This window comes from Paenibacillus glucanolyticus (assembly GCF_037333485.1).
Taxonomy (GTDB): Bacteria; Bacillota; Bacilli; order Paenibacillales; family Paenibacillaceae; genus Paenibacillus_AQ; species Paenibacillus_AQ glucanolyticus.
Window position 1 is genome coordinate 943014 of record NZ_CP147845.1, and the last position, 57671, is coordinate 1000684.

52 protein-coding genes, 1 pseudogene and 1 riboswitch (2 of these 54 cut by a window edge) are annotated in these 57671 nt (G+C 50.1%); of the genes and pseudogenes, 42 read left to right on the top strand and 11 right to left on the bottom strand.

The features are described from left to right. The 4 genes from WDY75_RS04385 to WDY75_RS04400 form a co-directional block, all read left to right on the top strand. Nucleotides 1-404, top strand: the final stretch of a protein-coding gene (locus tag WDY75_RS04385; RefSeq protein WP_006212759.1) for a carbohydrate ABC transporter permease. It extends 478 nt beyond the left edge of the window; the window shows 404 of its 882 coding nt (coding positions 479-882); its start codon lies off the left edge, out of view; the stop codon is at nt 402-404. A gap of 21 nt (nt 405-425) precedes the next feature. Beyond that, on the top strand, nt 426-1244 hold the full coding sequence (locus tag WDY75_RS04390) for a carbohydrate ABC transporter permease (RefSeq protein WP_036643633.1): 819 nt from the start codon (nt 426-428) through the stop codon (nt 1242-1244). Nucleotides 1245-1311: 67 nt separating this feature from the next. Next, a complete protein-coding gene (locus WDY75_RS04395; RefSeq protein WP_006212757.1) occupies nt 1312-2598 on the top strand; it encodes an ABC transporter substrate-binding protein in 1287 nt (428 codons plus the stop codon). Between the two features lie 155 nt (nt 2599-2753). Continuing rightward, on the top strand, nt 2754-4793 hold the full coding sequence (locus tag WDY75_RS04400; RefSeq protein ID WP_063477795.1) for a beta-galactosidase: 2040 nt from the start codon (nt 2754-2756) through the stop codon (nt 4791-4793). 308 nt (nt 4794-5101) lie between these two features. On the opposite strand, the gene WDY75_RS04405 is transcribed toward WDY75_RS04400, so the two are convergent. Further along, complete coding sequence (locus WDY75_RS04405) at nt 5102-5443, bottom strand: hypothetical protein (RefSeq protein WP_036643523.1); 342 nt, start codon at nt 5441-5443, stop codon at nt 5102-5104. A 191-nt stretch (nt 5444-5634) separates the two neighbouring features. Here WDY75_RS04405 and WDY75_RS04410 point away from each other — a divergent pair, with 191 nt between their 5' ends. Both WDY75_RS04410 and WDY75_RS04415 read left to right on the top strand, forming a co-directional pair. Next, nucleotides 5635-6537 (top strand): hypothetical protein, encoded by a 903-nt coding sequence (locus WDY75_RS04410; RefSeq protein WP_063477794.1) that lies wholly within the window; start codon nt 5635-5637, stop codon nt 6535-6537. Further along, a complete protein-coding gene (locus tag WDY75_RS04415; RefSeq protein WP_063477793.1) occupies nt 6534-7085 on the top strand; it encodes a hypothetical protein in 552 nt (183 codons plus the stop codon). The genes WDY75_RS04410 and WDY75_RS04415 overlap by 4 nt, the downstream gene beginning before the upstream one ends. 59 nt (nt 7086-7144) lie before the next feature. On the opposite strand, the gene WDY75_RS04420 is transcribed toward WDY75_RS04415, so the two are convergent. After that, nucleotides 7145-7324, bottom strand: coding sequence for a hypothetical protein (locus WDY75_RS04420; RefSeq protein ID WP_006212752.1), 180 nt, complete (start codon nt 7322-7324; stop codon nt 7145-7147). A 124-nt stretch (nt 7325-7448) separates the two neighbouring features. On the opposite strand from WDY75_RS04420, the gene WDY75_RS04425 reads away from it, so the two are divergent. The 7 genes and pseudogenes from WDY75_RS04425 (at nt 7449) to WDY75_RS04455 (ending at nt 15005) form a co-directional block, all read left to right on the top strand. Further along, nucleotides 7449-8243 (top strand): sulfite exporter TauE/SafE family protein, encoded by a 795-nt coding sequence (locus tag WDY75_RS04425; RefSeq protein WP_006212751.1) that lies wholly within the window; start codon nt 7449-7451, stop codon nt 8241-8243. 109 nt (nt 8244-8352) lie between these two features. Further along, nucleotides 8353-9105 (top strand): annotated as a pseudogene (locus tag WDY75_RS04430) (aldo/keto reductase); the annotation flags it as partial. 380 nt (nt 9106-9485) lie between these two features. Then, entirely contained in the window at nt 9486-10355 is an 870-nt protein-coding gene (locus tag WDY75_RS04435) for an ABC transporter ATP-binding protein (protein ID WP_006212749.1), read from the top strand. Continuing rightward, entirely contained in the window at nt 10348-12552 is a 2205-nt protein-coding gene (locus tag WDY75_RS04440; protein WP_063477792.1) for an ABC transporter permease, read from the top strand. The genes WDY75_RS04435 and WDY75_RS04440 overlap by 8 nt, the downstream gene beginning before the upstream one ends. A 90-nt stretch (nt 12553-12642) precedes the next feature. Continuing rightward, nucleotides 12643-13332, top strand: coding sequence for an RNA polymerase sigma factor (locus tag WDY75_RS04445; protein ID WP_036643512.1), 690 nt, complete (start codon nt 12643-12645; stop codon nt 13330-13332). Then, entirely contained in the window at nt 13313-14155 is an 843-nt protein-coding gene (locus WDY75_RS04450; RefSeq protein WP_006212746.1) for a hypothetical protein, read from the top strand. Before WDY75_RS04445 ends, WDY75_RS04450 begins: the two co-directional genes overlap by 20 nt. Further along, complete coding sequence (locus tag WDY75_RS04455; RefSeq protein WP_006212745.1) at nt 14148-15005, top strand: ABC transporter ATP-binding protein; 858 nt, start codon at nt 14148-14150, stop codon at nt 15003-15005. The genes WDY75_RS04450 and WDY75_RS04455 overlap by 8 nt, the downstream gene beginning before the upstream one ends. A gap of 116 nt (nt 15006-15121) precedes the next feature. Here WDY75_RS04455 and WDY75_RS04460 read toward each other — a convergent pair whose 3' ends face one another. Beyond that, nucleotides 15122-15196, bottom strand: coding sequence for a DUF3949 domain-containing protein (locus tag WDY75_RS04460; RefSeq protein WP_231888096.1), 75 nt, complete (start codon nt 15194-15196; stop codon nt 15122-15124). A gap of 256 nt (nt 15197-15452) precedes the next feature. Here WDY75_RS04460 and WDY75_RS04465 point away from each other — a divergent pair, with 256 nt between their 5' ends. The 10 genes from WDY75_RS04465 to WDY75_RS04510 all read left to right on the top strand — a co-directional run bounded on the left by WDY75_RS04465 (nt 15453) and on the right by WDY75_RS04510 (nt 27255). Beyond that, nucleotides 15453-16280 (top strand): SDR family NAD(P)-dependent oxidoreductase, encoded by an 828-nt coding sequence (locus tag WDY75_RS04465; protein ID WP_063477791.1) that lies wholly within the window; start codon nt 15453-15455, stop codon nt 16278-16280. A gap of 150 nt (nt 16281-16430) precedes the next feature. After that, entirely contained in the window at nt 16431-17723 is a 1293-nt protein-coding gene (locus tag WDY75_RS04470; RefSeq protein WP_063477790.1) for a homocysteine synthase, read from the top strand. Nucleotides 17724-18021: 298 nt separating this feature from the next. Continuing rightward, the gene (locus WDY75_RS04475; protein WP_006212742.1) at nt 18022-18732 is read left to right on the top strand and encodes a response regulator transcription factor; all 711 of its coding nucleotides are present in this window, start codon (nt 18022-18024) and stop codon (nt 18730-18732) included. A 337-nt stretch (nt 18733-19069) separates the two neighbouring features. Beyond that, nucleotides 19070-19336: a PqqD family protein gene (locus WDY75_RS04480; protein WP_006212740.1), complete on the top strand. Its 267-nt coding sequence runs from the start codon at nt 19070-19072 to the stop codon at nt 19334-19336. Next, nucleotides 19333-19800 (top strand): lasso peptide biosynthesis B2 protein, encoded by a 468-nt coding sequence (locus WDY75_RS04485; protein WP_006212739.1) that lies wholly within the window; start codon nt 19333-19335, stop codon nt 19798-19800. Before WDY75_RS04480 ends, WDY75_RS04485 begins: the two co-directional genes overlap by 4 nt. Then, nucleotides 19797-21821 carry an asparagine synthase-related protein gene (locus WDY75_RS04490; RefSeq protein WP_063477789.1) on the top strand — a complete coding sequence of 675 codons (2025 nt, stop codon included), beginning with the start codon at nt 19797-19799 and terminating at the stop codon, nt 21819-21821. Before WDY75_RS04485 ends, WDY75_RS04490 begins: the two co-directional genes overlap by 4 nt. A gap of 1 nt (nt 21822) precedes the next feature. Then, on the top strand, nt 21823-23817 hold the full coding sequence (locus tag WDY75_RS04495) for an ABC transporter ATP-binding protein (protein ID WP_082834249.1): 1995 nt from the start codon (nt 21823-21825) through the stop codon (nt 23815-23817). Continuing rightward, the gene (locus WDY75_RS04500) at nt 23792-25594 is read left to right on the top strand and encodes an ABC transporter ATP-binding protein (protein ID WP_063477788.1); all 1803 of its coding nucleotides are present in this window, start codon (nt 23792-23794) and stop codon (nt 25592-25594) included. The genes WDY75_RS04495 and WDY75_RS04500 overlap by 26 nt, the downstream gene beginning before the upstream one ends. Then, nucleotides 25536-26783, top strand: coding sequence for a clostripain-related cysteine peptidase (locus tag WDY75_RS04505; RefSeq protein WP_063477787.1), 1248 nt, complete (start codon nt 25536-25538; stop codon nt 26781-26783). The genes WDY75_RS04500 and WDY75_RS04505 overlap by 59 nt, the downstream gene beginning before the upstream one ends. 7 nt (nt 26784-26790) lie before the next feature. Beyond that, nucleotides 26791-27255, top strand: a complete 465-nt coding sequence (locus WDY75_RS04510) for a GNAT family N-acetyltransferase (protein WP_006212735.1) — start codon at nt 26791-26793, stop codon at nt 27253-27255. Between the two features lie 116 nt (nt 27256-27371). On the opposite strand, the gene WDY75_RS04515 is transcribed toward WDY75_RS04510, so the two are convergent. Then, nucleotides 27372-27986 carry a nucleotidyltransferase domain-containing protein gene (locus WDY75_RS04515; protein WP_006212734.1) on the bottom strand — a complete coding sequence of 205 codons (615 nt, stop codon included), beginning with the start codon at nt 27984-27986 and terminating at the stop codon, nt 27372-27374. A 282-nt stretch (nt 27987-28268) separates the two neighbouring features. Between WDY75_RS04515 and WDY75_RS04520 the strand changes: the two genes are divergently transcribed. The 4 genes from WDY75_RS04520 (at nt 28269) to WDY75_RS04535 (ending at nt 33444) form a co-directional block, all read left to right on the top strand. After that, complete coding sequence (locus WDY75_RS04520; protein ID WP_063477786.1) at nt 28269-29378, top strand: hypothetical protein; 1110 nt, start codon at nt 28269-28271, stop codon at nt 29376-29378. Nucleotides 29379-29725: 347 nt separating this feature from the next. Then, a complete protein-coding gene (locus WDY75_RS04525) occupies nt 29726-31750 on the top strand; it encodes a heavy metal translocating P-type ATPase (protein WP_063477785.1) in 2025 nt (674 codons plus the stop codon). Nucleotides 31751-32198: 448 nt separating this feature from the next. Further along, nucleotides 32199-33140 carry a thioredoxin-disulfide reductase gene (gene trxB, locus WDY75_RS04530; protein ID WP_006212731.1) on the top strand — a complete coding sequence of 314 codons (942 nt, stop codon included), beginning with the start codon at nt 32199-32201 and terminating at the stop codon, nt 33138-33140. Between the two features lie 67 nt (nt 33141-33207). Beyond that, a complete protein-coding gene (locus WDY75_RS04535; protein WP_006212730.1) occupies nt 33208-33444 on the top strand; it encodes a glutaredoxin family protein in 237 nt (78 codons plus the stop codon). A 118-nt stretch (nt 33445-33562) separates the two neighbouring features. Here WDY75_RS04535 and WDY75_RS04540 read toward each other — a convergent pair whose 3' ends face one another. Continuing rightward, nucleotides 33563-33766 (bottom strand): hypothetical protein, encoded by a 204-nt coding sequence (locus WDY75_RS04540; protein WP_006212729.1) that lies wholly within the window; start codon nt 33764-33766, stop codon nt 33563-33565. Nucleotides 33767-33919: 153 nt separating this feature from the next. After that, nucleotides 33920-35092: an ROK family protein gene (locus tag WDY75_RS04545; RefSeq protein WP_063477784.1), complete on the bottom strand. Its 1173-nt coding sequence runs from the start codon at nt 35090-35092 to the stop codon at nt 33920-33922. Nucleotides 35093-35470: 378 nt separating this feature from the next. On the opposite strand from WDY75_RS04545, the gene xylA reads away from it, so the two are divergent. From xylA to WDY75_RS04570, 5 genes are all read left to right on the top strand, one after another. After that, nucleotides 35471-36787, top strand: a complete 1317-nt coding sequence (xylA, locus tag WDY75_RS04550; protein WP_063477783.1) for a xylose isomerase — start codon at nt 35471-35473, stop codon at nt 36785-36787. Nucleotides 36788-36925: 138 nt separating this feature from the next. Beyond that, nucleotides 36926-38422, top strand: a complete 1497-nt coding sequence (xylB, locus tag WDY75_RS04555; RefSeq protein ID WP_063477782.1) for a xylulokinase — start codon at nt 36926-36928, stop codon at nt 38420-38422. A gap of 281 nt (nt 38423-38703) precedes the next feature. Continuing rightward, entirely contained in the window at nt 38704-39333 is a 630-nt protein-coding gene (locus WDY75_RS04560; protein WP_040681062.1) for a bifunctional 4-hydroxy-2-oxoglutarate aldolase/2-dehydro-3-deoxy-phosphogluconate aldolase, read from the top strand. 246 nt (nt 39334-39579) lie between these two features. Continuing rightward, nucleotides 39580-41931 carry a YcdB/YcdC domain-containing protein gene (locus WDY75_RS04565; RefSeq protein WP_063477781.1) on the top strand — a complete coding sequence of 784 codons (2352 nt, stop codon included), beginning with the start codon at nt 39580-39582 and terminating at the stop codon, nt 41929-41931. A 107-nt stretch (nt 41932-42038) separates the two neighbouring features. Beyond that, complete coding sequence (locus tag WDY75_RS04570) at nt 42039-43181, top strand: transglutaminase domain-containing protein (protein WP_006212723.1); 1143 nt, start codon at nt 42039-42041, stop codon at nt 43179-43181. 66 nt (nt 43182-43247) lie between these two features. Here the strand turns inward: WDY75_RS04570 and WDY75_RS04575 are convergent, their stop codons facing one another. Both WDY75_RS04575 and WDY75_RS04580 read right to left on the bottom strand, forming a co-directional pair. After that, on the bottom strand, nt 43248-44645 hold the full coding sequence (locus tag WDY75_RS04575) for an amino acid permease (RefSeq protein WP_231888095.1): 1398 nt from the start codon (nt 44643-44645) through the stop codon (nt 43248-43250). Nucleotides 44646-44817: 172 nt separating this feature from the next. Then, nucleotides 44818-44997: riboswitch (Lysine riboswitch) on the bottom strand. Between the two features lie 115 nt (nt 44998-45112). After that, nucleotides 45113-46243, bottom strand: coding sequence for a virulence factor (locus WDY75_RS04580; protein ID WP_063477780.1), 1131 nt, complete (start codon nt 46241-46243; stop codon nt 45113-45115). A 356-nt stretch (nt 46244-46599) separates the two neighbouring features. On the opposite strand from WDY75_RS04580, the gene WDY75_RS04585 reads away from it, so the two are divergent. The 5 genes from WDY75_RS04585 (at nt 46600) to WDY75_RS04600 (ending at nt 52048) form a co-directional block, all read left to right on the top strand. Then, nucleotides 46600-47952, top strand: a complete 1353-nt coding sequence (locus tag WDY75_RS04585; protein WP_063477779.1) for a cytochrome ubiquinol oxidase subunit I — start codon at nt 46600-46602, stop codon at nt 47950-47952. Next, nucleotides 47949-48980 carry a cytochrome d ubiquinol oxidase subunit II gene (locus tag WDY75_RS04590; RefSeq protein ID WP_006212718.1) on the top strand — a complete coding sequence of 344 codons (1032 nt, stop codon included), beginning with the start codon at nt 47949-47951 and terminating at the stop codon, nt 48978-48980. Before WDY75_RS04585 ends, WDY75_RS04590 begins: the two co-directional genes overlap by 4 nt. 5 nt (nt 48981-48985) lie before the next feature. Then, complete coding sequence (cydS, locus tag WDY75_RS30705; RefSeq protein WP_006212717.1) at nt 48986-49087, top strand: cytochrome bd oxidase small subunit CydS; 102 nt, start codon at nt 48986-48988, stop codon at nt 49085-49087. A gap of 122 nt (nt 49088-49209) precedes the next feature. Further along, entirely contained in the window at nt 49210-50241 is a 1032-nt protein-coding gene (locus tag WDY75_RS04595) for an MBL fold metallo-hydrolase (protein ID WP_006212716.1), read from the top strand. A 181-nt stretch (nt 50242-50422) separates the two neighbouring features. After that, the gene (locus WDY75_RS04600) at nt 50423-52048 is read left to right on the top strand and encodes an ABC-F family ATP-binding cassette domain-containing protein (protein ID WP_063477778.1); all 1626 of its coding nucleotides are present in this window, start codon (nt 50423-50425) and stop codon (nt 52046-52048) included. Between the two features lie 130 nt (nt 52049-52178). On the opposite strand, the gene WDY75_RS04605 is transcribed toward WDY75_RS04600, so the two are convergent. Then, a complete protein-coding gene (locus WDY75_RS04605; protein ID WP_006212714.1) occupies nt 52179-52367 on the bottom strand; it encodes a hypothetical protein in 189 nt (62 codons plus the stop codon). Between the two features lie 223 nt (nt 52368-52590). On the opposite strand from WDY75_RS04605, the gene WDY75_RS04610 reads away from it, so the two are divergent. Continuing rightward, nucleotides 52591-53469, top strand: a complete 879-nt coding sequence (locus WDY75_RS04610; protein ID WP_006212713.1) for a cation diffusion facilitator family transporter — start codon at nt 52591-52593, stop codon at nt 53467-53469. Nucleotides 53470-53578: 109 nt separating this feature from the next. On the opposite strand, the gene WDY75_RS04615 is transcribed toward WDY75_RS04610, so the two are convergent. Next, nucleotides 53579-53923, bottom strand: coding sequence for a hypothetical protein (locus tag WDY75_RS04615; RefSeq protein ID WP_006212712.1), 345 nt, complete (start codon nt 53921-53923; stop codon nt 53579-53581). A gap of 186 nt (nt 53924-54109) precedes the next feature. Here WDY75_RS04615 and WDY75_RS04620 point away from each other — a divergent pair, with 186 nt between their 5' ends. The 3 genes from WDY75_RS04620 (at nt 54110) to WDY75_RS04630 (ending at nt 56956) form a co-directional block, all read left to right on the top strand. Then, on the top strand, nt 54110-54688 hold the full coding sequence (locus WDY75_RS04620) for a hypothetical protein (protein ID WP_063477777.1): 579 nt from the start codon (nt 54110-54112) through the stop codon (nt 54686-54688). A gap of 258 nt (nt 54689-54946) precedes the next feature. After that, on the top strand, nt 54947-55396 hold the full coding sequence (locus WDY75_RS04625; protein WP_006212710.1) for a MarR family transcriptional regulator: 450 nt from the start codon (nt 54947-54949) through the stop codon (nt 55394-55396). Nucleotides 55397-55450: 54 nt separating this feature from the next. Continuing rightward, nucleotides 55451-56956, top strand: a complete 1506-nt coding sequence (locus WDY75_RS04630; protein WP_036643487.1) for a DHA2 family efflux MFS transporter permease subunit — start codon at nt 55451-55453, stop codon at nt 56954-56956. A gap of 126 nt (nt 56957-57082) precedes the next feature. Here the strand turns inward: WDY75_RS04630 and WDY75_RS04635 are convergent, their stop codons facing one another. Further along, nucleotides 57083-57247 (bottom strand): DUF1328 domain-containing protein, encoded by a 165-nt coding sequence (locus WDY75_RS04635; protein ID WP_006212708.1) that lies wholly within the window; start codon nt 57245-57247, stop codon nt 57083-57085. 280 nt (nt 57248-57527) lie between these two features. On the opposite strand from WDY75_RS04635, the gene WDY75_RS04640 reads away from it, so the two are divergent. Then, nucleotides 57528-57671: the beginning of a DUF948 domain-containing protein gene (locus WDY75_RS04640; RefSeq protein WP_036643485.1), read on the top strand. It continues 378 nt past the right edge of the window; the window shows 144 of its 522 coding nt (coding positions 1-144); its start codon is at nt 57528-57530; its stop codon lies off the right edge, out of view.

Below are 57671 nucleotides of genomic sequence, written 5' to 3' on the forward strand. Positions count from 1 at the left end.
TTGTGATGGTATTCGTATGGCAGTCGTCAGGCTATCTGATGGTCATCTACATTGCGTCCATTACGAATGTATCCAAGGAAGTGATGGAAGCCGCTGAAATTGATGGAGCGAACCGCTTCCAGGTGCTGAAGAGCATCATCGTTCCGCTCATTATGCCAGCGGTCACCGTCTGTTTGTTCCTGGCGATCTCATGGTCATTCAAAATGTTCGATTTGAACCTGTCCCTCACAAAAGGCGGACCGTATCGCTCCACGGAGTCACTGGCCATGAATGTGTACAACGAGGCGTTCCTGAATAACCGGTATGGACTCGGGACAGCCAAATCTTTGATTTTCTTCCTCGTTGTTGCGGTCATCACACTCATTCAAGTCCGATTAACGAAACAGAAGGAGGTTGAAGCTTAAGTGAGAACGAAGAAACCTCCGATGTCGGCTTCCCATATCGTATTGCAGATTGTTATGGTGGTTGTGGCTCTGATCTTTCTGGCGCCTTTTTATTTCCTCCTGGTGAACTCGGTCAAATCGCTGGGGGATATTATGGTGGATGCGGCCAATTGGCCGACTGCGTTTCACTTTGACAATTACAGCAAGGCATGGGAAATGACCCGCTTCCCGGAAGCATTTACGAATTCCATCATCATTACGGTCATCAGCAACCTGATCATCGCCCTGCTGAGCGCGATGGCCGCTTACCGGATGGTTCGGTCCAATACAAGATTCAATCGCATCGTGTTCATGCTGTTTGTATCGGCTATGGTCATTCCGTTCCAATCCATTATGATTCCACTTCTTCAGGTCATTAACTTCCTGGGCGTTAACAACAGCATCGTAGGCTTGATTCTCAGCTATCTGGGCCTCGGCATACCGCTGTCGGTCTTTCTGTTCCATGGTTTTGTGAAGGGGATACCACTTGAAATCGAAGAGGCTGCTACGGTGGACGGAGCTTCCCCGTTCAAGGTATTTGCCCGGATCGTTTTGCCTATGCTGAAACCTATGATGGTGACGGTCATCATCCTGAACTGTCTCTGGGTCTGGAATGACTACCTGCTGCCATCCTTGATCCTGCAAAGTCCGGAGCTGCGTACCATTCCGCTCGCAACCTTTGCATTCTTCGGGCAGTACTCGAAGCAATGGGACATGGCGCTGCCGGCTCTGGTGCTGGGCATTACGCCGATTATCATCTTCTTCCTGTCATTGCAGAAGTATATCGTTGAAGGCGTCGCTGCCGGCTCCGTTAAGGGGTAGGGCAGCCGGGCGCTTCCTACATTGGTTTTCCATCATTTATATATAAACATTACTAGGGGGTAGTAAGATGAACAAAATGAAATTATCACTTGTGATGCTGCTGGCTTTCTCCATGCTGCTGGCAGCGTGCGGCGGCAAGTCGGAGGGAAGTCAAGGCGGGAGCTCGGACGGGGCCTCTGGTGAAGTCAAGACGGTTAAGATTTTCCAATTCAAAACCGAAATCGTGGATGGCTTGAATGAGCTCAAGGTGGAATTTGAGAAGGAATACCCGAACATCAAGCTGGATATTCAAACGGTAGGCGGCGGTGCGGACTATGGCGCTGCACTGAAGACCAAATTTGCGTCCAACGATGCGCCTGATATTTTCTCCAATGGCGGCGATGCCGAGATGGAGATGTGGATCGACCGTCTGGAGGACTTGTCCGACCAGCCTTGGGTGAACGATCTGGTTGAGATGGCGAAGGAGCCGATGACCAAAGACGGTAAAGTATACGGCATGCCGATGAACCTTGAAGGATGGGGTTATATCTACAATAAAGATTTGTTTGAGCAAGCAGGCATTACCGAGCTCCCGAAAACCTATGCCCAGCTGGAGGAAGCTGCGAAGAAACTGGAAGCTGCTGGCACAACTCCTTTTGCGAACGCTTACCAGGAGTGGTGGTTGATCGGCAACCAGGGCATTAACCCGGCATTTGCCCAGCAGGATGATCCGAATGCATTTATTCAGGGCTTGAATGACGGAACGCAAAAATTTGCAGGCAATGCGAAGTTCGAAGAGTGGGCCAAGCTGATGCAGTTGACCTTGGATCATGGCAACAAGAACCCGCTGACTACGGACTACAACACGGCGATTTCCCTGCTGGCCACCGAAAAAACAGCCATGATGCAGAATGGCAACTGGTCCCAAACCGAGATCGATGCCATCAACCCTGATCTGAATCTCGGCTATCTGCCGATGCCGCTTGGCGACAATGCGGAGCAAAATGATAAGCTGAACGTGGGCGTTCCTGCGAACCTTGTTATCAACAAGGATTCCGCATCGAAGGAAGAAGCAAAGATCTTCCTCAACTGGTTTGTCACATCCGATATCGGTAAAGAGTACATCGTGAAGAAATTCAAATTCATTCCGGCATTAACGACCATCGAAGCGACGCCGGAAGATATGGGCGACCTGGGCTCGGCTGTGTGGGAATACGTCCAAGCCGGAAAAGTGCTGCCAAGACAATCTGCCAAGTTCCCTGACGGGGTAGCGCAGGAATTCTCAGGCTCCATGCAGGCGTTCTTTGCAGGCAAGTCCGACGCAAACAAGATGCTTGAAGACATGCAGACGTCTTGGGACAGCCTGAGCAAGTAAGCGGCAGGTAGTGCTCGTAATGTGTAAGTAGATCTTTCATAAGAGGTATGATCCCTTGTTCTTAGATACAAGGGATGGTGCCTCTTTTCTTTTAGACAGATTATCAACATCGATTGACGTTTTTCTTATTGGACACTCATAAAGGAGGCAATTCTATGATAAATCAGCGTGTTCCGAAGATATGGTATGGCGGAGACTATAACCCCGAGCAATGGGATAAGGCCACGATGGAAGAAGATCTGCGGATGTTTGAGCTGGCAGGGGTCGATGTGGCAACTCTCAACGTATTCTCCTGGGCAAAAACACAGCGCGATGAGCATAGCTACGATTTCACATGGCTGGATGAAATTATGGATCGTCTGGCAGAGGAAGGGGTCCATGTCTGCCTGGCAACAAGCACGGGGGCGCATCCTGCCTGGATGGCCAAGAAATATCCGGACATTCTCCGAGTGGATTACGATGGACGCAAGCGCAAATTCGGAGGGCGCCACAACTCATGTCCAAACAGCCCGACGTATCGCAAATATTCTGCGCTGATGGCGCGCAAGCTGGCTGAGCGGTACAAGGATCATCCGGCACTCGTGATCTGGCATGTCTCCAATGAGTATGGCGGCTATTGTTATTGTGATAACTGCGAATCGCAGTTCCGTATTTGGCTGAAAGAGCGTTACGGGACGCTCGATAAACTGAATGCCGCCTGGAATACCGGATTCTGGGGCCATACCCTTTACGAGTGGGACGAAATTGTGGTGCCGAATGCTCTCAGCGAAGAGTTTGGCGGGAACCGGACGTTCTTCCAGGGGATATCGCTGGACTACCGTCGCTTCCAGTCGGACAGCCTGCTTGCCTGCTATCGCCTCGAACGGGATGAACTGAAGAAGATTACCCCGGACATGCCGGTGACCACGAATCTGATGGGCTTTTATCCGGAGCTGGATTACTTCGAGTGGGCGAAGCATATGGATGTTGTGTCCTGGGACAACTATCCCGCAATCGATACGCCGGTAAGCTTTACGGCGATGTCCCATAACCTGATGCGGGGCTTGAAAAGCGGCCAGCCATTCATGCTGATGGAGCAGACCCCGAGCGTTCAGAACTGGTCGCCTTACAATTCCGCGAAGCGCCCCGGCGTGATGAGATTGTGGAGCTACCAGGCTGTAGCCCATGGCGCAGATACGGTGATGTTCTTTCAGCTGCGCCGTTCCGTGGGGGCCTGCGAGAAGTTCCACGGCGCGTTGATTGAGCACGTGGGGCATGAGCATACCCGCGTCTTTCGGGAATGCGCGGAGCTGGGCGCAGAGCTGCAGCAGCTCGGAGACCAGCTGCTCGGTTCCCGCTCGAACGCCAAGGTGGCGATTATGTATGATTGGGAGAACCGCTGGGCGCTGGAGCTTTCAAGCGGACCTTCCAAAGCCCTGAACTATGTGGACGAGGTTCATAAATACTACGACGCGCTGTACCAGTTGAATATTCAGACCGATATCATCGGTGTTGAAGAGGATCTGGGCAAGTATGATGTGATGGTTGCGCCCGTAATGTATATGGTGAAACCGGGTGTAGCCCGGCGTGTGGAGCAATTCGTATCCCGGGGAGGAACCTTTGTGACCACTTTCTTCAGCGGCATCGTCAACGAGAACGATCTTGTGACCCTTGGAGGTCATCCTGGCGAGCTGCGCCACGTGATGGGAATCTGGGCTGAAGAGATCGATGCCCTACTTCCTGGGCAGCACAATCAGATCGAATGGAATCAGGAATGGGGATCACTGCGTGGAAGTTATCCTTGTGGATTGCTGTGCGATGTCATCCATGCGGAGACAGCGGAGGTTCTGGCTGGGTACGGTTCTGATTTCTATAAAGGAACTCCTGTTGTAACCAGGAATAGGTTTGGAGAGGGACTGGCCTATTATGTAGCCAGCAGCCCGGATTCGAAGTTCCTGCAGGGCTTTCTTGCTAATCTGTGCGAAGAGCAGGGGGTGAAGCCGCTGCTGAATACACCAACCGGGGTAGAGGTTACGGAACGGGTGAAGGATGGAGGTTCCTACCTGTTCGTATTGAACCACAACGCCGAAGAGATGACGTTCGATGCAGGTTCTGCCAAGCTATTCGATCTTCTGAGCAACCGGCAGGTTTCAGGTCATGTTACGATTCCGGGAAGGGACGTTATGATCCTGAAACGGTCCGCTGCCCAGTCTTAAACAGGTCCAGGAAGAGAAAAAATGGGACTCTGGTTAGGTGGCAGAAGCCTGCGCTGCTTGCTGAGTGCCAGCGCGAAACGGCCCATCGCTATATGCTGGGACCGAGGGCCGTTCAGACGCGGGATTGGCCATCCCTGCGATGCATGGAGATGTCCAGAAACATATGTGGAGATACAAGCGAGAATAGGGATGTTGTGTAGCCTTTTTATGTACCTTTTCGTTCGTTTGAGCACCAGCGTGCAAACAGCCTAAAAGAACCGCCAGATGAATCATGCTGGCGGTTCTTGGCGTTTTTCAATTCGGCTGCGTCAGGTTGCCTTGATGGTGTAAGTACCACGCTCCGTTGTGAGTACGACATGATTGTCGTGGATCTCCGCAGCTTTAAGCCCATCCAGCCCGATGACATAGGCGTTGGTTGGCAGCGGTGCTGTGTGGCCCGCAGTCATGACAACACCGGAACCGTGCAGCAGCAAAGCGCTGCGATCCCCATAACCGTCAATGGACGGCTCCTGATGCTGATGATGCTCCAATCGTTCCAGCTGTAATTCAATCTGGTCCTGATCTTTGTCTTCTTCCTTGGATATGTGAAGGGTGTGGCTGCTCTTGGATTCAAGCCAATTCGTAATTTCTTCGATGGATGGATTCATCATGGACACCTTCCTTGATTTCGATTGCTTCAAATAGTCTGTCCATGAATCGGCCTCCTTATTTCAAATTTCAATTCGAGAGCCCCTCCGGAGAAACGCACCGAAAAATTAACGCTGTGCAAACCCCCTTATTATATTTACGTGTTAATATAGTTAAAGAATAAGAACAAACGCTTGATACATAAGGAGGGGCCATGAGCAAGAAGTGGTATTATGGGCTCGCCATCCTGCTGGTTGCCTGCAGCTGGATCGGAAATGTCTGGTATTATGAAGCCAACCAACTGGGAAGAACGGTATTCCTTGCGCATCATGTTGAGACATCGGATAGGGAAGGGCACGTGTTTGACTTGTATTATATAGAGGACAAACGAGCCGATAAGACCCTGAGCACCATTCAGATCGAGGGTTACCCTGAACAGATCGTGACACCTTACCCCAAATATGCAGAGTACCAAAGGCAGTATCTAGGGAAAATGATGGTGAATTTAAATAACCCTGCTCGAGGGCAGGGCGTGGCGGAAGAGCTGCTTAAGGAGCCAGTGCTTGTCCGCGAGATCACCGCGCTTTACTCCGATGGAACCTCGGAACAGGTGGATGTAGGAGAAATTTACATTTGGCCTGGCACATATAACGAAGTCAAACCCGTGGAGTGGACCTCCGGTGGATCCTCGTCGGATCACTCGGGAAACAACTCCGCGGTCATCAAGCGGCCGCTTCAGTTAACAGCGTTCTACTCGAAGTTTCTGGATATCGCAGAAGAAGGAGCTTTGCAAATCTATGCCGATATCTCGGGTCAAGGGCCGGGTACAAGTTACCGCCCGCTACCTCCGGAGTCACAGATGGAACAGAGCGGTATGCCTATTCAGGAGATACAGCTTCCAGCGAAGATGAATCAAGGGGACTCTTTTAGGATCAGCTATCAATTTAACATGCCGTCTCGTGAGAAGAGTATGCAAGTGTATCAGTTAATGCTGAGAACAACGTTTACGGAGGAAGGTCAGGGCACCTGGCAGGAAGATACGATCATACCTTATCATCCAAGTCCGACCGATAAAGAAATGACGGCATATGTCCGCGAAAGAAGGAAGGGATTATGAGAAGCGCTTGGTATCGTATACTCTGGGGGCTGCTCTTTGTACTCATCGATCTGAAGGTTGAAATGGTGGATATACTGCCCGATATGCTGGGGTATCTGCTGATTGCCTCAGGGTTATGGCGGCTGCAGCGATTGAACGGATATTTTAGGCTGGGACATCTGTCGGCTTGGCTGCTGCTGGTGTGGTCGGCGGCTTCATTATTTTGGTTCCCCGAGGTCGCAATGGACAGCGTGCACATGCAATCGGTTAAGAACCTGTTCATTCTACTGCCTGCCGTGCTCCTGCATACGGCATTGATTTATAGTATTTGCAGAGGGATTCAAGCTCATTATACAGGCACGGAATCCGAATTGGATAGGAAAGCCCGCTTCCGGCTGCACCTGTTTATGGCTGGGCAGCTGTTATTGCTTATCCTGTACCCATTCATGCTGAATCTGGATTCGGGGGATATGATGTCTGTTATTTTCATCTGCTCACTTCTGGTGATGGTTACTGAAATTACAGTTCTGTTTCTCGTTAGGTCAGCGGGAGGGGAATGGATTGAGTAAGTAAATGGATTAGAGACGGTATGAGCGATTGGGATGGTTTGTGCCGGGTTTAGGCTGATTTAACTGTTGTCTTTACTGGGATGATAAACAATTGTAACGCCCAACTGATTATATATTTCCTCGGTGTAGTGGTGATCCGGGCAATGCTTGATCGTAGCCATGTCTTCCTGCTTGGAGATCAGCTTCTGCTCGCAGTCAGGACATCGGTCCTGGAAGAGAAATTTCAGCTTGTTTAACATGATCGCCACACACCTCCCTGATTTCCGATATAAATACTTGGGTTTTATTATAAATCAACAACGAGGTACATTCAATAGCAATGTGCCCGTAAAACGATATCAAATGAAACGGAGATCGATCACCTTGATAGTGCAGCTTGTAGTCATGATCTTTATAGGTATCATTGGTTCCTTTTTCTCTGGGCTGCTGGGTATTGGCGGGGCTATCATTAATTTCCCATTGCTGCTGTATGTTCCCTCCTGGTTTGGATTGGAGGCTTTCACTTCCAAGGAAGTGGCATCCATTAGCATGCTTCAGGTATTTTTCGCCTCATTGTCAGGCATGATAACCAACCGGATGAGTTCGCGCGGAAGTGAGTCATACGTTCACAAGCCATTGGTTATTCAGATGGGGGCCAGCACGCTGGTAGGCAGTCTGATCGGGAGCCTGTCATCGATGCTGATGACCAGCGGAACGATCAACGTCGTTTACGGTTTCCTGGCGGTTATCGCTGTGTTATTAATGATTGTGCCGACACGGGCGTCCATGGAACAGAGGTCGGTGAGCGAGGTTACCTATCATTCAGGGATTGCAATGGGAGCCGCGTTCATAGTCGGAGGCATTGCCGGGATCGTTGGTGCCGGAGGCGCTTTTATCCTCATCCCCATTATGCTCACGGTTCTAAAAATACCGACTCGGATCACCATTGCATCCTCACTTGCTATCGTATTTCTGTCTGCGGTCGGCGGTGTTATTGGCAAAATCGTTTCAGGCGGCATTCCGTTCTGGCCTTCCCTGTTTGCCGTTGTGGGGAGCCTGCTGGGTGCGCCTATCGGCGCCATGATCAGCCGCAGGCTGAATGTTCGTCTGCTGCGATATGCCTTGGCGATTCTCATTGCGGTAACGGCGTTCAAGATCTGGATCGATATTTTAGGGTAAGTAAAGGGGTAGAACCTTATTCATCATAAATAAGAGGAGGATATCGAACATGAGAACCAATCAGCTGGGATCTTCAGAATTGTATGTAAGCGAAATTGGGCTGGGCTGCATGTCATTGGGAACGGATGAAGGACAAGCGGTGAAGCTGATTCATGAAGCGCTTGATCAGGGCGTGAATTTCTTGGACACGGCGGATTTGTACGATAAGGGTCGTAATGAAGAACTGGTCGGCAAAGCCGTTCAAGGCCGGAGAGAGGATGTCATTATCGCTACCAAAGTAGGCAACCGGCGTGTTGAAGGTCAGGATGGCTGGGTATGGGACCCCTCCAAAGATTACATAAAATCCGCCGTCAAGGACAGTCTTCGCAGGCTGGGTACGGATTATATCGATCTGTATCAGCTCCATGGAGGAACGCTGGATGATCCGGTGGAAGAGACGATCGAAGCTTTTGAAGAGCTGAAGCGGGAAGGATGGATTCGCTATTACGGGATTTCGTCCATCCGTCCGAATGTCATCCGTGAATATGTGAGTAAATCCAATATCGTCAGTGTCATGAGCCAATACAGCATCCTGGACCGGAGACCGGAGGAGGAGGTGCTCGATCTGCTGGCGGAGAATGGGATTTCCGCCATTGCGCGGGGTCCGGTTGCCCGGGGGATCTTGTCGGATCGGGGCCAATCCAAGGCAGAGAAGGGTTACCTGGACTACAGCAAAAATGAGCTGCTGGACATTCTGAAGAGACTTGAAGAGTATGGAAATGGCGCGGATCTGACTCATACGGCCATTCGCTATGCGTTAAGCCATGCCGCCGTTGCCTGCACGATTCCCGGCGCAAGCTCGCTTGAACAGCTGCTGCATAATATTGCTGCAGGTACTGTGGAGAAGCTGTCGCCGCAAGATATCCAGACGATTCAGGCTATAACCCGCGCGAACCAGTATGAAGCGCACCGGTAACGCAAACAGCACATGAATGATCGATCCCGTTAATCATTTGGGACGTGAAATATTTACGCCTTGAAGGAATGCGGATGAACATTGCCGCTGCATGTTATACTGATAAGATCAGAACCCATTAGATTATGCCCGCAATCCGTTTTTAGGATCACGGGCTTTTTTGCACCTTATAAATAAATTGGCTTTAGAACGGTAAAAATTCAAACTTTTTGAGAAGGCGGTTCGTTCCAATTAACGTAAACCGCGCGGGCTTATCCCATAATCGTAAATGGTGAAAGGATTCTAGAATGATTACCATTGAACATCTATCCAAAACCTATCGCAAGGGCGCATGGGCGCTCTTGGATGTTTCTCTACAATTTGATAAAGGCATGACCGGTCTGCTGGGACCCAATGGCGCTGGCAAAACAACGCTGATGCGTATCCTGTCGACCTTATTGTCTCCAACCTCCGGGCAGGTAAGAATGAACGGGATATCGCTTGGACGGCCTGAGGAGATTCGGCAGATGATCGGTTATTTGCCGCAGCACTTTCATATTTACCCGCAGTTGACTGGCAGGGATTATCTGGATTATGTTGCCGCTATGAAGGGGATTACCGATCGAAACGCAAGGCTGAAGGAAATCTCCAGGCTGCTTGAGATGGTGAATCTCCAAGAGAAGGCCGACAAGAAAGTGCGCACATACTCCGGAGGAATGAAGCAGCGGCTGGGCATTGCCCAAGCGCTATTAGGATCCCCGGACGTTCTGATCGTTGACGAGCCGACATCCGGGCTTGATCCTCAGGAGCGTGTCCGGTTTCGTAACGTGCTGACTCGGTTTAGCATCAACCGGACCGTGCTGCTGTCAACCCATATCGTAGCCGACATCGAGAGCAACTGCCGGCGTATCGCCGTTATGAACAAGGGGAGGCTGGTCATGACAGGGAGCCTGGCTGAACTACAGGCCTGCGGTCAAGGGCAAGTATGGGAAGCCGTGATGAGCCCGGACGAATTTGCCTTGATTGATCCCATGTCCGTTGTGTCCACCCGAACGGTTCCGGAAGGCATCTTGTGCCGCTTTATCAGTCCAACTGCGCCGGTTGAAGGGGCGTTTGCGGCTGATCCTTCTTTAGAAGACGGTTATCTGGCCTTGCTGCGGAGGGATCGCCATGCATAAATGGTGGAGGCACAGCCTCCTGGAACTTCGGCTCCTGTTTGGCAATCCTCTGTTTGCCTCAATGCCAATCATCTATGCCGTTTTGTTTATCGTCATGATGCTGCAAGCGGCCAGCGGCAACGGGGCAGACCATAATCTGTACACGGCTGCGTATTCCTTCCATATGCTGGGCCATACGATGACGCTGGGCCCGGCTATGCTGATCGGCATTTTGTCCATCCGCAGAGACATCAGCCGCCGATCCTTCGAATGGAATCACAGCTTGCCAGTACCCTTCTTTACATTGTTGTCATCGAAATACGTGGTGAGCCTGCTGTACTTTTCCCTGTTCACGCTGTCCACGTCGGTTATATTCTACATCCTGTCGGTTAGCAAAGGCATTGCCAGTGAAATTGCGATCATGCACACGATGCAAATTGCCGTGCAGTATGAAGTTTCCTATATGGTAACTCTGGCGCTCGCGATGCTTCTCGGAGCGAGCATTCCGAATCGGATTGTTTATTTGATCGGTTTCTGTGCATGGATGTTTGGAACTTTTTTCATGGAGATTTATATCATCAGCGAACTGAAATGGCTTCCGGCTCAAGTGTTCCATCTCAATCAATTTTTTCTGCAGTCCAACCGGTATGAGTATGAGAATTGGGGATACGGCTTGTTAACCGAGGATATACAGCTGGCCCGGTGGTTCGTGCTGGCTTTCACCCTCATGCTGCTTACCGTGTGTTTGTTCTTGTTAAACCGCAGGCGTCCAACGATGCTCTTGAGGGCAGGTTGGGTTGCCGTGCTCGGCGCTTTTGTGTTAACAGCGATTGCCGCGGTACCTTACAGTACGATCTGGTCGGAACGATATGCCCAAATTGATAACAGGCTGGAGGACCCTTCGGTTTCCTATGTTAATGATACGGAAATCGGATCGATTTACAGGGTTTCCTCCTACGATATCAAACTGAAACGACTGCCGAATGATGAACTTCTGGTTACGGCGAGGCTGAATATACCACTCTCTGATGAAGTATCGGGTAAGAAGCAGCTTCCGCTGACCCTGAACCGGATGTTCAAGCTGGACCGTGTCCAGCTCCAGGGAGTGGACGCTCCATATCGCAGACAAGGAGAGCGGATTTCGGTAAGTATGGCGGGCGTTGCGAATGGAAACGACATTCAAGCAGAGCTGACATACAGAGGTCATGTTATGGATTTTATGCCCGGATACTCCAGCGAAGAATTTGCCGCCTATAGTGTGGGACCCGAAGTTAAGCTGGAGGGACATATGGCCTGGTACCCGCTGCCCGGGCATCAGAATGTGTACTTGAAGAATCCGGAGGAAAACAATCGGCCAACCGAAATGTATCTTGGCGGGGAATACGGCGTCATGCGTTATTCTTTCGGCGATATGCGGCTGGAGGTGGAAGGTTACCCGGTTCCCTTGTATACGGGGATGAAGGAGCTGGAACGAAGGCCGGGCTATCAGCGGTTTGAGGTCCAGGGGACCGAACAGAATGTTTCCCTGTACGGAGGCAAGTTCTGGAGGGAGATTCGCTTGAATCAATTTCCGATCATGGTTGTGACAACCCCGTATCTGGAGAAAACATCAAAATTGATGCTGCGTGATCTGAAGAAAAAATACGACTATTTTGCCAAATGGGTACCCGAGTTTAAAGGCAGCGTGGACAAGATTTTGTATCTGGGCCAAGGATTTAGATATCCTCGGGTAGACCATTCGTTGATTCTCTCCTCTCACCAATACACGTATAACATCAGCAATCTGTCAGGCGAGTGGATGAATTCCATTCTGTTTGGCAACCAGGGTGCCATTTATAATTATTATGAACATCCAGAGAGAGATGTGCGCGGAAAGATCAGCAGTCTGTTCTGGTACGTGTATTACATTGAAGAGAAAGGGCTCAGCGATAAGGAATTAAGATCGGCGTATCTCAATTTGCGTTCGGTACAGCAGCTGCTGTTCAAAAACGGGGACGGCAGCGACCCTCAGAACAAAATCGGCATCAGCATGGCCAAGCAAGTCAGAAGGGCATTGGAAGAGGGCAGAGGGCACCAGGTCAAAGAACTGCTGGTGCATTTTTACCAACAAGGGGTGCGGCTGCCCGATACCGAGCGGAACAAATTCCTGGACCCGGAGAAACCGATCACATACCAGGAGTGGCAGCAAAAGTGGGATGCCATGATGAATGTCAAATAATGACGACTATGCACATGCACACGGTCGGTTATAATTGAGAAATAGATAAAATGGGAAGATTAGAAATGCATATAGAAAGGGGGGGAAGGCATGATTTCTGATCAGCAGCTGACCGAACGCATGGCGGCCGGCGACCAGGAAGCATTCGAAATGTTGGTGACCAGGTACCATGGACCTCTGCTCAGTTATACAACCCAGCGGCTTGTTGACAGGCAGAAGGCTCAAGATATCGTTCAAGAAACCTTTATCCGGCTCATACGGCATCTGAACCAGCACGGGACACTGGAACATGTTCGCTCCTGGTTATACCGCGTCGCCCTGAATATGTGCAAGGATTACTGGAAGAGCGCATCGTACAGGTCTGAGGGGCTTGCAGGCGAGGAGATGCCTGATGCATACGATCCTGCACCCGGTGCCGAGGAGCTTGTGGAGAGGCAGGAGACATCACTGGAGATAGCCGCATCGCTGGAGAGCCTGCCCGATATACAACAGGAAGTCATATCCCTTCGATTCTTTCATGATCTGAAGCTGCAGGAAATCGCAGACCTGGTTGACCTCCCCTTAAGTACGGTAAAAACACATCTATATAACGGTTTAAGAAAGTTAAAGAAAACGTTGTCCATGGAGCATTCCGATTTGGTACCCGTGAATCCGCGCCAGCGGACACGGGAGAAAAGTCCTCAAGAACAGGTCAGGAGCCGCTCCAAATCGGAAGAGTCAGATTCGCAGTGCAAAGTAAAAGAAAGTGAGGTGTATCTCCATGGATCATCCATTCGATAACGAATTGAGAAGACTTGAAGACGAGCTGCGGGGTCCCCTTAGACGAGCTGCCCTTCCATCGCCGTCACCGGATGAGACGGCCCAACTCATTGCGTCCCTTCAGGGAGAGTTCAATCAGCTCAAGATTGAGCCCGAGTCCCCCAAGCTGGATTTTAATCCACAGGTGGACCCGCCCTCATTGAAACAGATCCTACGGAGCCAGATTCGTTTGAATCAAAGATCCATCCTGCTCACAGCCGGGGCGGTATTCTGCATGCTCGTCCTGCTGATTGACCCGGAATACCCGTTGGATCAGTTTGCCGGATTGCCTGGCGGCATTTTTCCATTAATCACGCCCCTGCTGTTGATCGTATCCATGCTGTTCAGCAGCCGAACCTGGGATAAAGGGATGAGAGCTGTAGAGACGCTAACCCCATACCCGCCGGCACTTGTTCTGTATACCCGGCTGCTGCTTGTGACCGGCATTGTCATCGGAATGGCGCTGCTGAGCACGCTTGCCCTCGGGCTTCGATCCATCCAGGCGGAGACCTCTCACTTTTTATTCGGACCCTTTATTCTGGAGTGGATGGGGATTCTATTGGTGACGGGTGGTGCTGCGATGTATATGCTCTTTCGCAAAGGGATGGTGGTATCGCTGATCTCTGCCGTATTGGTCTACGGCATGTGGATTGTCATCCAGGGCCAGATTATCGATCACGGGGTATCGATGGGCGGTAAAATGCTGACGGATATGACCCTGCTTGTTATCGGATTGATCCTGCTTGTCTCCTCCTACGGCCGCAGTCTGAAATTGAACGGAGCCTGGAGAACCGCTAATGATTAGGGTAGAAGGACTGGAACGTCAGGCCGGAACGTATCGGCTTGAAATCGAGAAAGCGGAGATTCATTCCGGCTTGAACCTGATTGTCGGAGCGAACGGCGCGGGAAAAACAACGCTGATCGAGCTGTTGGCCACGCTGCAAGCTCCCGACGCAGGTGAAATTCTGTATAGTGGGCGCAAGGCAGGAGACCATCTTCCGCTCATCCGGAGCCAAATTGGTTATGTTCCGGCTGATATCGAGCTGTACGGGGATATGAAGGTCGGCAAGCTGCTGACCTATATGGCGGAATTGAAAGGCATCTATAACCCGGAAGCCATCGACCGGCTGATGCTGGACTTTAGGCTGGAGCCTGTTCGCAAGAGTAAGGTCAAGAATCTATCGCAAGGAGTACAGCGGCGGATTGCCGTCGTACAGGCGCTTATTGCTTCGCCGTCCTTTCTGTTCCTGGATGAACCCCTGAACGGCATGGATGCAGAGGAGCGCAAATTCCTTATCACCTATCTTACTAAATATGCGCGCGGCCGAATGGTCATCGTTGCTGCCCACGAGTTGAATGAATGGGAAGAGGCAGCAGATACGGTGATTTGGGTTCATCGCGGGCGCATTCGATATATTGGTTCCCCGAGCCAATGGAAGCTGAATGTTGCCTCCAGCGTCTGGGAGGGAGAGGTTGATCTTGAGGCCTTCGAACGGATCCCGCAGGAACTGTTAATTCACTTTCAAATGACGGAAACTAACATGAGAGTCAGGCTGATGGGGAAAAAGCAGCCGGGTGCTGAGTTTATGGAGAAGGCACCGACGCTGGAGGACACTTTTTTCCTACATATGAACGCTTTAGCCAGACGCGGCTGACTGCAGCTCGGATCTTGGAGAATCATCGCCCAAAAAGGGCGATGATTTTTTTGCGTTTCATCCATCAGCGACAATTCATTTGGACGCTTTATGGTCCCGGTGCCTTCAGTATAGTGTCATGAGGCAACCATGGAGGAAGGCCAAAGCCATCCTTGCGTAATGTAATGCAGCTGTTCTTCCTGAAAGGACATGTTGGTGTTATACGCTTCTTGATCGACCCCTTGACTTCGGGGAGCAACTCTTCAATGCGTGCAAATAGCACTACTGTACGGGAATCATGATCAACTATTCAGGGAATGGAATGGCTCTTCATTCGGATTTTATCTCGGAAAAGCAATCATCCCTCGCAGAACAGGGTAAGGAAGGTTAGGCAGGATGAGCATCATTGTTTAATCCACGGCAAGCCACCGTGGCATGAGAGGATGAAATCTGAAGGGAGAGAACGTGATGGGAACCGTAGGTAATCAAGGCTTGGAGAAGGTGGCGTTAGTTACAGGAGCAGGTGCAGGAATCGGAAGAGGGATTGCCAAGGTACTGGCTGAGAAAGGTTACCGGCTGGCGATGACATACAATTCAAGCAAAGACGGCATCTTGGACGTAGCAGAGGATATCGGCCACATCTATGGCAAGGAGCCGCTCATTATTCAAAGCGACCTCACCGTCCGCAGTGAAGCGGAGAACACGATCCGCAAGACGGTTGAAGAGTTTGGCCGGATTGATCTGCTGGTGAACAATGCGGGGATCGGCATTTATGACGAGCTGACGGAGCTTGAGGAGGATGCGCTGGACATGACCGTTCATCTTGATTTTAGAGCGCCGATGCTGCTCAGCAAATATGCTGTCAGGGAAATGATGGCACAGGAGATCCCGGGGAATGTTATTTTCATTACCTCTTCCCGCGGGGAGAGGGCCTACCCCAAGGACAGCATCTACGGCGGCATGAAGGCAGCGCTCATACGTGCGGCGCAATCGCTGGCGCTGGAGTGGGCGCCGCACGGCATCCGCGTCAACTGCGTCGCTCCGGGCGCGACTGTCCATAAGCCGGGACAGTCGGCAGAGGATGAGCCGCTGGGTAACAAAATCCCTCTGGGACGGTTAGGTACGCCATCCGATATCGGTGAAGCAATCGCTTGGCTGTGTTCGGATGCGGCATCCTATATTACCGGGATTAATCTCCGTATCGACGGCGGTCTGATTCTGCCCGGCATGCCGGAAGATACGTCTCCCGAGGCAGGATACGGATGGGGCAAGGTCTATAAGAAAGAGAAGGAATGATGGAAGCCCACATAGGTGATCGAAATAATTTATTATATTCCGATGAAATTAGTTGGTTATCACTCTTTTCAAACGATGGAAAGTATGAGAGAATGGGAGCAATTATGAATTCATAATACTTTCCATATGAAGAAAAGGGAGGAAACACCCATGTCAGAAGAACGCCAATTTTCCATTGAAACCTTAGCGGTTCATGCCGGTCAGGAGCTTGATCCGACCACCTTATCACGTGCTGTGCCTCTGTATCAGACGACTTCCTACGGGTTTAAAGACAGTGAGCATGCGGCTAATCTGTTCGCACTAAAAGAATTCGGCAATATTTACACACGTATTATGAACCCGACCACGGACGTGTTTGAGAAGCGGATTGCGGCGCTTGAAGGCGGTGCCGGTGCACTGGCGACATCTTCCGGGCAGGCAGCGATTACGTTCTCTGTTCTGAACATAGCGGGTGCCGGTGATGAAATTGTTTCCTCCTCCAGTTTGTATGGCGGCACATATAATTTATTTTCCAATACGCTGGCGAAGCTGGGCATCAAGGTGCACTTTGTGGATTCCACGGATCCGGAGAATTTCCGTAAGGCCATCAATGGCAAGACCAAGGCATTGTTTGCAGAAACGATTGGCAATCCGCAAGGAAACGTGCTGGACGTGGAAGCCGTGGCTGCCATTGCGCACGAGAACGGTATTCCGCTGATTGTGGATAATACCTTCCCAAGCCCGTACTTGCTGCGTCCGATTGAATTTGGAGCGGATATCGTTGTTCATTCGGCCACCAAATTTATTGGCGGTCACGGTACTTCCATCGGCGGGGTTATTGTTGATAGCGGTAAATTCGATTGGACGGCAAACGACAAGTTCCCTGGGCTTACGGAGCCGGACCCAAGCTATCATGGCGTTGTGTATACGGAGGCCGTAGGCCCGATCGCTTATATTATTAAAGCGCGTGTCCAGCTGCTGCGGGATATCGGCGCATCCCTCTCCCCATTTAATTCCTGGCTGCTGCTGCAAGGTTTGGAAACACTGCATCTTCGCGTTGAGCGGCATAGCGAGAATGCGCTGAAGGTTGCCAAGTATTTGGAGAGTCACGAGGCGGTGGAATGGGTGAGCTATGCAGGGCTGCCGAGTCATCCGTCATACGAGCTGGCGCAGAAGTACCTGCCAAAGGGCCAAGGCGCCATTCTGACCTTCGGTATCAAGGGTGGAGCTGAAGCAGGGCAGAAGGTGATCGAGAATGTGAAGCTGTTCTCCCACCTTGCCAACGTTGGCGACTCCAAGTCTCTTATTATTCATCCGGCCAGCACCACGCACCAACAGCTGACCGAAGACGAGCAGCTGACAGCGGGCGTGAATCCGGAACTGCTGCGTCTGTCCATCGGAACCGAATCCATTGACGATATTCTTTATGATCTGGAGCAAGCCATTGCGGCAAGCCAGAAGTAGAGGTTGTTAATACCACCTTATAATAGAATCAAAGGCACTTTCCTTTTTGAAGGAAGGTGCCTTTTTGTTGTTTTTATCTCTAGAATGACCTGCCGGATAGGGAGAAAAGCTAGGAGAGTCAATGCCGATGGGGGAGACGGTCAGAGCGCCGATTGTCCGGAATGGATTGATGACATGTCATATTGATGTTATGATGAAATGAGAATTACAAATATATACTTACATGGAAATTATTTTATATATTGAGAGTGTCGCTATCGAATTTCAAAATCATATAAATTAGAAGAGGTGAACCATCATGAAGATACGAACCCTGCTTATCGAAGATGATCCCGAGTGGATCGATGGCATAAAACTTACAATTGAACAATCGAGGGATATTGTACTGATCGGCGTTCTTTCCGGGAATGAGATCGAACTGCAGATGATCAAGTGCTTGGAAGTGGAAGTCATTGTTATAAACATGAATGCTGATAATGATATGGAAGTGCTCAAAGCAATCGATAGCATTATCGATATTAATGATAACATTAAAATAATTGTGCTGTCCTCGGTGGAGGAAGATCGCGTTATCTGGGATGCCTATCTGCACGGAGCTGTGAATTATGTTGTCAAATCGGCTGTTTGCAGTCGTGCAATAACGAAACTCATCAGAGAAGCGCATGCGAATACATTGGGCATTCACCATACATCGGCACAAGCGATCCGAAGGGAATTCCAACGACAGAGAAAAGAACTATGGAGCAAACTTCTTACCCCGCAAGAAAGAAAAATTCTGTGTTACGTCTATCAAGGAAAGACAACGTCTGAAATTCATCGTATTCTGAATATTGAAGAAAAAACGATTGATAACCATGTGACAAGCATCAACCGCAAGCTTCAGGTCAAAAATCGCAGGGAAGCTGCGCAAGTTGCCAACAAAAAAGGACTGCTGTTGTTTGACGAAATCCGATCCCAATTCTATTCCGCTTTCAATATATTAGGTCTTATCCCCCTGAATTTTATTTAGGGGGTTTTTAGCATAATGTCCATGCTCGACCTGGTCAATCCGGTTGGATTCCACGATTAAAACTCACGGATTAGAAATAATAGAATGGTTTGTTATTCTAATAATTGTAAACTTCACTTTATGAATAGATTAGGAAAGGAGGAAAGACTCATGAAACTTCAAGCTGGTCAAATCAAAGAATACGGCACTTTTATGAATCTGACGCTTGCCAAGAAGAACAAGCCAGGTGATGGAAAGAACGGCCTTGGCGTGAAAAAAGGATAAGGTTTGAAAACAATGAGAGAGTGACGTTCACTCTCTCATTGTCTAATTTAAAGCTTGTTGAGGTGAGTTCCTTATGATGATAAGTCAAAAAGAAGAGGTTTATACGACGGTACATGACCAAGAGGTTGTTCTTTTGGATATGAATCAAGGGAAATACTTCGGATTGGAGGGAGCGGCAATGGCGCTATGGAATGAGCTGTCGCAAGGTCCGGTCACGACTTCCGCCATTCTGGAAAAATGGAAGACGATTTATGATCAAGCGGAAGACGAGCTGAATTCTCTATTAACCCAATCCTTGGAGGAGCTGACGGCAAAACGTTTGGTTGTGGTAGACACATGATGAACTTCCGAAGAAAATCAGACGATAAATTATACGCCTTGGTCATTCACTCCCTGATCCGCAGTGCTCTCAAAGACGGCGATTTCTTGCAATCCTATCGACAGCTTGCTGTGCAGTTGTTTCCTTTTTTTGAGAATGCCATTCGCCGCAAGGAAGTGTCCGTCTCCTCGAAGAGGCTTGATGAGCTGGGGCGGTATTTGATTACCCTGGATGAAGAGGACCAAGTCGTAGCGACTTGCGTGTCCGTGGCTGCCACGGCGCAAGCGATATTGTTCTGTTCGGGTATTCAGGCTGAGCTGCACATCGGGGTGAAGAAAATAGATGAGAAATTGTTTGCCCATGCCTGGGTGAAGCTGCCTGACGGCAGCATGATAGACCCGCAAAACAAATATGGGGATCTGCAAATCATTCGAGTGCTGAAATTGAAAGATGAAGCAGAAAGGTGGGCCGCTTCCGTTATATGAAAATATGGATAGCGATGTGTTCTGGAAACGATGCGGCATGGAGTCAGTGGACGAGCAATTTAGCCGAATGGCTCAAAGACACGATGACCACCTATGCATCAGGCTGTGACGGACCGGTGAGGATGGCGGAGTTTCAGTATCGGTATGAGAGGCATGGAAGAAAGACTCATGAAGAGGGTTTGGGGGCCGCCTGTGTGCTCGATGGATGGCTGAAGCATGCACAGTGCGGTCAGATATGGGGAGACCATATGCCTATGGGCACAAGACATCAGCTGCTGCAGACCTTTAACCAGCATCCGGAAGGAATGATGCAATCCAGCTCGGGGGATTTTACATTATCCGTATGGGACCGGGAACGAGAGACGTTATGCATCGGCAGTGATGTTTATGGATCAAGGCCTATCTATTACTGGATTAGTCCTGAGCAGGAATTGTTTGTCTCAAGCGACCTCAGAGCACTGCTCCATGTTCACCATATCCCGTTTGATATAGACTACGAACGTTGCCTGCTGTACTTAAGCTCCCAATATGCTGTCGGCGAGAATAATTTCGAAGCGAATACGTTCTTTAAGGGAATCTGCAAGATACCCGCGGCAACGATTGCAAGATGGAACAACGGAAGATGGACTTTGAACACATATTGGGGAATGCACAACCTGCTCAACTTGGAAAATATTCAACAGGACGCAGCTCCCATGTTCCGGAATGCCATGATAGAGGCTGTGGGCGATCGTTTGCATCATTCAACATCAATTGTGGAGGTTAGCGGTGGATTGGACTCCGCAGCTGTGCTTGCCGCAGCCATTGCGGGTGGGCATAAGGAGCGGGTTTTAGGCGTGAATATTTCCTTTTCCGGTGAGGATATGGTACAGAGCAATGACATGGATCTTGTGCGGAGATTGTTTCAGGATTTACAGATGCCCTCCATCATCATTCTTGGAGATAACACGTTGAAGATGCCGAATGCCGAATTAGGACGGGATCCTCTGTGGTTTCTGGACGGGCCTGATCCGCGGGCTAACGTGTTAATTAATGAAATGTACACCGCCATTGCCAACGAATTCGGAACGGACGCCGGGTTGACGGGTGAAGGCGGGGATTTTTTATTTACCGGCGAAGAGTATGTGCTCGATTCGTTGATCAGGCAGCGGAAATGGAAGGAGATGCTCCATACGCTGTGGGCCTGGTCTGATCATAAGCTGGGAAAGGCAATTCAACTGGGAGCCGCTTACGGATTAGCCCCGTTTATTCCGGTTGTTAACGACAGGATGTATTACAAATTGGCTTGGTCAGACTCCGAATATGAAATGCCGGAGTATTTTACGCAAGCCCATATGGCCAGGGAACGCAGCGCTCAACGCGATGATTATATGCGATATAAACAGAGTAAGCCCTTCAAATATTGGGGGAAAAGGTACCACTATGACTACACCTGGCCCAGGGCCAGTTATTTGGACGCGGTTGGGGTATCCATGCAGAGCATGCATCCTTTTTTTGATCGCAGAATGATGGAACTCTCCTTCTCGGTGCCGACAGAGCAGCATTATGATGTGCTTAGAGGCGAAGTGGATAATTATTATGGAACCAAAATGCTGATAAGAAAGGCATTTACAGATATTTTGCCGACCTATTTGCATAATCGGGTCACCAAAACGTCCTATGCGCATATGGCAAGAAAGAGCTTGCTCAATGAACGCAGTAATCTGCTGCAGCTATTTGACCGCTCAGAGGAGGTCCTGCTTCATCAGCTTGAGGTGATTAACAAGCATAAATTTTGGGAGCACCTGCTTGGAACATTGATTCGGGTGTCGGACACGAATAATGATCTGGGAATGTCCTATCAATATTTACGTATGGTCATCTCCATGGAAATTTGGCTCAGGGAAATGAGCAAGGGCAAGGCAGCCGTCCTGGAAAGGGCAAAGCCGCGCAGTCCAAGATGGCTGGCCGATATTGAAATCGTTGGCGAGCTTCAACAGTTTAAAGAAATTAAGAATCATAGCTTCATGACAGGTGTCTGATATGAAAATGTGGCAAGAGCAAGCCAAGGGGCAACATGGGTGGCAGAGCAGGTGGCAAGAGGCCATCTCCCAGATGAGGACGATTCGACTGATAGGGAGCATGATATGGAGATCAGGACCGTTATTGGTCGTGCTTCTTTTTGCAGCCATGTTTGTGCAAGGACTAATCCCTGCACTTCAACTGCTTGCTTCCAAGCAAATCATTGATCATGTTACGGTTGGAAACGGGCGAATCAGCATGATCTGGGCATGGGCGTATGCCATTTCCATGGTATTCATGGTGTTATTGTTGTCTGTGCAGAAATGGATATCCAAAATCCTGGCCGAACGCTCCATGCTCGCCATCAATCTGCTTCTTCTGGACGCTTGGGAGAAGGTCCCGGGTATGAAACTGTACGATCAGAAGAAGTACCGCAACCGTCTGGAGGCGCTGCAGGATTCGGCCAACTGGCTGCCTGCCCAGATCATTGCATTAAGCGCAAGCTTCATGACGGGTCTTGTGTCCCTTATCAGCATTGTTGTGCTGGTTGGGAATTTGTCCTTGATGTTAGCGATCGTGCTTCTGCTCAGCACAATTCCCCACGCCCTCAAGCAGAATCGGTATGCCGAGATGGATTGGGAATATGATAAATCGTCCACTGAAGATCGCCGCCGTATGAATTACGCTCGCGAACAGCTGCTCGGGCGCCGCGCCGCCAAGGAGATTCGGCTGTTTGGGCTGGGTCCGTTTTTTTTGCAGCTTTATCGTAAGAAGTTTGAACGATTGTTCCTTCGTTTTGAGCACCTGCAAAAAAGGTTTGTCCGCGGCTCGGTCCTGACAGGATTGTTATCCGGGGGAGTGGCCGGACTCGGGTATTTTTGGATCGTGAATCAAATCAGCAGCGGCTCGGTTTCGATGGGGGATATCGCGCTTTACCTGCTAGCCATCTTCCAACTATCGAAGGAACTGCGGGAGACCAGCAACGATGGCGTAAATGCGCTTGAGCTTTGGCGTATGGGGCATGATTTCCGTCTGTTTATCGAGGCGGAACCCGATATCCATCAAGATCCGAATCCGGTGAAAGATGTGTATGGTAGTCCGATGACCATTGAGTTTAACAACGTCGTTTTTAAATATGAACAGGATGCGGAAGCAAATGAAGACGAGGACGAAGATGACACGGACGAAGATGAGCCTGACTTCGATGAAGACATGGACGATAACTCGTATGACGTCTATATGGAGGATGGGGCCGGAGAAGAGTCTGAAGACACTGAACAGGAACGTCCGGACAGGGAATACATATTGAATGGAATCAGCTTCACCATCGCTCCAGGCGAATGCGTGGCGTTAGTGGGGGCCAATGGTTCTGGGAAAACAACCATTGTTAAGCTATTGTGCAGATTCTATGAGTTAACGGGCGGTTTTATCCGGATGAATGGGCGTGATATCCGAACGCTGGATATCGGGGAATTACGCAAACGCATTTCGGTTGTATTCCAGGATTACGGCAAATACGGGTTGACGGTTAGAGAGAATGTAGCGATTGCGAATGTGGATCAGCAGGACTTGAAGAAGATGGATGAAGCTGTGACACTCGCACAAGCCCAATCATTCATTCAGGATTTGCCGAATGCCTATGATACGTTATTAGGACCTGAATGGGGAGGCGAGGATTTGTCGGGCGGTCAATGGCAGCGGCTTGCCATTGCCAGATCGATGTATCGCGATGCGGACTTCATCATCCTGGATGAACCCACAGCTTCCCTTGATGTAAGGGCCGAATACGAGCTATTTAACAGCTTCCGCAAGCTGGCGGAGGGCAAATCCGTGCTGCTCATTTCCCATCGCTTCAGTACGGTGAGGATGGCTTCTCGAATTCTTGTGTTGCAGGATGGGAGAATCATAGAAGAAGGAACTCATAATCAGTTAATGGAACTGGGTGGCGAGTATGCAAAAATGTACAAAATTCAGGCTGAAGCATTTGAACATGCCGGAGCTGAAAAAGACAGCTAGCTACGCTTGGTGGGGAATTAAGCTGATGTACCGCGCTAATCCGCGGCGGGCTATCTTTGTGCTGTCGGTCAGATTAATGGAGTCTACGCTGGGTCCGCTTCTTGTGTGGTTAAGCGCCATGGTCATCGATGGTTTGATACGGGATTACAGCGCCTTTTCCGAACGGGGTCTGTTCTTCTGGATGGTCGTGCTGTTTGTGATTCTTACCATTCTGGTTGAAGTGCTGGAGCCGATCGTGGAGATGAACAAGAAATTACTCACCGTTCAGATTCAGAAGCACATCGATGAACTCCTGATGGAAAAGGCAAATGAGTTCGAGGATATCGCTCCGTTTGATGATCAAAACTTCTATAACAAAATCAAAGTGATACGCCACAACGATTATGTTACGGAGTTATGGCTGGATATGACCTCCAATACATTTGGCGGTCTTGTTCAAATCATTGGTGGAACCATCCTGATATGGACGGTCTTTCCATTAGCCCCTGTCTTGTTTGTAATTATGGCACTTCCCAGAGTTTTTGCAGAGGCCAAGCTGAACAACGTTACGTTTGAGGGCAGGGCCGAGGTTCAGGAATTGAGGCGCCGATCCGAATATTACATGAGCATTCCTCTCAGTCACGAATTGGCAAACGAGGTGAAAATGTATGGTCTCACTTCATTCTTCAAGAAGAAATACAAGGATGCTTCCCATGAACTGATAAAGATGCTGTCCGGTGATCAAAGAAAATGGACACTCCACAATATGGGCTGGGGAGTCGCTGAAGCTGCCGTCAGCGGCATGGTGCTTCTATTTATTGTAAGCCAGGCATCATCCGGAGGAATTGCTGTTGGAGCACTGTTATTATTCATCGGAGCACTGTACCAGCTCAGGGAAGGGATTAACGAGTTATTCGCTGTATTTGCTATCGGGGCGCGCGAGATGGTCAATCTCCGCAATATGGCGGAGTTCTTGTCATTCCAGAGTCCGAAAACATCCGGGAGCTTGCCGGTCCCGGCACGCATTCATCAGGGCTTTGTACTGGAACAGGTAAAATTCTCGTATAAAGGTCAGCGGGAAATTCTAAACATCGATCATTTAACGTTACCCCACGGCAAGGTTACTGTGCTTGTCGGCGACAATGGGGCCGGGAAAAGCACACTGGTTAAATTGCTGCTTCGGATGCTGCACGCAGACAGCGGTTCGATCTATTACAATGGCATGCCCCTGGAAGCTTATGATATGGACGCATTCCGTTCCAACGCAACAGCCGTATTTCAAGACTTTGTCCGCTATGAAGCAACGATGAATACCAACATTGCAGTAGGAGATATGGAGCATTACAAGGATATGGACGCTGTGATGAGGTCAGCCGTGCTTGGGGGAGCTGACGGAATTGCTGCCAAGCTGCCGCAAGGCTACGAGACGGAGCTCGGACGCTTTTTTGGCGGTACTCCGCTGTCCGGCGGCCAATGGCAGCGCGTTGCGATGGCGCGCGCTTATATGAGAGATCAATCCGCGCAAGTCTTAGTATTTGACGAGCCCACCTCGGCTCTGGACCCGTATATGGAGCACGAAGTCATGAGACGACTGAAGCAATTAGGGCAGAACAAGACGGTCGTTATTATTTCGCACCGTTTGAGCACGGCAAGATTAGCGGATCATATCGTTCTTCTTCAAGAAGGAAACGTGCTGGAAACCGGAGATCATCTTACTCTGATGAAACGTGGAGGCGTATATGCAGAGTTATACGACATGCAAGCATCCAAGTATCAAGAAGCGGGGCATAATCAGTAACCCTTCGGCTATGCTCTCTGCCATGCATACAAGGTTGTTTCCCAAATTAAAGGCCCGTTACACCGTGCTGATCTATATGGTGGGCTCCGATCTGGAAACCAACTATGAGATGGCAAGCGGTGATATCAGGGAGATGATGGAGGTTGGCTCTTCCTGGGGTATACATATCGTGCTGGAAACCGGAGGAGCCAAGAAATGGGGACTGGATTTCATTCCCTCGGATCGCAAGTGCCGTTGGCTGGTACAATGCGGTCATTTGCAGCTGCTGCAGGAAACGGGGAATGCGAACATGGATATGGCAGAAACCCTCGGCGATTTTATAACCTGGGGCATTCAGCAGTATCCGGCAGAGAACTATGTTCTGATTTTATGGGGACACGGACTTGGCCCCATTGACGGATTTGGCGGTGATGAGCTTCACGGGAATCATAAAATGAAACTTGTCACTCTGCAAAATGCTTTGCAGCGAGCCTATCAAGTTACGCAGACGACATTCCGAATCATAGGCTTTGATGCCTGCAATATGGCCGGGCTGGAAATTGTATATGCGCTCAGGCATTATGCGGAGTATTTGGTGGCTTCCGTTGATTATACGAATCATAACGGCTGGGATTACAAGACGATTATTGAATCGCTGCGCCAAATGCCTGCGTTGACCGCTCCCAAACTGGGGGAGATTATCGTGAACAGCTATCGGCTCCATTCCAGGGAACATGGCGAGCTGCAGGATTTGCAGCAAGGGGTCATCCGGCTGGATAAGGCAGAGCGGATTGTTCACGCCCTGGAGGCGTGGAGCCAAGTATTGTTGGAGCGTATTGCCAGTGAGGATTCGTTTGATCTCATGAGACATGACAGAACCCGTTGCGAAGATTATGCGGAGGAAACAGATATGGTGGATCTGGTCGATTTATCCGGTCATTTCGGCCGCAGCTTTGGTTGTATGCAAGAAACCCATACCATTCAGGAAGCGATAGAGGATGCCGTTATCTATCATATGAAGACACCCGAGCATCCGAAGGCCAAAGGGATTTCCATCTATTTTCCCAAGCAGGATCAGGGACGTTTCATTGAAAAGTCAATGATCTATCAGCATCATGACTTCTCCGTCTCCTACAAAAAATTAATTGACCTGTATTCCCTTATCATGATCAAAAAGGATTATAATGGAATCTATCATCATATGAAATGAGGTTGTTATGTTGATCGAATTCGAGCGTTGGGAACGTCTGCAAAAGGATGATTTGCCGCTCTTGGAGCTATGGCTCGAGGATGCGGAAGTGCTGAAGAGAATGGACGGCATGCTCCCTCTGGGAGAGTGGTATGAGAATACGTCGCAAAACGATATGTACTTTACATGGCTGGCTTATATAGGCGAACAACCGATTGGAACGGTCATTATAGAACGGGACAACGAATCCGCTTATATCGGGATCATTACCAATCCAACACTCCGCTATCAAGGATACGGCAAGGCATTGATCAGCGAAGTAATGAAACGCCCCGAACTGCAAGCCGTGGCAAAATGGGTGGCCAGCATCGAGGAAGATAATAAGCCGTGTTTGGCTTGTTTCTCAGCTCTGGGTTATGTGCAGGAGGAAGAGGAGCCGGATGAGGACGGATTTTTGGATCTTGTGTATGAGCGTGAACGCGAAAGGGACTGAACATGAATCCGATAGCCTGATCAGGCATTTATATGATAGTGGCTGTTCTGCGGGGATTTCGACGATACCGCGGGGCAGTCTTTTTTTATGAGACCAGGGGGAATGCTTGGCGGCGGCTAGAACGATGATTGAATGTAATCGATCCAGGGATGTCCCTCTGGAAACTGTGTACGGAGCGCATAGATAAGCCATTCTTTAGCCTGTGGGTCAAGTAAGGGCAGAACCCTGATAAGATCCCTTTCATCTTTTTCACGAATCTTCTTGCTTCCCCCTTTGTATAGAAGCTGTATCTCTGGCCTCAGGTAAGGGATTCCGTGGTCCGTCTTTAAGAATATGTCCGGGAGCGGTCTTCGGATCGAAGGTTCTCTTCCATATATCCAGTTGTCCTGCTCGGCCTCAACCAGCATCATCTGGAATGAAAAGGGGGCTTCATGATTCTTGCTTACCCATACATCCCCAACGGCATGCAGATATTCGCCTTTCTCCCATAGAGATAAGGTTCCTTGATCGGCTTTGTATAGCGTCCATTCTTGGGTTAATTCGGTGTAAATAACGGTTTGCTCTTCACGAAGGATGAAGATATCAATATCGCTGTGCTCCCTGGTCTGCTCTCCTACATATAAATCTAAAGCCCAACCGCCGGCGATGTGCCAACGAGCAGGAATGGCGGCAAAAATCTTTACGGCTTCCGGTACGCTAATCGGCACCCAATAATCATAGTCGGTTCTCATATGCATCTCATCTCTCCTTTACATCATCATACCGGTTTCGATCCATTCCTCCATTATAATGATTTCATCGTATCCGTAAACCGAAGATCAATTCGCGTTACGTATCCCCTATCCATCCCATCGGCCTGACAGTCTGAAAAAGGAACAGAGGTACCGTTTCCCTTCATCTCGATATTTTTTATCCATCGTTCATGCGGTGCACTGTATATTTCCAATTGTTTCATAATAGTCTGTAAGGAGGCGTTTATCCAATTCAACGTGAAAGGGAGTAGAAGGATAACCATGACGGAAAGGCAATGGGGAGCTGGCAGTGAATTGGGAGAGCGTCTATGGGAAGATGAAGCGTTCATCGAAGCAGGGGACAGCACGGCAAGTGAAAATTCTCCCGAGACGGATCTGCTGAAGCATTTTGCAATGGCAGGAGGAGTCACTCACGAGGAGGTGTTACTGCTGTTGGCATCGCCTGACGATATTGAAGAAGCTCTCAGGGTTTCGGGTATTCGGCATAACGGCACGGACAGACCTTCCTTGAGCCGTCTGCTGGGGTGGAGTGACCGGAACCGAAGACTGAAAGTCATGAGCCGATCCACAGATCCTGAATCCATTACGCGTGATCTCAGGCAAGGGGCTCAGGGGATCGGATTAATACGCGGTGAAGATGCCCTGAAGCAAGGTCTGCTGCAGGAGGTATACTCGGCCTGGTTGAATTCACGCAGTGCGGAGAAAAGCGCGCTGTTAAGGCGGAGACTGATTATGTTATGGACGTCATATTGGGTGTCCATATTCCAAGCCGCGAATGGAGCCCGATGTGCAGTCAGCCTGCTTCTTGACTCCAGGCTGTCCAGTATGCTGGAATTACGCGAGGCGCAGGATGCACAGCTGGAGTCCCTCTTCCGATCCATGGAGCAGTGCAGTGAGGAAGGCGTGGACTGTCAATTGGAGCTGCTGGCTGTACGTCCAGCTCATGCGGATGAGTTTATATCGATCCATAATTTTATGGAAGAGGTGGCAGAGCAGACCCTTATGGACCAGAAGCGATTTGTTCGTATTCGCTATGGGGCACTGCTTGGAGAAGGGATGAACCCATCGGCAGCGGCTGAGATTGCCCGCTTGGCTGATGTGATTGTATTGGATTCGGAGAGGCTGGAGGATTCGGGGCCATCAGTGGAGTCGAGGGATAAGGTCTCGGTGTTCTCGGATATGATCAATCGAATAAAACGCACGAAACCGCAGTTAACGCTTCGGATCAATGGGGTAGGAGCCACGGATTTGCGGATGGTTTACCGGCAAGGCATACACGAGGTATGCTGTCAGCCTTCTGAGCTTGCAGCCATTCGAATAACAGGCGCGAGATTGGAAATGCGTCGCAGATGTTCACCCATCATGGATTAATTGTATCAGTATGAGAGCGCTTTAAATGGAAGTTACACATAGAGGAGGCCCTGCGGCGAGACCGCAGGGCCTCTTTTTGTTTAGCAGATAAGAGTTCATCGGGGCAAAAAACGGAGCACCGTGTTTGGTGTTTTTTATATTTTTAGAAAATGGTTAAAAAATGGGTTTACAAATGATGGGGATGTGAGTATGATACTTATAAAGTTGTATTAGGGAAAATAAATTGTATAAGTTCAAAAATGATTCTCATTCTCATTTAGCATGCTGCTCCGGCGAAGCCGGGGCAGCATGTGTCATTTTAAGGGTAGTAATAATGGATCTCATTCTCAATTAGGAAGGTGATTGTAATGCAATGGATACAAAATCAAACGTCGACTGAACGCATATCATCCATAGAAAACGGGGCCGATCCGCGTGAGCCGCGGCAGCCGGGCAAGTGGGATTTACGCAGCCTGCTGAGCAATTCGGAGGTGGTAGCTGCGCTGGGCAGCGGTATGCTGATGCTGGTGGCTTGGCTAACGAGCCAATGGTCAGAGCCGCTCTCGGTTGTGTTATATGTAATATCCTATGCCGTAGGCGGATGGGTGAAAGCGAAGGAGGGAGTCGAGACCCTTCTGAAGGAACGCGATCTCGATGTAAACCTGCTGATGATTGCTGCCGCTATGGGGGCAGCGGCCATCGGATACTGGAATGAAGGGGCGATGCTGATCTTTATCTTTGCACTTAGCGGAGCGCTTGAGAGTTATACGATGGAACGAAGCCGTAAGGATATCTCTTCCTTGATGGAGCTGCAGCCGGAGACGGCGCTTCGAATTGAGAAGGGAGAGATGGTGTCGGTATCGATCGGCAAGCTGGAGATTGGGGACCTGATTCTGGTGAAGCCGGGCGAGCTGATTCCGGCGGACGGCAAGATTTATCGTGGCAGCTCCTCTGTTAACCAGGCGTCGATTACCGGTGAATCCGTACCCGTTGATAAAGTCGTGGGCGATGAAGTGTTCACCGGAACGCTGAATGGTGAAGGGGTGCTGTATATCGAGGTGACGCAATCGGCAGAATCCACGTTATTCGCCAAGATCATCCGGCTTGTGGAAGAAGCGGAAAACGAAGTGCCGGAATCACAACGGTTTATCAAGCGGTTTGAATCGATATACGCACGTATCGTTGTCATGGCAACCGTGGCGCTGATCGTTCTGGCAACTCCCGTCCTTGGGTGGGATTGGGATACTACTTTTTATAAAGCGATGGTGTTCCTTGTTGTGGCTTCCCCATGCGCGCTGGTGTCCTCGATTATGCCTGCGATGCTGTCGGCGATTTCCAATCGAGCCAGAAAAGGCGTACTGTTCAAAGGCGGCGCCCATATTGAGAATATGGCACGCACGGCGGTTGTAGCTTTTGATAAGACTGGTACATTGACGCTCGGTACACCTGAGGTTACGGATTTTATAGCAGGAGAAGGATGGGATCGCCAGGAATTGCTTGGCATCAGTGCCTCTATTGAAAGAATGTCGAAGCATCCGCTGGCATTGGCGATTGTCCAATCGGCCGAGAAGGAGGGCGCTTTGCTGCAGCAGGTTGAGAACGGTCAGTCTATAACAGGCTGGGGCATGCAGGCCGATGTTGATGGCGTCACTTGGAAAATAGGGAAAAGCGATATTTTGGATGAAGTCGCTGGGAATGCACAAGATATTACCGGTTCAATCGAACAGGACAGCTTGTCTGAATCCGAGGTGAATCGCCAGCACTGGCTGTCTATCCGCAACACCCTGGAATCCGAGGGCAAGACGGTATCCGTTATCTTGAGGGGAGACAGCATCGCGGGCATGATCGCTCTGCAGGATGCGGTCCGTCCACAGGCGGCCATGGCGGTTAAGCAGCTGCAGCAGTTGGGCATCAAGGTGGCGATGCTGACAGGAGACCGGAAGGCTACGGCGCAAGTGATTGCGAAGCAAAGCGGCGTGGATATGGTGTTCTCCGACCTGCTGCCTGAAGATAAAGTTACACACATTAAAGAACTGCGTGCCCGTTACGGTCATGTGGTTATGGTAGGAGACGGTGTTAATGATGCACCGGCACTGGCTACTGCAACCGTCGGGATCGGCATGGGTGTCTCGGGTAGCGGCACGGCGCTGGAGGTAGCAGATGCGGTGCTGATGAATGACAATATCGATGAAATTGCCGGCACAGTTAAGGTGGCACGCCGGGTACAACGCATCGTGAAGCAAAATATGATATTTGCCATCACCGTCATCTTGACGCTGATTACAGCCAATTTCATCGAAGGTGTTGCGCTGCCGCTCGGGGTTATCGGTCACGAGGGAAGCACCATTCTGGTCATCCTGAACGGACTTCGCCTGCTGCGCTCCAAACCTTAATCGATAAATAATTAGGTGAAGCGGCACAATTGATCATGTAACAAATTCCCCCTCTTTTCCTGCGTGGAGAAGAAGGGGATTACTTTATCCGGGACGAGAAAAATACGAATGGCCATAGCTGTCATTTTTTTTCATCAAAAATTCATCTTCCTTCCGATATAAGAGCGGGATGGAGTCTGTTCATAGGCTGAAATTTATATAACCTCCTCTGTAGGTACAATCAACCTTGAAGCAAGCGCTTCCATAGCAAAAGGCAGATAACGCGCTTAAAGTAAGAGGATGCAGTTCACTCCATATGTTGGTTTATTTTCCGATCATGAAGAATAGGTAAATAATATTTCCTCTGGGCTGTGAGGCGGCATATTGACATACGGCTCCGATATAACCATAATAAATATTAATTTATAATGATTATAATTAAGCGTTGCAGATATAGGAGGGAAATCATATGTACAAATCCGTTATTATCGGCACAGGCCCTGCGGGTCTGACGGCTGCAATTTATCTGGCTCGGGCGAATCTGAGCCCGCTCGTCATTGAAGGTCCGCAACCTGGCGGACAACTCACAACCACTACTGAAGTTGAGAATTTTCCGGGTTTTCCCGAAGGCATCATGGGTCCTGAACTGATGGACAATATGCGTCAGCAGGCTGAACGCTTTGGTGCAGAATTTCGTACAGGCTGGGTAAACAGCGTTGAGTTCGGGGAGCGCCCGTTCAAGCTGGATGTGGACGGTTTAGGTGAGGTTGTTGCCGAAACCTTGATCATTTCTACAGGTGCAACTGCAAAGTATCTCGGAATTCCAGGAGAACAGGACAACGTGGGACGCGGTGTAAGCACCTGCGCAACATGTGACGGATTCTTCTTCCGCGGCAAAGAGATTGTTGTCGTTGGGGGCGGAGATTCCGCGCTGGAAGAAGCGAACTTCCTGACCCGTTTTGCGTCCAAGGTGACGCTGGTGCACCGCCGCGAAGAGATGCGTGCCTCAAAAATCATGCAGGACCGTGCCCGCGCTAACGAGAAAATCGAATGGGCACTGAACCGTACACCACAAGAAGTCATCGCAGACGAGTCCGGTGTTAAAGGGATTAAGGTGCTCAATAACGAAACGGGTGAAGAAGAGACGATCGCCGTAAGCGGTGTGTTTGTAGCAATCGGTCATCACCCGAACACAGGCTTCCTCGGCGGAAGCATTACGACCGACCCTAACGGTTATATCGTAACTACGCCAGGAACCTCCGAGACGAATATCCAAGGCGTATTTGCTTGCGGTGACGTGCAGGATACCCGTTACAGACAAGCGATCACAGCAGCAGGAAGCGGCTGTATGGCAGCTATGGATGCCGAGAAGTACATTGAGAGCTTGGAACACAGCGCGGTCGTGTTGTAAACTGTATAGATAGAGATCGAACCGGCTCTAATAGAATCAAATCATAAGTAGAGGAGACTGACCGACCATGGAAAATGTTATTGTATACACCTCCAACAACTGCCCGCACTGTAAACAAGTGAAAGGTTTCTTGTCCGATCAAGGCATCGAATTTGAAGAGCGCAACATCGAACAAAACGACGAGTTTGCTCAACAAGTATGGGATATGGGCGTTCGTGCAGTACCTCTCACCATCATTGGTGAGCACCGCATTCTTGGCATGAACAAACTTCAGTTCAACAAAGCGTTGAATCCGGAAGCTTAAGATCATCGATACCTTATGGCAAGCGAACCGCTTGTTTCATGATATGAGAGAAAAAAAGCTCTTTCCCTGGCCAGGGAAAGAGCTTTTTTTGGCTTCAAGCAGATGCTGCAACGGGTGTTCATTTGCTAAAGAACAGACTCATGATGATCTGAAATACAACATACACACCTACGCCGGAGCCGAGAAGAATGAATCCGTTTTTTTTCTTGCCTTGAAAAAAACGCATAATGCTGAGACTGAACAAAGGTGCGATAACTAGGAGAAACAGCAATACAGTCACAAACATTTCTGGCGATATATCCGCAATGCTTACATAGGTCATTTGAGCGGTTCCTCTCCCTTTAGTATAACAATCACACGCATTCCCATAATGAAAATGATAATTTAAATGTCAGGACGAGATTAATTATAGCGGAAAATCATGAAATTTTCCTTAATATGCAGGGCGTTAATTACGACAAAATATCGTCAATTTTTAATGAATCGGCATGGATACCCTTACCGGCCCAAGAAATTGCGAGATGGCAGAATATGCTGCGCCAATCAGGGTAGAACGGCTGCCCAACTCGGCAAACCGGATCTCCATCAGCTCCCGGTGGTAGGGAAGCGTTCGCTGGGCGACGACCTGCTGCAGTGTTTCCTCAATCCAGGGCCGGGCATCAGAGAGCGGTCCACCGATGATAACCGACTGCGGATTGAATCCATTGACAAGATTGGTAATGCCGACACCCAGAAAGCGCCCCAGCTCTTCAAAATGGCGGATCGTTTCTTCATGGCCCTGCTCGGCGTAATGGATAAGCTCGGACGTTCGTCTGGAGGGAAGAGCCGTACCTTTGCTGTCGTAGGATTTCTCCGAAGCGTACAGCTCCCAGCAGCCGCGGTTGCCGCAGGTGCATTCCCGTCCTTCGGCTTCGATGGACATATGCCCGCTTTCGCCCGCATACCCGCGGGCGCCTTTATAAAGCTCGCCATTGATAATGATGCCGGAGCCGATACCGCTGCCGGCGCTAATATACAGGAGGTGGCGGGCATCCTGGCCGGCTCCGAATCGAAGCTCGCCTTGAGCGCCGGCATTCGCTTCGTTATCGATGGTAACGGGAAGTCCCAGTTCGTGCTCCAGCTGCTTCTGAAGGGGCACCATGTCCCAACCCAGATTGGGTGCGAAGAGCACGGTGCCGTCGCCGTCGACCATGCCCGGTACACCCACGCCGATCCCGATGATGCCGTAAGGGGAGGGTGGGGCCTGTCTCATCAGGCCGTTAATCATGCTTACCATGAGTCTGGTCACCGATTCAACGTCATGCCCTTCAAGCGGCCTATCGTCTTCGGCCAGGATGCGGCCTTCAAGATCCGTCAGAACTGCGGTCATTTGTTTGACGCGCAGCTCTACGCCGATGGCATAACCGGCCTGTCCGTTGAACAGGAGCAGCTGCGGCTTTCTGCCGCCGCTGGATTCTCCGGGTCCGATCTCCTGGATCAGATGATGACTGCTCAGTTCTTGTACGAGATTGGAGACGGTGGCCTTGTTCAGCCCAGTCAACTTGGAAACCTTGGCCCGGGAGACCGGGGCGTGCTGACGTATTGTATCCAGAATAATCGATGTATTAATTTTCTTGACCAAAGCCTGGTCACCGGTAATATTCGTCATGTGCATTCATCCTTTTAGTCTTGCTTTGATGATGATTTATTTGTCTTAAAGATTTGATATGCTCATAGTCTAGGGGCAAAGTTCGGAAATTGCAACAAGGTGTAACGTCGTACAGGGGAAACACTGCCCTTGTACAGCGGGGCTCTGCGGGCGAGGTTCGCTGTTATCTATCGGGATGGTTCCGCTGTTTTAGTTCGTGGGCACAACGTGAGCATAGGGGCACACTGGCAAACGGCAGCCGTAATAGTAGGGACCATCGGGCTTGTAAAAGTTGTAAAAGAATAACTTTGTTTAACCAATAGACAAAGTAGAAAAGCTGTGTTAGGATAGCCTTGTAAGCGTTAACCAAACCTTAATAAGGTATAGGAGGATTTATTCATGGCCTATTTTAACAACATCAGCAAAGTGGAATACGAAGGCAGCCAATCGACCAACCCTTATGCTTTTAAATTTTATAATCCGACAGAAGTTGTAGCCGGCAAAACGATGGAAGAGCATCTCCGTTTCGCGATGGCTTACTGGCATACATTGACTGCGGGCGGCTCTGACCCGTTTGGGGCCGACACAGCGGTTCGCCCTTGGGGCAGCTACTCCGGTATGGACCTTGCAAAAGCCCGCGTAGAAGCAGGCTTTGAGTTCATGGAGAAATTGAACCTTCCGTATTTCTGCTTCCACGATGTGGACATTGCTCCGGAAGGCAGCAATCTGCGTGAGTTTTACAGCAACATTGATACGATTGTAGAGTCGATTGAAGATCATATGAAATCCACCGGCAAAAAACTGCTGTGGAACACAGCGAACATGTTCACGAATCCGCGCTTTATGCATGGCGCAGGCACGACCTGCAACGCTGATGTGTACGCACATGCAGCAGCACAAGTGAAGAAAGGCCTTGAGGTTGGTAAACGCCTTGGCGCCGAGAACTATGTGTTCTGGGGAGGCCGTGAAGGTTACGAGACCCTGCTGAACACGGATATGGGTCTTGAGCTGGATAACCTGGCGCGCCTGTTCCATATGGCGGTGGATTATGCGAAGGAAATCGGCTTTGACGCCCAATTCCTGATCGAGCCTAAACCGAAGGAGCCGACGAAGCATCAATATGACTTCGATGCGGCAACCACAATTGCATTCCTGCAGAAATACGGTCTCGACAAGCACTTTAAATTGAACCTCGAAGCAAACCATGCAACGCTGGCTGGTCATACCTTTGAGCATGAGCTTCGTGTAGCGCGCATCAATGGCATGCTCGGTTCTCTTGATGCGAACCAGGGCGATATGCTGATTGGATGGGATACCGACGAATTCCCGGTTAATATCTATGATGCTACCTTGACGCTCTATGAAGTGTTGATGAATGGCGGTCTCGGCCGCGGCGGCGTGAACTTTGACGCCAAGGTTCGTCGTCCATCCTTCGAGCCGGAAGATCTGTTCCATGCTCACATTGCAGGCATGGATACCTATGCCAAAGGCTTGAAGGTGGCAGCGAAGCTTATTGAAGACCGTGTGTTCGAAGACTTCATTGCGAACCGCTACAGCAGCTTCAACGAAGGCATCGGTGCGGATGTTGTATCCGGCAAAGCCACGTTGGCTTCCCTTGCAGAATATGCGTTGAACAATGAGTCCCCTCGTCAGAATGAATCCGGTCGTCAAGAAATGCTGAAAGGGATTCTGAATCAGTACATTCTTGCAAACTAATGCATGCTGGCTTCAAGTTGGCTCTATGACATTCAAACCTTCACCGGCTCCCTTCAGGGAAGCCGGTGTACTTATTTCATACAAGGAAACCAATACACCTTTCATATTCGGTTCATGATGAAACGAAGGAGGATCTAGATGAGTTACGTTATCGGAGTTGATTTGGGAACCAGTGCGGTGAAGACCGTGCTGGTGGACCGCAGCGGCACGGTAGTCGCCGAGCATTCGGAGGCGTATCCGCTGAGCCAGCCGAAGCCGGGTTACAGCGAACAGCGGCCGGAGGACTGGGTAGACAAAACGGTATTGTCGTTACGTCTGTTGATGGAGGGGAACGACATCTCTCCAGCCGAGGTTGAGGGATTGAGTTTCTCCGGGCAAATGCACGGTTTGGTATTGGTCGATGGAGAGGGCGTCGTGCTGCGTCCGGCCATTCTGTGGAACGACACCCGTACAACGGCGCAATGCCGCCGTATTGAGGATACCTTGCAGGAGAAGCTGCTCGGCATCGCGCGCAACCGCGCGCTGGAAGGCTTTACCCTGCCGAAAATTCTGTGGGTGCAGGAGTTTGAACCGGAACTGCTTGATCAGGCAGCTCTGTTCCTGCTGCCGAAGGACTATGTACGATACCGCTTGACCGGACAGTATACGATGGACTATTCCGATGCTGCCGGGACGCTGCTGCTGGATGTGGCGGGCAAATCATGGAGTGCGGATATACTGGATGCCTTCCATCTGCCCCACAGCTTCTGCCCGCCGCTGGTCGAATCCTTCGACGAGTGCGGAACCCTGCTGCCGGAGATCGCCAGGCAATCCGGTCTGCGGCCGGAGACGAAGGTATTTGCCGGCGGCGCGGACAACGCCTGCGGCGCGATCGGTGCCGGTATTCTGGAAGAAGGGCAGACGATGTGCAGCATTGGCACATCGGGCGTGGTGCTGTCCTACGAGGAGCGGCGCGAGGTGGATTTTGAAGGGAAGGTCCACTTCTTTAATCACAGCGAGAGGGACGCCTACTATATTATGGGCGTAACCTTGGCGGCTGGATACAGCTTGACCTGGTTCAAGGATACCTTTGCACCGGACGTTTCCTTTGATGAGCTGTTAAGCGATATCGGGAGTATCCCGGCTGGCAGCAATGGTCTGCTGTTCACGCCATACATTGTCGGTGAGCGCACACCGCATCCGGACGCTGCCATTCGCGGCAGCTTCATAGGAATGGACGCAGGACATGAGCTGCCTCACTTCGCACGATCGGTACTGGAAGGAATCACGTTTTCCCTGCGTGAATCCATCGATATTTTACGTGCATCGGGCAAGCAAATTGACCGTGTCATTTCCATCGGTGGCGGTGCCAAGAACGAAACCTGGCTGCAGATGCAGGCGGATGTGTTCAACGCCGAAATCGTGAAGCTGGAAAGCGAGCAGGGCCCTGCCATGGGCGCAGCGATGCTTGCAGCTTATGGCTGCGGCTGGTTTCCAAGCCTTCAGGATTGCGCAAGGGAGTTCTTGCGGCCAGCTCGCGCTTATTCTCCCGATCCTGAAGCGGTTCAAGTATATGACAAGCTGTTCGGACTCTATCAGAGCGTATACGGAGCAACGCGCGAGCTCGGCGCAGCGCTGTCCGCATTCCGTGGATAATTCATGTAGGATACAGAATCGCAGGTCAGGGATGATATTCCTGGCCTGCTTTTTTTGCGTGAGCGCTTATGACGGCATATACTTGAATCAGGCTGAAGGCTCGCCCGGAGACATTGTGAGGCAGAGGCTTGGATAAGGCTCCTGGAGGCGCGGCTGTTATTATCTTTTTTTGCAGATGGCAGGTTCTTGAGGCTCTGTAACATGTGATCATTATGTAGCATTTGGGATTATATCGATTTAGGATAAAGCGGGACGTGTAAAAAGAAGGGGAGGGCATGGGATTGAAACTGACAGCTGAACTCAAGCGCGAGAAAATCGTTGCCATTGTGCGCGGCATTACCCGAGAACAGGCAGGCTTCGTAGGAGAGGGATTGTCCCAGGGGGGAATCCGGTTTATGGAAGTGACCATGAATACCGAAGGTGCTCTGCATATTATGGAGGACTGGCGTACCCGGTATGATGGTGCTGTATATGTAGGGGCGGGGACCGTCCTTGACGTGGAGATGGCGAAGGAAGCAGTCTGTGCAGGAGCACAGTTTCTGATCTCCCCGAATACGGATCTATCCGTCATTGAGTATGCCTTAGAGCATGGAATAGATGTGTGGCCCGGAGCGATGACGCCGACGGAGATTGTGGCGGCCTACGCAGCCGGGGCTGAGATCGTGAAGCTGTTTCCTACGGCCAGCCTGGGCCTGGAATTCATTCGGGAGCTTCAGGGACCGCTCCATCATATTCCGCTGCTGGCGACGGGAGGCGTGACGCTGGATAACCTTGCGGACTATTTTGCAGCTGGCGCGGCAGCGGTCGGCCTGGGCAGTTCGCTGCTTCCCAAGGATGCACTGGTTGCCGGCAATAGGGATGAAATCACGAGTCGCGCCGCTGCTTTTGTGAATGCAGCCAAGGGGCTGTAACATGTATAGTTTGAGAGGTATGAACCATCGCCAAGAGGGTCGATTCAATAGTTACACTTTGTTCATCCTTTACAATGCAGGTTATCTTTTGGAAACTTACTACATAAGGAATATATAGACAAGTTATGGTATTATTTAGGGTGGCTTGGTTATGTCATTGCTGCCGTGTACAGGCACTTGTTAAGGATATCATCATGTGTAAGTAAGGCATGGTTAGGTTCAAGTTAATGGAAGGGAGCGAATCGAGTGAATTCATCGGTTAAAAAGAAGGTAAGGGTAAAAAAGACCGTGTGTGCGGTCACGGCTACAGCCATGCTCTGTTTGGCGCAGCCGGTATGGGGGGATAATTCCGTTCCGGGGAGCGGCGTCGCTGTATCCGATACGGTAACGACTACCGTCAACAACGGCGGGAGTGCGGCTTCGGAGAGTGTAACGGATAACGAAATACCGAAAGGGGCCAAGATTTCGTCCAAGCAGGCGGAAGAGATCGTTAAGAAGGCTTTTCCTGAACTGAAGAACGTCAAGGTAACCAACGTGCAGTTCCTGGAGGACGACGGCATGAGATCCAACGCGCTCGCATGGGACATACAACTGGTGTTAAACAAAGGGAACTCAAGCTCCGGCTTTAGTGCCCAGGTCAATGCGGTAACGGGTGAACTTATTAATATTTATCTTCCTAATCGTATACTGAATAATGAGAGTGACAAACCGGTGATAACAAGAGAACAGGCGAAGGCGAAGGCGCTTCAATGGATAGCCAGTCACGCCTCGGACGTGAAGACCAGCGACTTTAAGGAGAATGAGGCTTATCTTGGAATGCAAGCTGCCTTGTTTAGTCCGCCCCGGTTTGAATTCTATTTTCAGACGGCACACAACGGGATTGAATCGGATGTGAACAGCATTTCGATCACGCTGGATGGACAGGGCAATATCATGAGCTACTCCCGCAATCAGATCAAAGAAGAGTTTCCATCATCAACACCGAAGTTGGATGAAGCCTCGATTCGCAAATTGTTTGAGGAACAATTCCAAGTCTCCTTGGCTTATGTGCCTGAGAACTTATATAACAACTCCAAGGGCAATTATTTTTTAGGTTACATACCTAACGATCAATCCAGTTATTCACTGGATGCCAATACAGGGAAGTTCATTGGATTCACAGGGGAAGAGAGTGAGCTTATTTCTATAGAGAACCGTACGATCCCGGCATCCGGGGAGGCCTTCAAGCCTGTCACGGCATCTCTATCCGGCGGTGAAGCCGCTGCACAATGGGTGGAGTCCCAGATCAAGCTCCCGTCTGGCCTGAAAACAGAGTCCAAGACTCTGGGAACCCGATGGAGCAACAAAGAGACGAAGACGTGGAATATCAGATGGACTGACAGCAGCGTCTCATCCATGGGGAGAGGGGAGATGGTGTCTGCGGAATTGGATGCCAAGACCGGTCAGATCTACTCGTACAGCAGATATCGTTATGACAGCAGCGGAACCCCTGAGGTGAAGAGCCCGATTTCGCAGCAGGCTGCGCAGAAGCTCGCCTTCGATACCGTAACGAAACTGGTGCCTAACGCCAGCCAGGAATGGAAACTGACGTCGGTTGATAAACTGGGCAAGAACAATACCGGCCTGAGTTATCAATTTTCATTCCAGCGCTATGTCGGCGATATCCGCGTGATGGGGGATTCCGTGAATTTGGCTATCGATGGCAACGGCCAGATTCAGAACTTCAACGTGAATTCGGACGCCGTCCTATCCAAGCTGCCAACGGACGTGAAACCTGCAATCAGCGCAGAGCAGGCGAGATCCCAATACTTAAAAGAGATTGATCTGAAGTTGAAATATGGTTATTACGGCGGTTATTCGATGGGTAATGAGATCACGAAGCCGTTCATTAGACTGATCTATTATGCAACACACAAAAGGGCAGCCTACGGCGGCATTACGGTGCCGCTTGACGCCAAGAGCGGGGAATGGCGTGATATTACGCCGGAAATCAGCCGCAAGGATATTCCGGCAGTCACGGATGCAGCCGGTCATTCGGCAGAAGCAGCCCTTAAGGAGCTGGTCAAATACCGGGTATTGGTTCCGGACAAGGACGGAAAGGTATATCCGGAGCGCCAGATTACCCTTGGCGAATGGTATCAGCTGGTAGCGGCGGCAGTTAGCCCTTCATACGAACAGCTGTATGGAAGATCCACGATGGACCCTTATGCAGGTCTGCAGCCGGATCATCCATATTATCAGGCCATTCAGGTATTGCTCGGACAGAACTGGATTCCGTACGATCCGGAAAGTCCGCTGCAGCTCGACCGCAAGCTCACAAGAGATGAATTGGCCAGCTCGCTGACCCGCATTTTGAATTATGAGAAGTTATCCAAAGCCTTTATTCTGCCGACCGACGTACAGGGGATCTCGGATGCTGACGCCGTGTCTAACAAAGGAGCAGCGCTGATTGCCTTGAAGCTTGGACTTCTACCGGCGGTGGATGGAAAGTTTCTGCCGGAGCGAGAGGTAACGCGTGCGGAAGCTGCAGAGGTTCTGGTTCGCATGTCGAAACTGGCTGGACGAAGCGATTCTTTCCTGTCCACATTTTATTGGTAATATCTGATATTCGTGCCCGGTCGACAAAACTAGAACCCTTAAGCCCTGATGTTATGTGTTACAATGGTGGTGCATACGGATGAGGAAGATGAAGGGCGGGTGTACCGATGAAACGAAGCCGAGGAACGATAGTTAAATTACTGTTCATAGGGACTTTGGCGGTAACCGTTGCAGCAGTACCAGAGCCGGCTAACCTCAGTGATGTCTATGCTACTTCCAACAAAGCGGTCGTGAAGTCGGTCAGTGCCATTCAGCAGAAGCTGTTAACCGCGATGAGCGACAGGCAGTCAACGGTTCGTTTTGTTTATCAGGGAGAGACCAAATCACTGAAATCACAGCTTAAAGATGCACTCGATCAGGCAATGGCCAGTGATCCGTATATTCACTACACCATCGCAAGCTATAGCTACGACTATCGTGGAACATCCAGTTCCGCCAATGTTACGGTCCGGTTGAGTTACCGCGAGACTGCGGAACAGACGGACTATGTTAATCAGCATACCGACAGCATATTGAAGCGTATCATCAAGCCGGACATGAACGATCATGAGAAGGTGAAGGCCATCCATGATTGGGTCGTCCGCAACTTGAAATATGATACAACGCTCACGAAATATACGGCCTATGATGGGCTCTATACCGGCAGCACGGTATGCCAGGGCTATTCCCTGTTAACCCATAAGCTGCTGAGGGAAGCAGGAATTCAGAACAAAATTCTGGAAGGCACAGCTTATGCCTCTGACAATCCCAAGGGTCAGCTTCATGCCTGGAACCTGGTTCTGCTGGACGGCAAATGGTACCATCTGGACACAACGTGGAACGATCCGGTGCCGGATCGGGAGAATGAGGTGTCTTATACGTACTATCTCCGGACCGATGAACAGATGAGCCGCGATCATACCTGGGTGAAATCCTACCCGAAGGCGGATACGCTCTATCGCAGCACGCTGGCCGGGTTGGCCGTAAAGGATCGTGCGAAGGCCGGGGTATACGAAGAAATCAAGCGGGATTTGGAGTATCAGCTGTATGATACCCGTTCCATTGTCAGTTCCTATAAGCAGCTGGAGCCGCTGGTTAAGGCGGCCAAGGCTAAAGGCGGCCAAAAGCTCGTATTCCGGTTTGAAGGCAGTGAGCGTGAGCTTGTGAATGTGCTCCAGCAATTGCAGTTGAAGAGCAGTCTCGGCTCCATCAAATACTATCATAATGCTTTTGAAGATACGGATGATCTGAGAGTTCAAATCATATGGTAGTGCGATCACTAAAAAAAGGCTTCCCTCCTCATTGAAGGAGGGAAGCCTTTTTGTGCATATCTGGCTTTAGTTATTATTGACGTTCGTGCTTAAATCGCACTCATTCAAAGGCACAACCCGGCTTTTCTTAACGAACCGGTAGCCGAACCAGATGGAGAGGAACAGCGGAACGCTCACATACGTAGCAATGATTGTTAACCAGTCGATCTCACCACTGAAATTACCTTGGCCAATGATGGCGACAAGGCAGAGCAGGAAAGCGAAGATGGGACCGAAGGGGAACCAACGCGCACGGAATGGCAGATCCTTCAGGTCTTTTCCTTGGGCAACGTAGGCCTTGCGGAAGCGATAATGGCTTACCGCGATAGCCAGCCAGTTGATAAACCCGCACATGCCGGATGCATTCAGCAGCCACACATACACAACACCATCGCCGAAGAAGGAGGCCAGGAAGGCCAGCATGCCAACTGCGGAGGTTACGATCAGAGCCGCTACGGGAACGCCGCGGCTGTTCAGGCGGCTGAGCCATTTCGGAGCCATTCCCTGCTTCGCCATCGCATACAGGACACGAGTTGAGGCATACATCCCCGAGTTGCCGGCAGACAGCACGGAGCTTAGAATGACCGCGTTCATAACCGATGCGGCAAAGGCCAGACCGGCCTTCTCAAACACCAAAGTGAATGGGCTGACCCCGATATTATCCACACCGGATTGAAGCAAGCTTGGATGAGTGTAAGGGATCAGCATGCCGATGACAAAAATAGCAAAGATGTAGAAAATCAGAATGCGCCAGAACACCTGGCGAATGGCCTTGGGCACATGCTTTCGCGGATTTTCACTTTCACCGGCGGCGACCCCGATCAGCTCGGTCCCCTGGAAGGAGAAGCCTGCAGCCATGAAGACCCCGACCAGTGCAAAGAATCCGCCGTGCACGGGCCCGTCGCCCAGGCTGAAGTTGGTGAAACCAACCGCTTCACCGCCAAGTATGCCGAAGATCATCATGACTCCGATGATAAGGAAGATAATGACGGTTGCCACTTTAATGATAGCAAACCAATATTCCGATTCGCCGTACCCTTTGGCGGACAGAAAGTTCAGGCCGAACATGATTGCGAGGAACAACAGACTCCATACAAACGAAGGGCTGTCCGGGAACCAAAATTTAATAATCACCGTTGCGGCCGCGAGCTCGGCGGCAATGGTCACGGCCCAGTTGTACCAGAAGTTCCAGCCAACGGCAAATCCGAAGGCAGGGCTGACAAACCGGGAGGCATAGGTGCTGAATGAGCCGGAATCCGGAAGATAGGTGGCCAGCTCGCCCAGGCTGGTCATCAGGAAATAGACCATAAGGCCAACGGCAGCATAAGCGATAAGCGCTCCGCCCGGGCCGGCAGAGGAAATGGCGGTTCCGCTTGCCAGGAACAGGCCTGTTCCGATCGAGCCGCCAAGCGCGATCATGGTCATATGGCGTGCTTTAAAGCTCGGCTTCAGCGAAGCAGCAGGGGCTTTTTTGCGATTCAAGGTCGAACACTCCTTCTATACACTAAGAAATAAAATTTGAAATCTATGCTCTGCCAGAAAAAAAGACCACAGGTCCTATACCTGCGGTCTTTATCGTATCCGCATCATTACCCTCCATGAAGATAGCACAACACGGGGAATTCCCCGTGACAGTTCCGTTTCTTTCGACAACGGTCCCAGCACAGGATACAAGAGCATACCCTGCACTTCGGCAGACATGCCTTTCACTGTGCTTCACCGGCTTCTCTTCGCCTCGGCACAACTACTGATCATGTCTGCAACCTCTACCTCATCTTGGAATGATGAGGCTATCTGTATATTCAATTCTAGCAAGAGATTCCTAGTATAAATCACATCATTCGCTAGAAGCAATGGTTAATTTTGACGGTTCGCGGTTGACTCCTGTGCGATTAGGATTGATTCCGCTTGGCCATTTGCTGCCAGACGGTTCCGGCGGCTTCTTCACCGGATTCGATGCGTTCCAGTGCCATGCGGGCCTGAAGGCTAACCTCAAACTCCGGATCGTCCGCAGCTTCTTCAAGAGCGGAACGGGCTTCCTCGGTCCCCACTTCATACAGGAAGCGTGCAGCACGCCAGCGAACAATCTTGCTGCTGTCCTTCAGCGTTTCGATCATGACCGGGGTAGCGGCAGCATCCCCGATATCGGACAGCGTATCCCCGGCGGTACGGCGCACGGCTGGCGTTTCGTCGCGCATCGCTTCATATAAGAGCTCCATCGCTTCAGGTGAGCGAAGATCGCCCAAGTACACAACAACGAGCCGGCGAATCTGCATCTTCGGATCCTGAAGCGCTTTGCGAAGCAGCGGGATGTGTTTCTCGGTAGGCTCCAGTACATCCAGCGCGGCATAGCGGACGCGCCAGTCTTCGTCCTGCAGCGCAGCTTCCATTTCTTCGTCTGTCAGCTTCCGGCGCTGCTCGACGAAGTCCTCATCGCTTGCACCATGGGCAATGGCCTGAGCGACAACCTTATCCAGCCGCTCCTGCGGGAATGCAGCCTCAAGCTCCTGCTCGACGTCACGGGCAATGTCGGCAAGCTGTCCGTAGCGAACGCCGTATTCCTTCAGTTTGCGTTCCTTGATAAGCGATGCGGTTCCCACGGCAGCTACCGCTTGGGAGAAGCGCTCGGACAGGCCGATACGTTCTTCCTGGTTACCGCCCTTTACACGAATTTGCATCGGAATATTCCGGAAATACTGCACGAATACTTGAGCTTCGCCGAAGGCGAAGTCCTCATCGGCTTCTTTTAATCCGGCAGCAAGTCCCTCCTGGCCGAATATTTCCTGAACAGCGCCCAGAATGGAAGGCCAATCGGCATTGCCTTTACGGTCCAGCGCGATGAAATCGAGGGTATGGAACACGCTCTTCACACCCGGAATGTGCAGCAATTGCTTGATCCAGGGGGGAGCCGAACGTTCGTTATCTACTGTATATGTTCTGCGTATCCCGGCTTCCAGCGTTTCATCGAGATGAAGCATCATGGAGTTCGGGCTCGGGGTTGGTTCAATGAATGTAATTTTCATGGTATGGTATCGCCTCCTTATCTTCTTATTGTACCTCTTTTCCCAGCAGGAAAAAACATCATGCAGCGGTTTCAAACAAAATGAACGGACTTTGGATAAAAAGAGGAAAGGTTTGTCAAACTGATAAGGGTGGCTGTATTCCATTCCTATTTTCAAAGAGTAACCGCTGCGAAGAATAGCACCCTTGCAGAGGGCTGTCATACATAAGGAGGCTGGCGTACGCATGTACAGGAATCAGGAGAGAAGGCTTGCGCTTCTATGCTTTATCGTTGCGGCCATTATGCTGTACGGCGCGGTGAAAGGATATTTGCGCTACATGAAATATTTTGGATAAAAGAACCCAAGGAGTGAACCTGATGTCTTCACTGGATCCAGTACTGATGAGCCGGATATTAACCGGTCTGACCCTGTTTGTACATATTGTTCTGGCAACCATCGGGGTAGGAATTCCGATCATGCTGGCCCTGGCGGAGTGGAGGGGGATCCGGACGGGAGACAATTACTATACATTGCTCGCCAGGCGGTGGGCGCGGGGGTATGTCATTACCGTGGCGGTCGGCGTTGTGACAGGTACCGCGATCGGTCTGCAGCTAAGCCTGCTGTGGCCTACGTTTATGCGTGTTGCCGGTAAGGCCATTGCACTGCCGCTATTTTTGGAAACCTTTGCTTTTTTTGTGGAGGCTATCTTTCTAGGCATATATCTGTACACGTGGGATCGCTTCAAGAACAAGTGGACCCATCTGATGCTGCTGATCCCTGTAGCAATTGGCGCTTCGGGTTCGGCGTTCTTCATTACCAGCATGAACGCTTTTATGAACCAGCCGCAGGGCTTTGAACTGGTGGACGGTGTATTCACGAATGTAAACCCGTTCGTAGCCATGTTCAATCCGGCGACACCAACCAAGGTAAGTCATGTACTGGCTTCTGCGTATACCACCAGCGCTGCGGCATTGGCGAGTATAGCGGCCTTCAGCCTTCTGCGGGGGAGCAAACATATTTATTTTAAAAAAGCGCTGAAACTGACGGTGGTGTCCACCTTTGTTTTTGCTGTAGCGACGGTGATGATCGGGGATTTCTCCGGCAAGTTTCTGGCGAAATACCAGCCGGAGAAGCTGGCGGCGGCCGAGTGGCATTTTGAGACGATGACCGAGGCTCCGCTTATTTACGGCGGTTTCCTCGATGAGAACAATGAGATTAAGTATGCACTGGAGATTCCTTATGCGCTTAGCATATTAGCCGGGAATAGTCCCAGCACGGAGGTCATCGGGTTGAATGAATTTCCGGAGAATGAAAGACCGCCCCTGTCGGTCCACTATTTTTTTGATTTGAAGGTGACAAGCGGCGCGGTGATCGTTCTCATACCGCTCTTGTATATGTTCCGCAAGAAACTTCCTGGCAAAAAGCCTTATCCAAAATGGCTGCTGCTCAGTATATTGGCTTTAGGGCCTCTCTCAATGACAGCCATATGGCTGGGCTGGTTCCTTGCCGAGATTGGAAGGCAGCCATGGATCTTACGCGGATATATGAAGGTATCGGATGCGGCGACGACTTCTTCCAGCGTCGGCTGGATGCTGGTGCTGTTTATCGTCCTGTATCTGGTGCTCTCCATTTCCGCGATCCGGGTGCTTAGCCAATTGTTCCGCAATAAGAGTGCTGAAGAGGAAATCCGGCAGCTGGGACTTGAACTCGAAGGGGGAGACCGCAAATGAGCTATGCCATGGTGGCAATAACCGTCCTGTGGACGTTCCTGTTTGGCTATTTGCTGGTTGCCTCGATTGATTTCGGTGCCGGATTTTTCAGCTTTTACAGTGTTCTTACCGGACATGAGAACAAGATTCATAACATCATTCAGCGGTACTTATCCCCCGTGTGGGAAGTGACCAACGTGTTCCTGATCTTTTTTGTGGTCGGTCTTGTCGGTTTCTTTCCGGATGCGGCGTACTATTATGGAACCGCTCTGCTCGTACCAGGCAGCCTTGCGCTTGTGCTGCTGGCGATTCGGGGCGCTTATTACGCCTATCATACGTATGGCACCCAGATCGGGAACAACATCGTACACATGGGGTTATACGGAGCAACGGGCCTCCTCATTCCTGCTGCGCTGTCCACGATACTAGCCATCTCGGAAGGCGGCATTATCTATGTGGACAACGGGAAGGTGGAGCTGCACTGGTATGCATTCTTTACGAATCCGTACACGTGGTCGGTTATCCTGCTCGCTCTTGTCAGTGTTCTGTATATCTCGGCGATGTTCTTGTCCTATTACGCGCAGCGCGCGGGGGATGAGGTGGCATTCGGCGTGGTCCGGGGATATGCGCTGGGCTGGAGCGGACCGACCATCCTCGCTTCGGTTTTCGCGTTTTTCCAGATTAACCATCAGAATCCGGTCCATTTTCAAAACATGCTGGATATCGCCTGGATGTTTATCGCATCGTTTATCTGCTTCGTGATTGCGGTCTATCTTGTGTGGAAACGTACCCGGCTCGGCATCGCTTTTATCATGGTCATGTTCCAATTTGCGTTTGCCTGGTATGGCTATGGCCGCTCCCATCTGCCGTACATTCTCTATGATTACATTCATATTCATGAGAGCATTACGAACGACGCCATGGCGATCGCTTTGATTACCGCGTTCATCCTTGGCTTCTGCGTGCTGGTTCCTTCGCTGATCCTGCTGATGCGGCTGTTTCTGTTCGACGCCAACTACATTCGGGGCAAGTCCGCCAAGAAAGGGTGAGCGAAGTGGAGGATTTCAGCATTTTTGTCGCACCGATGCTAACCGTTCTGGCTGCTGTAGCCTTTCTGGCGATCTATGTTGTAAAGTACAAGGATCCTTCGGATTGAAGCTATATACTCAAAGGGATTGTTTCGCAAATAATCATTCGGTGTAAAAAGAACAACAAGCGTAAAGTTGAGCGGATAGGTCATTACAGGTTAAAATATGGGTAATGGAAGGAGGAGGCTGCATGCCAAAGATTCGCTATAACAATATCGATAACGTCAGCACAGACAAAACACTGAAACAGTTCAAGCAGTGGCGCGACGAACGTCGTCAGAAGAAGAAGGATTATTCCTACTGCATTCCGAACCTGACGCCGGATCTTCAGTATTTGCATAGCAACCGGCACGAAACCTCCGTTACCTGGATCGGGCACGCCACGTTCTTCATCCAATATGAAGGCATGAATATCGTTACTGATCCCGTATGGGCGCGGAGAATGGGTTTTAACAAGCGCCTTGGAGAACCTGGACTTCCCATTCATGAGATTCCTCCAATCGATGTTATTTTGATCTCGCATTCTCACTATGACCATATGCATATTGCTTCGATCCGCAAGCTGTATCGTGCGGATACGACCATTATTGTGCCAATTGGTCTGCGTCGCAAAATGATGAATAAGGGCTTCCGCCGTGTCATCGAGCTGAAATGGTGGGAATCCACGACCATCAGGGACGTGAAATTCTCATTTGTGCCAACCCAGCACTGGACACGGCGCACGCCGTTTGACACGAACACATCCCACTGGGGAGGATTCGTGATGGAGCCTGTTTTGCAGGACGCGAAGATCGACCCGGATCCTTCTGATGAATCCTCATGTGAAGTCGGGGGTGCTGCCGAGGCCAATACCCGCTTGCTTCCGCCGAATGTATATTTTGCCGGAGACAGCGGATACTTCGAGGGCTTCAAGCTGATTGGCGAGCGGTTCAACATCCACCTTGCTCTGATGCCGATCGGGGCCTATGAGCCGGAATGGTTCATGACGTCACAGCATGTCAATCCGGAAGAGGCGCTGCAGGCGTTTATGGATGTGAAAGCGGAGACGATGATTCCGATGCATTACGGTACGTTTAAGCTAGCTGACGATACAGCCAGAGAAGCGCTGGACCGGATGGAAGCGGAACGCCAGCGGCTCGGTATCGCCAAGGAGAGAATTTGCGTATTGAAGTACGGAGAAACCTTCAAGGTTCAGCCTGAATGCCGCAGTGCACAATCTTAATCACTTTAAATTTTAATAGGATGAACCATATAGGCCTCCTGTGTGCTTGCCAAGAGAAATTGGCGGGAGCAGGAGGTTATATTTGTTTAAAACCGTTTTATATCGTGCAGAAGCTTCGATAACCGCCGGACTTATGCTATAATGTGCTGAAACCAATAGTGATAAAGGATGGTAATGCTTAATGATCAGTACAAGCGGCGTAACGCTCCGCTATGGCAAACGAGCACTATTTGAAGATGTCAATATAAAATTCACCCCGGGCAACTGCTACGGCCTCATCGGCGCAAACGGGGCGGGTAAGTCTACATTCTTAAAAATCCTCTCCGGTGAGATTGAGCCAAACCAAGGCGAGGTTCATATGACACCGAATGAACGGATGGCGGTTCTGAAGCAGAACCACTATGAATATGACCAGTATCCAGTTCTGGAGACGGTTATCATGGGCCATGCACGTCTGTACCACATCATGAAAGAGAAGGATGCGCTCTATGCAAAATCCGATTTCTCCGAAGCAGACGGTATGCGTGCGGGTGAGCTGGAAGGCGAATTCGCAGAGTTGAACGGATGGGATGCAGAGCCGGATGCGGCGGCGCTCCTGATTGGTCTCGGTATTCCGCGCGAGCTGCATGATAAGAAAATGGCAGAGCTGAGCGGCAATGAGAAGGTACGCGTTCTCTTGGCGCAGGCCTTGTTTGGCCGCCCGCACAACCTGCTGCTGGATGAGCCTACCAACCACTTGGACCTGGAATCGATTCAGTGGCTCGAGAACTTCCTTATGGATTACGAAGGCACCGTTATCGTGGTGTCCCATGACCGTCACTTCCTGAACAAGGTATGTACGCATATTGCGGATATCGACTTTGGTAAAATCCAGCTGTATGTCGGCAACTACGACTTCTGGTACGAATCCAGTAAGCTGGCTCTTGAACTTCAACGCGATGCCAACAAGAAAAAGGAAGAGAAGATCAAGGAATTGCAGGCGTTTATCCAACGCTTCTCCGCGAATGCTTCCAAATCGAAGCAGGCGACTTCCCGTAAGAAACAGCTTGATAAAATCACGCTGGAGGATCTTCGTCCTTCGAACCGGAAATATCCGTTTCTCCACTTCAAGCCTGAACGCGAAGCTGGTAAACAATTGCTCACGGTGGATGGCATTACGAAGTCCCTGGATGGCGAGAAGGTTCTGGATAACATCAGCTTTGTTGTGAACAAAGGCGACAAAATCGCATTTGTTGGACCAAACGGGATGCCGAAATCAACGCTGTTCCAGGTCATTACAGGTGAAACTGAGGCAGATGAGGGCGAATACAGCTGGGGAGTTACAACTACCCAAGCTTATTTCCCGAAAGACAACTCCGCTTATTTCGACGGCGTGGATATCAATCTTGTGGAATGGCTGCGCCAATACTCCAAAGACCAGGATGAAACATTCCTGCGGGGGTTCCTGGGCCGCATGCTGTTCTCCGGTGAGGAAGCGCTGAAGAAGGCAAGCGTATTGTCCGGGGGCGAGAAGGTTCGCTGCATGCTGGCAAAAATGATGCTGAACGGTGCAAACGTGCTGATATTCGACGAGCCGACGAACCACTTGGATTTGGAATCCATTACGGCACTCAACAATGGCCTGATCGATTTCGATGGAACGATTCTGTTCACCTCGCATGACCATCAGTTCATTCAGACGATTGCGAACCGGATCATTGAGATTACGCCGAATGGCGTTATTGACCGCAGCATGAGTTATGACGAGTATCTGGAGAGCGAAGAGGTTAAGGGTCTTCGTGAAAGCATGTACCCGGTTGAAGCATAAGGTTACAATTAACAGACGGCGGGGAAGATGATGGTTAACAGCTTTCATCCTCACCGCTCCAATAAAAAATGCTGCACCTCGGATAAGTTGGAGGTACAGCATTTTTTTTCGTGTCTGTAGGGCTTTGGCTCTACGAACCGCCAGTACGACGACGCTGGTTGTTTGGTTTTTTGTTGTTTTGACTTTTCATTTTTTGCGCAGATCCAGCCTGGAATTGTCCCGGCTTATTGGCAGCTGAATTTTGCTGTTTCTTCTGCTCCAGCTTTTGCTTGATGGCATCAGCCAAATTCACTTTACGTGACTCATTATTCTCGGGCATAGTATCACCCTCCTCTTCGTGTTCGCTTGTCCTCATTTTATTCGTTTTTAAAACGCCCGGCAAGGGTAACAATGATTAATATCATTTTCTACGTCCACTGAAGGATTGGACGAAAGCCATCATGTTTCTTTTGGACCCACACGAATTTCCGTTATTAGGATTAAATATGGATAATGATGGATATGCTTTAACCCTATAGGGAGCAGCAAAAGGAGAGACATGCATGGTAAATACCTATGACAACATCAAACAAGGTGAACGCGGGGCCTGGATCAGTATTGCGGCTTATCTCGTATTATCATCGTTTAAAATATTCAGCGGATATTTTTTTGCGTCCAGTGCCCTGCTTGCGGACGGTTTCAATAACCTTACGGATATCGTGGCATCACTCGCTGTATTGATCGGACTGCGGATTTCCCAGAAACCGCCGGATTCCGATCATGCATACGGGCATTTAAGAGCGGAGACGATTGCAGCATTAATTGCCTCATTTATTATGGCGGTTGTCGGGATACAGGTGCTGGTTGAAGCCGTGCGTTCTTTTTTTGAGGGAGCTAAGGAAGTGCCGAATCTATGGTCTGCCGGCGTAGCGGGGATCAGCGCGATTGCGATGATTGGCGTCTACCGGTACAATCGGAACCTGGCCCGACGGATCGATAATCAGGCGCTCATGGCGGCGGCCAAGGATAATTTGTCGGATGCACTTGTCAGTGTGGGGGCAGCGGTCGGTATCATTGGCGCTCAATTCGGTTTGCCTTGGCTCGATACGGTAGCAGCAGTAGCCGTTGGTGTCATTATTTGCAAAACGGCATGGGAAATATTCAGGGATTGCACTTATAGTCTGACGGATGGTTTTGACGAGAATCGTTTATCAGACTTAAGGAGCACGATAGCCCGTACGCCCGGCGTTGAGGGTATCAAAGACATGAAGGCCCGAATTCACGGCAATCACGTGCTGGTGGATGTTGTCATCGAGGTGGACCCGGATATCAGCGTTTTGGAGGGGCATCGAATCAGTGACCGCATAGAAGAGCAGATGGAGAAGATTCACAATATCATGAGCGTTCACATCCATGTTGAGCCTAAAGCTTCGTCATCGTAGCCTGGGCGGATAATAAGAGGTTATACAAATGGCAGGTCAAGATTTCTTGACCTGCCATTTAATATGCAAGGGATACTTAATGGATCAAGGAGCCCTTCATCATAGATGATTACTCTACATAAATCCAAGCCTTACCGAGCCATGTATAAACTTCGACCCATTCCCCGCCAAACACGACATCCTGTCGATTGCCGGTGGTGTCGATTTTTTGCGCACCCAAGGCGCCAAGCTTTTGGCCATTTGGAGCGTTATAGAAGTAAGTTCTTTCGGTCAGCTCAATCATAGGTGTAGGAACCAGTACAACTTCCTCAGGTTTGATAATCGGCTCTTCTACCGAGATGGGAGCAGGTGCGGTTGTGTCGGATACCGTTCCGCTGATCGGATCTGCGCTGGCTACGGCGGTCAGGGACAGGGTGAGTGCTAGGGCTGCAGTAATGCTTAGAGTTTTTTTCATGGAATAATTCCTCCTTGGGACCGAAGTATGATTTGACAATATCGTAATAACCACGATTTGGATGTTATGAACCAAGAAAGTTGGGAACATTTCTCAAATCGTGACAAGTTTCACGGATTCCTATATACTTTGGAGATGGGAAAAACCCTGTATTTACAGGGATATCCAATGGGAGGGGGACTATAGATGGTACGCCGAAAAAAAAGAGCCGGACGATTCCTATTCGGAATATTTATCCTGCTCCTTGTGATCATCGGTGCGGCGGTCTGGTTTGTTTATCCTACACAGTCTCTGGACATGCGTTATCGCTCCGTTGATTTCAAGGACAAGTTGATGACCATGGTATCGAACCGGGATACTCGTATGCTGCTGAGCACCGAGGAAGTCGGGGAATTGAGCAAAAAGAACATGGTAAAATATATAAGCACCCATAATCTGGGTGTTGAGATTACTGGGGCCGATTTCACGATGAACGGCACTACCATGACAGCGCATATGAACGGGAAATGGGGGATCGTTCCCTTTGGTGCCGTGCTTCGCTTTCAAATGTCTGCGGAGGGAAGCCATCTTTACTTGACTCATCAATCTACAACCATCCGGGGCGTTGAAGTACCGCAGAATCTGTTTCAACTGGAGCCCATTCAAGTTTTGCTGAAGGACTATTTACCGGATCTGGTAACAGTGAATAATGTTAAATTTCTATCCGATGGTCTGGAATTGAATTTCACGATGGACTGGATGTCCATTCCGTCGCTGTTTAAGTAAAGTTAGAGACTAGGCTTAAGACTCAAACAAGAAATCTTGTTTGAGTCTTTTTTTTATGATGACCTATCATTCAATGTCATAATTTTCAGAAAAACATTATGGTAAAAATATATATGTAAAGATTGACACTGTGGAGATCGGCCACTATAATCAGTAATTGTTTAGAAATAAATGTTTTAGTACTAAAGTATTTAGAGGCGAAGGAGTGGGTGTCTCTATTGAAGGAGTGCTGGACCTTTAAAGGAGTGTAATGAATACATGTCCATGCGGAATGAAATTCTGGAGTTGGAGATGCTATTTAAGAAGATGGTTCGGACGGTTCATCATGAATGGCAGAAGGAGGGGTTTCCTAAAATAGGCAGAACCCAGTATGCCGCTTTGGAGAAACTTCATGAACTGGGGTCCTTGAGATTGTCGGACTTGGCGGATACCATTCATGTGACGTGCGGGGCAGTAACCGGCATATCCGATAAGTTGATTGAAGGCGGATTTGCGCGTCGAATAAGAGATACCGAGGATCGCCGGGTTGTCCATCTGGAAATTACGCCCCGCGGGCTGGATCTGATTGATCAATTGGCCAAGAAGCGCGCCGAACTGAGTCATTTGTTATACGGATTCTTATCCGACGAAGAGGTTAAGCAGCTTAACATCCTGTATCGCAAAATTATGGTGAATGTCGAACATATGCAAAGTCAGATGTCCACATAGAACAATACAGTTTATCACATGAACTTACTTAGAAAGAGAGAGTGAAACCTACACATGAGTACCCATACTGCTGTTCGCCCCGGCGAGCCCATTAAGAAAGGTCCCATCATTGCCGCATTGATGATTGGTGCATTTGTTGCGATTCTCAATCAGACATTGATGAATGTTGCTCTTCCGAGCATCATGGAAAATTTGAATATCAAACCGACGGTAGCCCAGTGGCTGACTACAGGCTTCATGCTGGTAAATGGGGTGCTGATTCCTGTTACCGCCTACCTGATCGCGCGTTTCTCGACCAGACAGCTGTTTATCAGTGCGATGACGCTGTTTACGATTGGCACCTTGCTGTGCGCCGTTAGCCCGAACTTTGCATTCCTGCTGACCGGACGTCTCGTTCAGGCAGCTGGCGCGGGCATACTGATGCCGCTTATGACCGTTGTATTTCTGAACATTTTCCCTATTGAGAACCGGGGGAAAGCGATGGGCATGATGGGGATCGCCATGATCTTTGCTCCTGCCATCGGGCCTACGCTCTCAGGATATATCGTGGAGCATTATGATTGGCGTGTGTTGTTCTACATGATATTGCCTTTCTCCATTATTGCAACGCTAATCGGGATCTTCTTCCTCAAAAATGTGACCGAGGTCAGCCGACCTAAGCTGGATATGCTCGCTGTCATTTTATCGACTCTTGGATTTGGCGGTCTGCTGTACGGCTTCAGTGATGCCGGGAATGACGGTTGGTCCAGCGCACCGGTTGTTACCACGCTGGTTGTCGGTGCGATCGCACTCATCCTGTTTGTATGGCGGGAGATGACCGTCGACAATCCGATGCTGGAGTTCCGTATTTTCAAGTACAACATGTTCTCGTTAACAACCTTGATCAATGTCATTGTTACGATGGCGATGTATGCGGGTATGATTCTGCTTCCGATTTATTTACAGCAGATTCGCGGGTTCACACCTGTAGAATCCGGACTTCTTATGCTTCCCGGTGCTATTCTGATGGGAATCATGTCGCCGATTACGGGGGCGATATTTGACAAGATCGGCGCCAAATGGCTCGCTGTCATCGGTCTTGCCATTACGGTCATTACGACATGGGAGTTCAGCAATCTGACGGAGACGCTGTCTTACAACCACATTATGATCATCTACACGGCAAGAATGTTCGGGATGTCCATGCTCATGATGCCAATCCAGACGGCTGGACTCAACCAGCTGCCACGGAGCATGAACGCTCATGGCACCGCCATGTCGAATACGCTCCGCATGGTTTCCGGCTCGATCGGAACGGCGATTCTCGTTACTGTGATGTCTACCCAGGCACAGAGCAAGGGGGAAGCCTTGATGCAATCGGGACTGTTTGATCCGAAGAATCAGGCCGATCTGCTTAAGCTTGGAAACGAAGCAACCATTTATGGCATTAACTATGCCTTTGTCATTGCTACAGGTATCAGTGTGGTTTCCTTGATTCTGGCTTTCTTCATCAAGAAAACGAAGCCGGCGGATGAGCCAAAGACCTCCGGTAATCAGGAAGCCGCCGCAGCGACGCTGTAGTCCTTATTCCTATCAACTGCGCAGCAAAAAAAGGGTGTCCCAAGCCGTTTATCTACGGCAGGACACCCTTTTTTTTACATTTCCTCTGTGTATGTTCAATGCATGGGCTTCAAGTATGCGACAGCGTCACATACTTCGTCTGCGTCCGGTAAAGAGAGAGATCACAAACAGGACAACGAAGATGAAGAACAGAACCTTCGCAATGCTGGCTGCAGCCTCTACGATACCGAAGAAGCCGAAGATCCCTGCAATCAATGCAACAACTAGAAAAATAACGGACCATTTTAACATAATGTTCACCCTGCTTTCTTAATCGATTTTAATTGGATATGCTCCTGGGATTGCATGATGTTCTATGAAGCGGCATATACCCAATTTGAAGGATCGTTAGGGAGGCGTTGGCAAGTTGCCTCAGCGCCCTTCGTAGTGTTCTTTAACCGAGGCGGCAGAGGATGAAACAACTTGGCGAATGGTGGCATTCCTGGCAAATGCCCTTTGTTTCGTAAGGTTGGGGATGGGGTAACTATTGCGTATCGAAAACCAAACATTACTGGAAAGTGAGGGACAACGTATGCTAACACAAATCAGTGTTGCCATCATCGCTGTAGCGTTTGCGGTTCTTGTCTTCTTCTTGATCAAGACCTTAAAGGCCGCAACACAATCGCTCGAAAAGGTAACACAAACACTTCAGGAAGTTCAAAAGACCGTGGACGAA

Bases quoted from the DNA above. Each gene is read 5' to 3' on its own strand.
- WDY75_RS04390 (WP_036643633.1), top strand. From the start codon at position 426: ATGTCGGCTTCCCATATCGTATTGCAGATTGTTATGGTGGTTGTGGCT.
- WDY75_RS04395 (WP_006212757.1), top strand. From the start codon at position 1,312: ATGAACAAAATGAAATTATCACTTGTGATGCTGCTGGCTTTCTCCATG.
- WDY75_RS04400 (WP_063477795.1), top strand. From the start codon at position 2,754: ATGATAAATCAGCGTGTTCCGAAGATATGGTATGGCGGAGACTATAAC.
- WDY75_RS04405 (WP_036643523.1), bottom strand. From the start codon at position 5,443: ATGATGAATCCATCCATCGAAGAAATTACGAATTGGCTTGAATCCAAG.
- WDY75_RS04410 (WP_063477794.1), top strand. From the start codon at position 5,635: ATGAGCAAGAAGTGGTATTATGGGCTCGCCATCCTGCTGGTTGCCTGC.
- WDY75_RS04415 (WP_063477793.1), top strand. From the start codon at position 6,534: ATGAGAAGCGCTTGGTATCGTATACTCTGGGGGCTGCTCTTTGTACTC.
- WDY75_RS04420 (WP_006212752.1), bottom strand. From the start codon at position 7,324: ATGTTAAACAAGCTGAAATTTCTCTTCCAGGACCGATGTCCTGACTGC.
- WDY75_RS04435 (WP_006212749.1), top strand. From the start codon at position 9,486: ATGATTACCATTGAACATCTATCCAAAACCTATCGCAAGGGCGCATGG.
- WDY75_RS04440 (WP_063477792.1), top strand. From the start codon at position 10,348: ATGCATAAATGGTGGAGGCACAGCCTCCTGGAACTTCGGCTCCTGTTT.
- WDY75_RS04445 (WP_036643512.1), top strand. From the start codon at position 12,643: ATGATTTCTGATCAGCAGCTGACCGAACGCATGGCGGCCGGCGACCAG.
- WDY75_RS04450 (WP_006212746.1), top strand. From the start codon at position 13,313: ATGGATCATCCATTCGATAACGAATTGAGAAGACTTGAAGACGAGCTG.
- WDY75_RS04455 (WP_006212745.1), top strand. From the start codon at position 14,148: ATGATTAGGGTAGAAGGACTGGAACGTCAGGCCGGAACGTATCGGCTT.
- WDY75_RS04465 (WP_063477791.1), top strand. From the start codon at position 15,453: ATGGGAACCGTAGGTAATCAAGGCTTGGAGAAGGTGGCGTTAGTTACA.
- WDY75_RS04470 (WP_063477790.1), top strand. From the start codon at position 16,431: ATGTCAGAAGAACGCCAATTTTCCATTGAAACCTTAGCGGTTCATGCC.
- WDY75_RS04475 (WP_006212742.1), top strand. From the start codon at position 18,022: ATGAAGATACGAACCCTGCTTATCGAAGATGATCCCGAGTGGATCGAT.
- WDY75_RS04480 (WP_006212740.1), top strand. From the start codon at position 19,070: ATGATGATAAGTCAAAAAGAAGAGGTTTATACGACGGTACATGACCAA.
- WDY75_RS04485 (WP_006212739.1), top strand. From the start codon at position 19,333: ATGATGAACTTCCGAAGAAAATCAGACGATAAATTATACGCCTTGGTC.
- WDY75_RS04490 (WP_063477789.1), top strand. From the start codon at position 19,797: ATGAAAATATGGATAGCGATGTGTTCTGGAAACGATGCGGCATGGAGT.
- WDY75_RS04495 (WP_082834249.1), top strand. From the start codon at position 21,823: ATGAAAATGTGGCAAGAGCAAGCCAAGGGGCAACATGGGTGGCAGAGC.
- WDY75_RS04500 (WP_063477788.1), top strand. From the start codon at position 23,792: ATGCCGGAGCTGAAAAAGACAGCTAGCTACGCTTGGTGGGGAATTAAG.
- WDY75_RS04505 (WP_063477787.1), top strand. From the start codon at position 25,536: ATGCAGAGTTATACGACATGCAAGCATCCAAGTATCAAGAAGCGGGGC.
- WDY75_RS04510 (WP_006212735.1), top strand. From the start codon at position 26,791: ATGTTGATCGAATTCGAGCGTTGGGAACGTCTGCAAAAGGATGATTTG.
- WDY75_RS04515 (WP_006212734.1), bottom strand. From the start codon at position 27,986: ATGAGAACCGACTATGATTATTGGGTGCCGATTAGCGTACCGGAAGCC.
- WDY75_RS04520 (WP_063477786.1), top strand. From the start codon at position 28,269: ATGACGGAAAGGCAATGGGGAGCTGGCAGTGAATTGGGAGAGCGTCTA.
- WDY75_RS04525 (WP_063477785.1), top strand. From the start codon at position 29,726: ATGCAATGGATACAAAATCAAACGTCGACTGAACGCATATCATCCATA.
- trxB (WP_006212731.1), top strand. From the start codon at position 32,199: ATGTACAAATCCGTTATTATCGGCACAGGCCCTGCGGGTCTGACGGCT.
- WDY75_RS04535 (WP_006212730.1), top strand. From the start codon at position 33,208: ATGGAAAATGTTATTGTATACACCTCCAACAACTGCCCGCACTGTAAA.
- WDY75_RS04540 (WP_006212729.1), bottom strand. From the start codon at position 33,766: ATGACCTATGTAAGCATTGCGGATATATCGCCAGAAATGTTTGTGACT.
- WDY75_RS04545 (WP_063477784.1), bottom strand. From the start codon at position 35,092: ATGACGAATATTACCGGTGACCAGGCTTTGGTCAAGAAAATTAATACA.
- xylA (WP_063477783.1), top strand. From the start codon at position 35,471: ATGGCCTATTTTAACAACATCAGCAAAGTGGAATACGAAGGCAGCCAA.
- xylB (WP_063477782.1), top strand. From the start codon at position 36,926: ATGAGTTACGTTATCGGAGTTGATTTGGGAACCAGTGCGGTGAAGACC.
- WDY75_RS04570 (WP_006212723.1), top strand. From the start codon at position 42,039: ATGAAACGAAGCCGAGGAACGATAGTTAAATTACTGTTCATAGGGACT.
- WDY75_RS04575 (WP_231888095.1), bottom strand. From the start codon at position 44,645: ATGACCATGATCGCGCTTGGCGGCTCGATCGGAACAGGCCTGTTCCTG.
- WDY75_RS04580 (WP_063477780.1), bottom strand. From the start codon at position 46,243: ATGAAAATTACATTCATTGAACCAACCCCGAGCCCGAACTCCATGATG.
- WDY75_RS04585 (WP_063477779.1), top strand. From the start codon at position 46,600: ATGTCTTCACTGGATCCAGTACTGATGAGCCGGATATTAACCGGTCTG.
- WDY75_RS04590 (WP_006212718.1), top strand. From the start codon at position 47,949: ATGAGCTATGCCATGGTGGCAATAACCGTCCTGTGGACGTTCCTGTTT.
- WDY75_RS04595 (WP_006212716.1), top strand. From the start codon at position 49,210: ATGCCAAAGATTCGCTATAACAATATCGATAACGTCAGCACAGACAAA.
- WDY75_RS04600 (WP_063477778.1), top strand. From the start codon at position 50,423: ATGATCAGTACAAGCGGCGTAACGCTCCGCTATGGCAAACGAGCACTA.
- WDY75_RS04605 (WP_006212714.1), bottom strand. From the start codon at position 52,367: ATGCCCGAGAATAATGAGTCACGTAAAGTGAATTTGGCTGATGCCATC.
- WDY75_RS04610 (WP_006212713.1), top strand. From the start codon at position 52,591: ATGGTAAATACCTATGACAACATCAAACAAGGTGAACGCGGGGCCTGG.
- WDY75_RS04615 (WP_006212712.1), bottom strand. From the start codon at position 53,923: ATGAAAAAAACTCTAAGCATTACTGCAGCCCTAGCACTCACCCTGTCC.
- WDY75_RS04620 (WP_063477777.1), top strand. From the start codon at position 54,110: ATGGTACGCCGAAAAAAAAGAGCCGGACGATTCCTATTCGGAATATTT.
- WDY75_RS04625 (WP_006212710.1), top strand. From the start codon at position 54,947: ATGTCCATGCGGAATGAAATTCTGGAGTTGGAGATGCTATTTAAGAAG.
- WDY75_RS04630 (WP_036643487.1), top strand. From the start codon at position 55,451: ATGAGTACCCATACTGCTGTTCGCCCCGGCGAGCCCATTAAGAAAGGT.
- WDY75_RS04635 (WP_006212708.1), bottom strand. From the start codon at position 57,247: ATGTTAAAATGGTCCGTTATTTTTCTAGTTGTTGCATTGATTGCAGGG.